Below are 57,671 nucleotides of genomic sequence, written 5' to 3' on the forward strand. Positions count from 1 at the left end.
TACGTCGGAGTCCATTAGTGCAAGTACTTCCAAGTCAGCGAGTGAGTCTGTAAGCGGATCTCAGTCCGCGAGTGCAAGTACGTCGGAGTCTATCAGTGCAAGTACTTCCAAGTCAGCGAGTGCAAGTACGTCGGAGTCCATTAGTGCAAGTACTTCCAAGTCAGCGAGTGAGTCTGTAAGCGGATCTCAGTCAGCGAGTGCAAGTACGTCGGAGTCTATCAGTGCAAGTACTTCTAAGTCCGCGAGTGCAAGTATGTCGGAGTCCATCAGTGCAAGTACTTCCAAGTCCGCGAGTGAGTCTGTAAGCGGATCTCAGTCAGCGAGTGCAAGTACGTCGGAGTCTATCAGTGCAAGTACTTCCAAGTCAGCGAGTGCAAGTACGTCGGAGTCCATTAGTACAAGTACTTCCAAGTCAGCGAGTGAGTCTGTAAGCGGATCTCAGTCAGCGAGTGCAAGTATGTCGGAGTCCATCAGTGCAAGTACTTCCAAGTCAGCGAGTGAGTCTGTAAGCGGATCTCAGTCAGCGAGTGCAAGTACGTCGGAGTCCATTAGTGCAAGTACTTCCAAGTCCGCGAGTGCAAGTACGTCGGAGTCCATCAGTGCAAGTACTTCCAAGTCCGCGAGTGCAAGTACGTCGGAGTCCATTAGTGCAAGTACTTCCAAGTCAGCGAGTGAGTCTGTAAGCAGATCTCAGTCCGCGAGTGCAAGTACGTCGGAGTCTATCAGTGCAAGTACTTCCAAGTCAGCGAGTGAGTCTGTAAGCGGATCTCAGTCAGCGAGTGCAAGTACGTCAGAGTCCATTAGTACAAGTACTTCTAAGTCGGTAAGTGAATCTCAGTCAGTGAGTGAAAGTACCTCGGAGTCCATCAGTGCAAGTACCAGTACTTCTCAGTCCGCAAGTGTAAGTACCTCGGAATCCGAAAGTAAATCCGAGAGCGAGTTGGGGTCAGAAAGCGCAAGTACCTCAGAATCTGAAAGTGAATCCGCGAGTGAGTCGGAATCAGCAAGCATAAGTGCTTCAGAATCTGAGAGTGAATCCGAGAGCGAGTTGGGGTCAGAAAGCGCAAGTACCTCAGAATCTGAAAGTGAATCCGCAAGTGAGTCGGAGTCGGAAAGTATAAGTACTTCGGAGTCTGAGAGTGAATCCGAGAGTGAGTCTGAGAGTGCTTCTGAATCAGAAAGCACAAGTACTTCAGAATCTGAGAGTGAATCCGAGAGCGAGTCCGAATCGGAAAGTGTAAGTACTTCGGAATCTGAGAGTGAATCCGAGAGTGAGTCTGAATCGGGAAGCACAAGTACTTCAGAATCTGAGAGTGAATCCGAGAGCGAGTCCGAATCGGAAAGTGTAAGTACTTCGGAGTCTGAGAGTGAATCTGAGAGTGAGTCTGAGAGTGCTTCAGAATCAGAAAGTGTAAGTACATCAGAATCGGAAAGCGAATCCGAGAGTGAGTCTGAATCGGAAAGCGTAAGTACTTCAGAATCTGAGAGCGAATCTGTGAGCGAGTCGGTGTCTGAAAGCCTGAGTGGTTCAGAATCCGAAAGTGAGTCGGAGAGTGCTTCAGAATCAGAAAGCGTAAGTGCTTCAGAATCTGAGGTTGAGTCCGAGAGTGAGTTTGAGTCAGAAAGCACAAGTACTTCAGAATCTGAAAGTGAATCGGAGAGCATTAGTGCATCTGAGAGTACCAGTCGTTCAGTAGAATCTGAGAGCAATAGTGGATCGGAAAGCACCAGCCGTTCTGTAGAATCCGAGAGTGTTTCGGCATCGGAGAGCACTAGCCAGTCGGCGGAATCCGAGAGCGTTTCAGCATCGGAAAGCACCAGCCGTTCCGTAGAATCGGAGAGCACTAGTGCATCTCAGTCAGTAAGTGTAAGTACGTCTGAATCCACCCATGCAAGTGAGAGTACTAGTATCTCAGAATCTGAAAGCAGATCTGGTTCTGAGAGTGTCACTATCTCCGAATCCGAAAGTGGGTCCATAAATACAAGCGTAAGCAGCTCAGAAAGTATTAGTGCCTCTGAGTCCTTAAGCCTAAGAAATTCGGAGAGTACCAGCACTTCAGAGAGCTTGAGCCAGAGTGAAAGCGAGTCAACGTCGACCAGTCTTAGTACTTCGACTTCGACCTCGACCTCCTTAAGTGAGGCACAGATTCCAGTACCTGCACCAACACCTGTTCCGACGCCGACTCCAACGGTTGCTACTCCAACTCCGGCAGCACCCGCAGCTCCTGCACCGCTGCCCTTACAGGTTACCGGTGGTAATATTGTGACACCTGGCGGAAATATCAATCTGACGCCGCAGGCAAATGCCAACCCTGCCCAGGCTCAGGCTCCTGCAGCAGAGGATCAGTTGGTTGAGAATCAGGAAATTGAGACTCCTGCAGCAAATAAGAAGCTGGATAAGGACAGCGGAAAACGCTGGATCTGGTGGTCCTGGCTTCCTCTGGCAGGCGTCATTGCCTCCATCATTGATAAAATCATTCCGAAAAAAGATGAGGAGGAAGAGAAAGATAACAAGAAAAAAGAGGATGAAGATCAGAAAAGATAAGCATTGAGCTTAGAACAAACCATTGGAGGTACGGATTGAGATGGGCAGCAGAGAGAGGACAAATGAATTGGGAAAGCGTCTGCTTTTCACAGTCTTTGTGCTTGCTCTCTACCTCATCGGCCGATCCGTACCTCTTTTTGGTATTGAAAAGACGGATGCCTCTCATCAGAGTGCCGATCGAATCCTCTTTTCTATCTTGAATGGTGATGTGTCCAGGACATCCATCCTGGCGCTTGGAATTCTGCCTTACATGAATGCTTCAATTCTTGTTATGTTTCTTACGGCCTTCCGGTCGGAAGGCGCTCGTCGACATTTATCAGGACGGAAGACAAAGCGCTTGCAGGGGGCTGCGACATTAGGATTCACCTTGGTTTTTGCTTATTTCTATTCCGGTCAGTACCAATACAGGAGAGATCTTATGCTTCTTCGGATCCCTGTCCTTCTGGAATTGGCGGGAGGCGCCCTCTTCATTGCCTGGATCGCTGATCGAAACAGGGAGAAAGGAATCGGTGATATGGCACCGATTTTCATTCTGAATCTTTTATTCAGTTTCGGGAATAGCTTGCACAAGGCACCGCTTCACCAGTATCCCAAACTTTTCCTGGTCAGTCTCCTGGCAGTTGGGATAACGCTTTTTCTGGAGAATCATTTCTTAAGGATTCCTTTAATGAGAGTCAGTATCTATAATACACATAGCGAGAATAGCTATATCGCTTATAAATATAGCCCCGTCTCTACGATGCCTGTCATGTTCGCAACATCCATTCTTTTTCTGGTTCGTCTCCTTTTCCAGGGCTTGATCTTGATCGGCGTCAAAGAGGAGGGATTTCTTACATTAGCATCCGATCTGACCATTGGGAATCCTTTGGGTGATCTGTTTTATCTATTGATCATTGTTTTGATGTCGATCGCTTTCTCCTTTCTTATCTTGAAACCGGGAGAAATGGCAGATCAGCTCCTTCGAAGCGGGGACTGCATTCCGGGAGTCTATCCGGGAAAGAAAACTATGGGATATCTGGCCAGACGGGTACTGGGACTGGCCCTTTTGAGTGGAAGCTTTCAGGCCCTTTGTTTGGGAGTATCCCTAGGATTGTCCTACAAGGGACAACTTACACCAGCTTTAGCTCTCTTCCCATCCAGCATAATGCTGTTTACGGGCTTCCTTACGAATATTGTGAGGGAGATCAGTCACTATTATCGCTTTGATTCTTATCGGTTTTTTCTTTGAATAGAGGGAGAGAGTTATGCTTTACTTTATCCCGGCCTGGTATGATGAAAATCAATGGAGAGAAAGGGAAGAGGTCTGGTATCTGCCGAAGACATCCATGGAGGCAGATGATACAGCTAAGGAGATACAGCTTTTTTATAGAAGAAACCTATGTCCGCTGAAGATCATTCTCCTCTCATCGGCGCCGAATTTCCGACATTTTCTCCATCGGCTTGGCCTGATCCACGTGGAATATTGGTCTATATTTGATGCGATGCAGTGCATACGGGGAAAGCAATTAAACAGTTTTTCCTACTATGACCTGGCATGGCCTGAGGGGACCGAATTCCACTTGACTCCATTTGCAACCATTGCAAGTCTGCATGGAGAACGCATTGCCTTGATTCAATTCGGGGAGGGCGGGAATCTGATCCGGATCGAAAGATATGAGGAGGGAAAAGAGGTCAGTGAAATTTCCTATGACGACCGGGGTTTTATTTCCTCCATTCGTACGCTGGATCAGGGGAAAGTGATTCGTGAAGATTTTCTGGATAACATGGGTAAGGTTCGTTTTTCTCTGCTTTCAGGAGGAATGGTAGAGATCAATTCAGATCTCCCTTTCTATGAATTGGAAACCGGAAGCAGGCGGATCCAAAAGAGTTATCAAAAGCTGCAATATGCATCCTTAGAGGATGTCATTGGGGAGGTTTTCTCTTCCTATTTGGAACAGCTGGATGCAGAATCGATTTTCTGTATCGCCAATCATGATCGGCACGCAGCACTCTTACAGAAGGCATTGAAAAAAAGAAAGACCATCGTGACGGTATATGAAGCCAGGAAAAAGGTTTGCAACAGTCAGGTCGCTATGGATTTTCTGGCCGGGGCAGATCAGATCATTACGGATTCGGAGGAAAATGAGAAAATCGTTCGGCAAGCTCTCATCCGGAAGGGAATACCGGAAGATTTTTTTGGCCATCGGATCAAAAGAATTTCTCCTTTTTCGGTTCGCCATGAGACAAGTCTTTGTCAGACTCTTCCGGTAAAGAATCTGCTGCTTCCTGTGGATCTGCTTTCGGAAAGCGACTTTCAAGAGGCCATCCTTCAGCTTGCATTTTTTCTCAAGACGCATCCTTCCGTCCGGGTTCATCTCTTCACAAGAAGTGCCGAGTACTGGGCAGAGGGGAGGATTTTGAACCGGGTGGAAGGGATCCTTTCCAAGGCTTCTTTCCCGCCGGAATGGTCAATTCAGGAGGACTCCTCGGCAGAAAACAGGACAGAGGAAGGAGGATCCTCCCAGAAATTTTTTGCTGATGTTTGTCGGGACTCTATGTCGATCCATCGTTGTATGCTCTTGCAGAGAGTCTTAGTGGATCTAAGTAAGAGACCGGATCAGTTTCTTCAGGTTTCTGCTGTCAGTCTGGGAATTCCTCAGATCTGTAAGGGGAAAACGGTTTTCTTGGAAGATGGTCAGAATGGGATCCTTTTGAAAAAAATGGAGGATCTGCCATCGGCTCTGTCTTATTATCTGGATCAGCTGTCTCATTGGAATGATGCCAGAGTCCTTGCCTATCGTCTGGGAGAACGCTATTCGTCAGAGGATATCGAAAAAAGCTGGAAGGAGGTCATAGCCGGTCTTGATTAGTATTCGAGTGCTTGCCTATTTGAATCAGGAAACCATCCGGGGGATGACATATCCGGAGGGCTGTGAATGGACCTTTGATCCTTCTCTAGAGAAATTAGAGGGAGAAAGGGAAGAATATGATGTTTGCCTGGTTGGTCATCCTCTGACCGACAGAGAGTGCGACTTACTCATGTCCCGGGTAAGAGCATACAGTCTCTTCTTTCTTTCAGATCTTACTATGACTGATAAAATGCAGCATTTATTGCAATGCCGGGTAGGGACTATGCTTTCATCAGAGGACTTAGAGAATTTTCTAGAAGAGGATCTGAGAGATTATTTTCATAAGCCTTACGGGCAGAAAGTTTCTTTATCCAGTCTGGAGATCTCTCCTTTCTTTCAAGGCCGGATCCATTGGGAAGGTATGACAGAATGTCAGTTGGAGGGAGACTTCGGAGATGATCTGCAGCAACTGGCTTTCTGGAGGATGAATATGCCGCTTTATTCGGATCAGCCCCTGGAGATCTGGTTTGAATACGATCGAAGTGAATCTGCAGAGATCGTTCTTGAAGTGGAATTATATGCCGGGGATGAAGAAGCAAGTCTTCTGGATCAGTGGACTTTATCTGAAGAGGATCTGAAATCCCCCTATGTCCTGGAAAGCATGAATAGTGGTTATCTATTCTTCCATCTGAAGGCCAGGGGAAAGGGAAGGATCTCTATCATTTCTCTTCATATTCGATTTTCCCGGCATAAGAAGGGACTTTTCCTTCCGGGAGGGCAACGCTTTGTGACCAAAGGGAAAGAGGAGTTCTTCTATTATTTTGATCCCGGCGACTGTAAGCCTCCGCTTTCTGTCTACTTTTCCGGCTATCGTACGCAAGAAGGATTTGAAGGATATTATATGCTTAGAAAGCTGGGCTGTCCCTTTCTTTTGATCAGCGATCCCCGGCTGGAGGGAGGAGCCTTCTATCTGGGAGATCAGGAATATGAAGAGGGGATTCTCTCTGTGATCGATCATTATCTCGATTTTCTGGGGTTTGATCCTAAAAATCTGATTCTGTCCGGCATGTCCATGGGCACTTTTGGTGCTCTCTATTATGGAACTTACTTGAGGCCGGCTTATATCATTCTGGCAAAACCTTTGGAGAATCTTGGAGCAATCGCACAGGCAGAACGGCTGGAGCGACCGGGGGGCTTTCCAACCTCTCTGGATGTTCAGTGGAAACGGATGCATTCCCTGAGTCGGAAAGATTCGGATGAGATGGATCAGAGCTTTTGGAAACGGTTCAGTAGTGCAGACTGGTCCAAAACAACATTTTCGGTTGCTTATAAAATAGAAGATGATTATGACAGGTCAGGTTATCAAGACCTCCTTCTTCATTTGAGAAGCAATGGGGTGAGGCTGATCGGTCAGGGACGTCATGGCCGCCATAATGATAATTCCGGTGAATCCATCTCCTTCTTTCTTCGCCAGTATCGAATGATTTTGAGAAAGAGATATGGCCGAAAGGGGTTGGATCTTTCTTGACGGATGGGCCTTAACCTTCAGATCGATAGAAAGCGAAAAAAAGGATGGAAGCATTATCCTGGAGAATTTTTTGGAACAATTATTTTTATGAGTCCTATCTCTATGGTTCCAAAGTAGATTTTGTAAAAAAAGATGAGGTCCATTATAAAAATGACCTGATGCCGCCCGGGACTGTAATTAAGACCTGGAGATCCCGTACCAATTTCCAGGCAGATAAGACGGAACCGACACTTCCTTTAATTGACGGGGAATCCGGCTATTCTTTTCAGTTGAACTGTGATTCGGATGTCGCAGGCGGTCTACAGCTTCGCCTTACATTTTATGACAGGAACGGTCAGAAAATTGGAGAAAAGGTCATGAGAGAACGGGAGATGATCCTTCAATGTCCCATACAGACTTATAATTATGACGTCTCTTTGATCGGAAGCGGGGCGCACGAGTTTTGTTTTCATTATATAGAAATCACGGAGCTGACAGATTAGTATTTTGATCGTTTCAATTATTCCGGTATGCAACAAGAGAAGGGCAAATATTACTTATGAAGAGGAAACTTTTCCGTCTGCTTCACGAGGTCCGATCCTATGCCGGTCAGATGGCAGGACTGTCGGATGCAGACTTACAAGAAAAAACAGAAGAATTTCGTCAGCGCCTGCTTCAGGGGGAGACAACGAATCACCTTCTGCCGGAGGCCTATGCCCTGGTTTGTGAAGCAGATCAAAGGATCCTTGGCATGGCACCTTTTGATGAACAGGTCCTGGCTGCCATTGCCATGCATCTTGGCTACCTGGTCGAGATGAATACCGGCGAAGGAAAGACCCTGACCGCGACCATGCCGCTTTATCTCAATGCACTGACAAAAAAGAGTACGATCCTGGTTACAGCGAACGAGTATCTGGCCGAGCGGGATGCCAAAGAAATGGGGCCGGTTTATCGTTTTCTGGGTCTTACGGTGGAAGCAGGCGTTTCCCATGAGGGAAATCAGAAACAAGATACTGCCTGGAAGAGGAAAAACTATCAGGCAGACATCCTTTATACCACGCATAGTGCGCTCGGCTTTGACTATCTCATGGAACATTTGGTTCGACGGCCGGAAGACCGCTTTTTACGGGATTTCTATTTTATTATCATCGATGAAGCGGATTCAGTCCTTCTGGATGCAGCTGAGACGCCTCTGATCATTTCAGGGGCTCCCAGGGTCCAGTCCAATCTCTATGCGATAACGGATCAATTCACCAAGACTCTTCGTCCAAAGGAGGAGTTTCATGAGGAGGATCGGGATGTCTGGCTGACAGAAGAGGGAAGTCACTATGCCGAGACCTATTTCGGCATTCCCATGCTGTATCAACGGCAATATTATGAACTCTACCGTCATCTGAATCTGGCTCTCCGGGCGAATGAAAAGATGGTGAAGGAGAAGGATTATGTCGTTTCACCGAAAGGAGAGATCGTTCTCCTGGATAATGGAAGCGGCCGGCTGATGGAAGGCATGCGTCTCCAGGGAGGACTCCACCAGGCAGTAGAACAGAAGGAAGGACTTCCATTAAGTCAGGAACAAAGAGCCATGGCATCGATCACCTACCAGAATCTCTTCCTTTTATTTCCGCATATGTGCGGTATGAGTGGCACTATGTATGATGCCAGGAAGGAATTACGGGAGGTTTACCATAAGACTGTAATACGGATACCGCCCCACAAACCGAGTCAGCGTGCGGATCTGCCGGACCTTTTCTATAAGACTTCAGAAGAAGAATTTCAGGCAGCGATAGCGGACTGTCAAAAAAGATATAAAAAGAAACAGCCGGTCTTGATCGTTACATCGATCATACGGGATAGTGAGAAGATCTCAAGAGCTCTTTTTGAACTTGGTATTCCGCATAATGTTCTAAATGCCAATAACAGTTACTGGGAAGCAGAGATCATCAAGAACTCCGGTCAGATGGGAGCGGTCACAGTTTCCACTGGTATTGCAGGACGGGGAACCGACATCCGCTTGGGAGAGGGAGTGGCGGAACTTGGAGGTCTGGCTGTCATCGGGGTCGGCCGCATGGCCAATATCCGCCTGGAAAAGCAGGCTCGGGGACGGGCTGGACGACAGGGAGACCAAGGGAGCAGTCGTTTCTATGTCTCATTAGAAGATGAAACGATTCGAACAGGCGTTGGCGATGATATGGAAGAACGCCTGCTGAAAAGGCACTGGTCAAAAGCTCATTTACGGCGCTATATCAACGGCGTACAAAAGGACTCCGCTTTCCGTACTTTTCAAGCCAGGAAACAGGCCGTGGACTATGATAAGGTTCTGAAACGGCAGCGTGAGGTCTTCTATGATGCGAGGACCAGGCTTTTGAATCAGGAAACGGTGAACCGTGAGATCATTGACAGGCTTACTTTTGATAATTTGAAGGCTTTTCTTAAATCGTTTGGAAGAAAAGGACCGAACCAGTGGGCTATGAACCGTTATGTTCTGGACAATATGTCCTATCAGATCCAGGCGGACCGCATTCGTGCGGATCTGCCCAAGGCCAAGATCCTTCGGAATCTGGTGGCTTATTATAGAGATCTTCTTCGGGAAAAACTGGAACATCTCCCGCAAGGTGTTTTACAGGAAGACTTTATCCGGGAAGCGGTTTTTCTGGCCATTGATCAGATCTGGATCGAAGAAGTGGATTATCTGCAGCAGCTCCAGTATGTCACGATGACAAGGTCCAGCGCCCAGCTGAATCCACTTTATGAATACCAAAGGGAAGCTCTTAGGGCCTTTCGAGAGATGGAGGATGAAATGAAATTACAGATCATGAGAAATATTCTGCTGGGGGAACCCTATCTGGACAGTAATGGAAAACTTGCCATCAACTTGCCATGAAACCGGTCGTCTCATTCCATGGAACTGTTTTTTTGCAATGAGACGGACCGTTTGTGTGCAGTGATAGGAAAAAGGTGAGAAAATGATATACAATTTTAACCTCGGCATCGGATGGGCCTCCAGCGGAGTCGAATACGCTCAGAGTTATCGGGCTCGACTTTTTCGAATGAACCATCAGAAGGCCCGCTTTATCTTTACCGATATGTTTCCAAGGGAAAATATCGAGCATATGACGAAGAATATTGGTTTCTTGGATGAGGAAGTGATCTGGCTTTATACCTTCTTCACCGATCAGATGATCGAGCCTGTCAGTTTCCGGAAGCAGGATCTGGAAGAGACCTTCGCTGATCCTTCTTTTACTTTTCAGAGGGAAGGAAAAATTGCTCATTACAATTTCTCCGGTCATAATAATTTCTATCGGGTCTACTTCACCGATGAGGTACATGATCTGGTTCATCGGGTCGAATATGTCTCCCGAGGATTTCTGATTCGAAAGGATTATTTCACCTCGAGACTTATTTATTCGGAATACTATGCGCCTAAGGATGGGAAAGCCCGTCTCTACCTCCGTCGATTCTTCCAGAAAGACGGATCGATCGCCTATGAGGAGATCCTGGATGGAGAAGATGAGACCAATGCCATCTTCCAGTTCTCGGATCAGATCTGCTATGGTAAACAGGAGTTTGTGGCTTATTTCGTCCGAAAGCTATCCCTGACGGCAGGGGATACCGTCATTATCGACCGAACCACCGGGATCGGAGAGGCTATTTTGGAAAATGCAGGCCCTGCCCGGGTCGGCATTGTCATCCATGCAGACCATTACAGTAAAAATGCGACGAATGCGGACTATATTCTCTGGAACAATTATTATGAATATGATTTTGCCATGTACCGGCATATTGATTTTTATATCACGGCAACCGAGGTCCAGAATCGGACTTTGCGAGAGCAGTTTTTGCATTATGTCGGACAGGAACCCAATGTCTGGACTATACCGGTCGGGGCACTCCCGGAATTGAAAAAGCCTAGGCTGCCCCGGCGCAAACATGCCATCATAACGGCCTCCCGTCTGGCCAGGGAAAAACATATCGACTGGGCCATCCAGGCGGTAGTCAGAGCCAGGGAGAAAATCCCGGATCTGACGTTTGATATCTACGGCGTCGGTGGTGAAGAGAAAGCCCTGAAAGACTTGATCGAATCATGTAAAGCGTCTTCCTATATCCGGCTTATGGGGCAGGCAGATCTGAAGGAAGTCTATCAGGAGTATGAACTCTATTTATCGGCTTCGATGAGCGAGGGCTTCGGTCTCTCAGTCATGGAGGCAATCGGATCCGGGCTCCCGGTCATTGGTTTCAATGTCCCTTATGGGAATCCGACTTTCGTAAAAGAGGGGGAGAATGGGTATCTGATTGATCCGGAAGCTTTGCTCACAAGCCCCATGAAGATTAAAGCCTTGGCAGAAAGGCTTGTTCTCTTTTTCCGGGAAGACAAGTGGGAGCAGATGTCAGAGATGTCGTATCAGAAAGCAGAGAATTTCTTGGAAGAGGAGGTGAGAAAACAATGGCTGGCATTACTGCAATAGCTTCCCTGCAAAAACCGGAGCAGGGGATTCTTCTTCTTGATCATATGGATGATGCGGCGAAGAGATTAAAAGATTCCTTTCGTATGGCGGGATTCCAAGGCCTTGTGATCTCTTGCAGCGGAGCAGATTTTCTGCCGGAGGATGTCGTCTCTCCCTATCAATATTTCTGCCATCGTATCAGGGGACAGGAAAGGAGGAGAGATGCCTTGGTGATGGGGGAAAACAAAAACCGGCCCCGTTACTTTAATGAAGTCAATCGCCCGGATTATTGGGAGATCTCTGGTAATAACACGTCCGCTGAGATTCATGAACGACAACATTTGCGTGGGCGGATCCACTATCTGTCCGGTCAGGGAAGCCGTCTGGTCCGATTTGTAGATTGGCTGGATCCGAATGGAAGACTTCGATCCCGGGATCACTATGACGAGAGAGGCTTCTTGTCGGGGCGGTCTATATTTGACAATAAAGAAAAGATGATTCAGAGGTCCTGGTTGGATCCGGAGGGAAGGACATGTATCACGGAAAATAATGTGACTGGGGATACGATCCTGAACTGGAAAGGGAAGGTCTTCTTTTTCCGGGAGCGGGCGGATTTTCTGCTCTTCTTTCTGAAAGAGATTGGGGAGACCGGGGATCGGATCTTCTATAATTCTTTGTCGATTCCTTTCTTTGTTTCAGAGCGTCTGCGTCGGCCCGGTAAGGAGGATATTCTTTTCTGGCAGGAGGGTAGAAGACCGGATATTCCGGGTAATATGAAGATCATTCTGACTGGGAAGTCGAATCATACCCGGCGGATCTATGTTCAAAACCAGGAGAGTTATCAGGCTTTGCTGGATCTCGGCGCATCGAAAGACATCCTGCGGCCTCTGGGCTATTTACAAAAATATGAGAGGAAGAGCCGCCATGGTCTTGATATTATGATTTCGACCAATTCCGATCAGATCCGTAATATTAGGGAGATCGTTCGGGCTATGCCGGGAATGCATTTCCATATTGCTGCGATCACGGAGATGTCGAATGTTTTGCTTGGCCTGGAGGAAGAGCCGAATGTTACTCTTTACCCGGGGGCTTATCCAAAGACTTTTGACAAGTTATTTTCCTTCGCAGATTACTATCTCGATATTAATTATGGAAACGAGATCATGGATTCCTGTCGAAGGGCTTTTGAAAACAACATGCTGCTCCTGGGATTCCGGGATACCTTACATGCACCGGGGTATCTGCCCAAAGCACATGTTTATGATAAATGGGAAGACTTGACAGCAATGCTTCAACAATGCATGGAGTCAAAAGAACGGTTGGACCGAGAACTAGCCAAGCAGAGAGAAGCCCTGTCAGGCGGAAGTCTTATGGAATATCAGAGTATTCTGATGTGACAGGCAATGCATAGAGCATTGTCAAAAGCAATGGAAAAGGTAGTGTACAAGGAGGAAAAAATATGTTGGACTTTCTAAAATCAATTTTATTCGGCAAAAATCAAAATGACATCATGATCATCATTTTTCTGGAGTGGATGCTGGCTATCTATGGAATCGGTATGACAGTTGCATCCAAACGTCTCTGGGCAAAGATCATCAATCTGATCCTGACCGTTCTTTGGGTGGTTTGTGCCATCTTGAATATGGTTTATAACCTGTGACCGCAGAGACGGAATCGGCATACTTCTGGTAGAAAATAATGGCATTGAGTCATCTGCATTGGAAGGAAATGCGACTAAGACCATAGAAATAACTTGCAGCCAAGGCCATGGAAATCAATGCAGCAAAAGACCACGGAAATCGATTTAGCCAAGACCATGGAAATCAATGCAGTAAAAGACCATGGAAATCGATTCAGCCAAGACCATGGAAATCAATGTAGCAATAGACCAAGTGTCGGTCATTGGATATCAATTGGCTGTTGTCAAGCTTACCGGTAGATGAAATCGATATATGGAATTTTCTCCAAAATATTGCGTAAATTAGGTCCTCTTGATAGCAATCATTTTATCTGGATTTCATATATCGATATCTGCCGTAAAAACCGCCTTGATGAACAGGTGAAGTATGCAAATAAATGTAGGAAATTTCATATATCGATATCTGCTGTGAAGATCACCTTGATGAAAAGGTGAAATTTGACTCATTTTCAAAAGAGCCCCCCTTATTCCAAGATTGAATTCACTTAAAATTAAGTATATGATAAGAAAAGCAATTCCTTTGACAGAAAATGCAAACTACCCCCAAAGAAATTTTGAAAGGACATTTTGGTGAGACCCGGTGATTTATTAAGACGATCCCGTGTCAGATTTTTGTCATCGATTCTCCTTTTTTGCCTGTTTTTTGTGGCCTGTAGCTCGAAATCAAAACCGATCGGTCATTCTCCGACGGAGACGGGCAAACAGAGCGCCGGTAAGGTGGATTCAAATTCCACGCATTCCGGGGGAAAACGGGAAACTGTGACAAATATTCTTATGACGGAGACCCCCGGTCTTACGGTCTGGACAGGGTCTGACGGGAAAATACAAGTGGACGCATCCAATACAAAAAAGGGCTATGTATGCGTCAAATATACAGGGACTGCGGACCGGGTCCAGGTGCAGATGACCAATCCGGATGGAAGCCGAAACCCCTATCCTCTGCAAATCGGATCCTTTGAAGGCATTCCTCTGACCGGCGGCGACGGAAACTATTCGATCCAGGTTCTGGAGCATGTGAGCGGAAAGACCTATGCCATCGGCTTATCGCAGACCTTTGATGTTCAGCTGGAAAATGAGTTTACGCCTTATCTTTATCCCAACCAGTACTGCGATTATCGGGCGGACGATCAGGCAGTCAAAAAAGGACAGGAGCTGTCTGACCGGTCTTCGGACGATCTCGATTTTATAAGAAATGTATACCACTTTGTTATAAAAACCATAAAATACGACGATGCTTTGGCTGAGAATATTCCTTTGAATTATCTGCCGGATCCGGATACGACCCTGAAAACAAAGAAGGGGATCTGCCTGGATTATGCAAGTCTGACCGTGGCCATGCTTCGGTCACAGGGAGTGCCGACCAAACTTGAGGTCGGTTATTCCGGCTCTGTCTACCATGCCTGGATCTCGGTCTGGACCAGGGAGACCGGCTGGATCGACGAGGCCATCCGCTTCGACGGAAAAGACTGGACTCTTGTGGATCCGACGCTTGGAGCCAACAATTCGGCATCCTCGGTAAAGAAATACATCGGAGACGGCAAGAATTACACGCTGAGCTATAATTATTAGAATCGTTGATGAGGAAGATTATGAATAAGAATCAGATGAGGAATCCGCTGTTTGCAGATTTTCCCGAGCAAATGGCCCAGGTTCTGGAAGCCGGCATGACACCGGAAACGGGCATCCGCATTTTACGGAAAGATGCAAAGAAAGAGGAAGATCAAGAGATCCTGGATCGAATGCTTGAAATCTTAGAGGTTGGAGGCGATCTGTCCGAAGCCATGAAAGCTGCCGGCATTTTTCCGGACCGCATGATCCGATCCGTCCGCCTGGGCGAGAGAACCGGCCACCTGGATTCGGTCCTGCTTCGCCTGAAAGAAGACGATGACAGAGAATATGCCTTGCGAAGAAGCGTAAGGAATGCAGTTTTTTATCCTTTTCTCATTACTTTTGCCATGACTATAATTCTGGCTCTGGTCCTGATTTTTGTCATGCCGGTCTTTCGGAGTGCATATTCTGGTCTTGGCATGGAAATGACCGGCCTGCAGAGAGTTTTATTGAATCTTGGCGTCTTCCTGGGTCAATATGGCCTTTTCCTTCTGCTTCTTCTGATTCTTGTCTTTCTTTTCCTGATTGCTTTCCAGCTTCGGAAATCTAAGAATACAGCGGATCTTGGAGCCGGTGTCTTCTGGGGCAGCAAAGAGGATCGGAAAAACCTCTATGTCTGCCGTCTGACCGGCATCCTTTCTATGGCCGCATCAACCGGCCTCTCTGGTGAAGAGGGCCTTCTCATGGCAGAGGAAGCCGAGCCGGACAGTGAATTTCTGCCCCTTCTTCAGAAATGTAAGGCTTCCCTGGAAACGGGAGCCAGTCTTTCGGAAGCCTTAAGAGAAAGTGGCTTCTATGACCGCCGGGATCTGAGAAGGATCACGATTGCAGAGACAACCGGAAGTCTGGATCAGACCTTCAATGAGATCGCAAATGACTATCAGGAAAAGGTAGACGAAGCTGCGGTCAGAAGAGTGAATCGGGTGGAACCCATCATGATCGCCGTTCTTTCCGGTGCGGCGGCTTTGATCCTGATCTCTGTCATGCTTCCCATGCTTTCTATTTTGAGTACGCTTTAAAGGAGATGCCATGACGGAAACCGGTAAAATAGAGAAATTGCAGCTGTGTAAAGTCCTGGTCTATATTTCTCTTCTGGTCTTCTTTGTCTTTGCCTTATTTTCCTTCTCGAAAGGGGATGAAAAGAGAGAAAAGGCGACTCTTAAGAGGGCGGTCAATGAAGAGATCACAGCTTATTATGCGAGAGAAGGAAGCTATCCTTCGGACCTTTCGGTTCTCGAGAAGCAGTTCGGTCTGACCTATGACAAGAAGCGTTTTCAGGTAAATTATTCCTTGCGCGGGTCGAATATCCGGCCTTATGTAACGATCGTGGATCGGGGGAGGTAAGAGATGAAAAGAAAGGAAACGGTATATCTGACGCATTTTTTTCCGACTCTGGTCTTTCTCCTTTTGATCTTTCTCTCTGCTTATCTGACACTTTTCGGCATCCGCTTTTTTCAGAGAACCAATCAGAAGAGCAGGTCCGGATTTCAAACAGAAACGATCGATGCTTATCTGAGACAGAAGGTTCGAAGCCATGACAGTCAGAATGAGGTTCAGATCATATCATTCGGCGATTCGGATGCCCTTCAGCTGTCGGATGAGGTCAATGGAAGTTCTTATCGGACCATCCTCTATCTCTATCAGGGAAAATTGATGGAAATGTATGCAGGAAGCGGGGCGAATCTGTCGCCTCAGGCAGGAAATGAGATCGCAGAGCTCTCTTCCTGGAAAATGAGGATGGAAAAGGACCGGCTCTTATGCTGTGAATTAAAGGACGACAAGGGCAGGAGCCGGACCATCTATATCCCTGTAAGAACAGGGGGTGATGGCCAATGAAATTTTGGGATGATCAAGGCTATCAAAAAGAAGGGAAGCAAAACCGCTATTCCTGGCTCTTCCTCCTGGAAATCACTCTGGTTCTTTTGATTCTGGTCTTTGGACTCGGCGTCATTCTAAGGGTCAATTTGAAAGCCAGGGAGCTTTCCGGGGAGGCAGAGGATCAGGGAATTGCAGATCGATGGATTCAGAATACAGATGCCCTGATCCGGGCTTCTGATTCCGAAGAAGAATTTCTTCAATTTTTGAAAAAAACCTATCCGGATTGTGAGATCCAAAAGAGCCTTCGAGGGCAGGACCGGCTCATTCGGATGGAGGATTCAGATTCGAAGAAGGATACTGCCTTTCAGATTCAGATCAATTACCGATTGGATAAGGATGGAATGCTTCATGGACGAATCTCGGTCTTGAAAGAAGCTGCCAAAGAAGCTTCTGGGAATTCTGTATTGAAAAAGAAGAATTCCGGGAAAAAGATCGACCAGGAAGAGATCCGCCATTATTTTTCGAAGGAAGATGGTCGATATGAAGAATAGAAAATCTGCAGTTGCCGGAGTCTACCGACTCGGGCTTCCACTTTTATTTTCGGTTTACATTTTACTAAGTCTTATCACCTTATCGGTTTTATCGCTGATCACATCAAGACAATCCCTTAGGAATGAGAAATTGCAGAAGGAATCCAGACAGGCATATGTTGTCGCGGAAAATCAGGCAGAAGAGAAACTAAGAGATCTGAATCAGGACGCAGGGGCAGGCAAGGAAGAAGCGAAAGTTACTTTTTCCATTCCGGTGAGCCCAAAGGAAAAACTGGAAGTTATGGCGGTCCGGCCGGACGGAGGAAGTTCCTATGAGATCCGGGAATGGAAAACCATTTCGTCTGAGGAGACAGGAGAGGATACCGTGAAGGGTATGCCTTGGGGGAAGGAGAAATAATGGCAGAAAGAGCAGATAATATCTTACAAACTGCCGTGAAAGAGGGGGCGACAGACATTTTCATTGTCGCCGGCCATGCCGTAACCATGCGGCTTCACGGGCGGATCTCGGCAGATGGTAATCTGACAGAGAATGCCTTAAATGCAACGGACTGCGAGGATCTGATCCGAGAGATCTACACACTAGCAAAGAGACCCATGGACTTACTTCTCAAAGAGGGAGATGATGATTTCTCCTTCTCTGTGAAAGGGCTGTCCCGTTTCCGGATCAATGCATATAAGCAGAGAGGGTCTCTGGCAGCTGTGGTCCGTGTCATAACCTATGAGATTCCGAATGCAGAGAAACTCCATATTCCAAAACAGGTGATAAAGCTCGGAGCATTAAATAAGGGCATGGTCCTTGTGACCGGGCCTGCCGGAAGCGGAAAGTCCACGACTCTGGCCTGCATTATCGACGATATCAATCGCAATATGGCCCGGAATATCATTACCCTGGAAGATCCGATCGAATATCTCCATAAGCATGATAAGAGTCTGATCAGTCAGAGAGAAATTCATATCGATACGGAGAGTTATCTGACCGGACTGCGATCGACCCTCCGTCAGAGTCCGGATGTGATTCTTTTAGGAGAAATGCGGGATTATGAAACGATTGCAACAGCCATGACGGCGGCGGAGACCGGCCATTTAATCTTCTCTACCCTGCATACCATGGGGGCTGCGAATACCATAAACCGGATCATAGATGTCTTCCCGGCCGAGCAGCAGAGGCAGATTGCGGTTCAGCTTTCCATGGTCCTTACGGCTGTGATATCCCAGCAGCTGATCCCCACTGTGGATGGGGATCTGCTTCCGGCATTTGAGATTATGATGGTGAATCCGGCTATCCGCAATATGATCCGGACCGACAAGATCTTCCAGATCGATGCGGTGATCGCCGGTGACAGAGAAATGCAGACCATGGACAATTGTCTTTTGGACTATTACCGGGCAGGCAGGATCACGAAGGATACCCTGATGGAGAAGGCGTCTCATCCGGAGAATCTGGAGAGAAAATTGTAATAAATAGAAGTTTCGGGAAAGGATAAAAACAAGGAAATCGTATGGCAGGAAGTATGAAGGAAAAATATGAGACGCTGTCCGCAGTCGTTTTGAGAGACCTGGCGAAGAGCAGGGGAATCCGCGGAATCTCCCGACTGAAGAAGGACGAGCTGATCGAGGTGATGCTGAAGCAGGATGTCATTGATGCAGAGGCGAAGAAGGCAAAAGCCAAGGACGAAGAAGCCAAAAAGGCGGATGCCAAGAAGGCAAAAGCCAAGGACGAAGAAGCCAAAAAGGCGGATGCAAAGAAGGCCGAAGCAGAGAAGACTGAGACAAAGAAGGCTAATACTTCGACTGAGCCGAAGGCAGAAGAGAAAAAGGCAGAAGCCGGGACAAAGTCAAAGACTTCCAATACGGATATAGACAAAAACCACGAAAAGGCAGAAAAGCCGGAAGTAAAATCAGAGACGGAAGCAGAGATAAAGAAGCCGGAAACAAAAAAGAGAGGAAGAAAACCGAAAGCTGAGAAAAATGAGAAGGGCCGAAAGAAGCGGACCGAACGGCAGGTGACAGGAAAGCGAAAGAAGGGAGAGGATCATCCGGCTTCTCATTCCAAGACTGATAGAATTCCTGCCGCCCACCCACAATCCGGAGAGATTCCTCTTGCTCATAAGAAAACGGAGGCTGTTTCCCCGGCACATGCAAGGGTGGAGCCTGCTGCGGCCGGTCCTAAGCCGGAGACAGAGCAAAAGGCCGGGGACAGTAAGGAAAAACAGGCGGAAAGCCAGAGAGAAGTGATGACCCCTTCCCACCGGGAGGAAAGCCGGGCAGAACGCCAGGCTGCCAGAGACGAGAAGGCGGCAGAGGAGATCTCCCAGTACAGAGACGCGAAAGCAATTTCCGGAATTCTGGAAATTATGCCGGAGGGTTATGGTTTCCTTCGCAGCGATAATTATATGCCGGGTGAAAATGATGTCTATGTATCACCTTCTCAGATCCGCCGCTTCAATATGCGGACCGGTGATGTGATCACCGGAAAGACCCGGAAGAATAATCCAAATGATAAATACGGGGCACTTCTCTTCGTGGACACCATGAATGGGATGAATCCGGACCAGGCATCACATCGGTCTAAATTTGAAGACATGACCCCCATCTTTCCGAATGAGAGGATTCGGCTGGAATATGAGGGTTGCAGCCCGGCGATGCGGATCGTCGATCTCTTTTCTCCGATCGGAAAGGGACAGAGAGGCATGATCGTTTCCCAGCCTAAGGCCGGAAAAACGACCCTTTTGAAGGAGGTTGCCAAGTCCGTAAAGATGTCTCAACCGGATATGCATATCATTGTACTTCTCATCGATGAGCGTCCGGAGGAAGTTACGGACATGAAGGAGTCGATTGAGGGCGGAAATGTGGAAGTCATCTATTCGACTTTCGATGAGCTGCCGGAGCACCACAAGCGGGTTTCGGAAATGACGATCGAGCGCGCCAAGCGTTTGGTGGAGCAGGGAAAGGATGTCATGATCCTTCTCGACTCTATTACCCGTCTGGCCAGGGCCTATAATCTTACGGTTCCGCCATCCGGAAAGACTTTGTCCGGTGGTCTGGATCCGACGGCTCTGCATATGCCCAAGCGCTTCTTCGGTGCTGCCCGGAATATGAGAGAGGGCGGTTCCCTGACCATTCTGGCAACGGCCCTGGTCAATACCGGATCCAAGATGGACGATGTCGTCTATGAGGAATTTAAAGGTACCGGTAACATGGAACTGATCCTGGATCGGAAGATGTCTGAGCGGAGGATCTTCCCCGCCATCGATCTGTCCCAGTCCTCGACCAGACGGGATGATCTTCTTTTGTCACGCGAAGAACGGGCAGCTATGGATATCGTACGTCGTGGTCTGGTCAACAACCTGCGGCGGGATGAAGCGACCGAGCAGGTTTTGAATATGCTGACTCATACCAGAAACAATGGGGATCTGGTCAAGCTGATCCTTCGGAAGAGAATGCTGTAAGACAGGAATAATCACAGAAGGAGTTGTAGTTATACTTGAATGATATTCAATATAATTGACGATCAAATCAAATTGCGATAATATAAATACGGAAAAGCTGACTGATACAAGAAAAAGATTGCACAAATGCATTTAAAAAACTTAAAATATCTGTCAATTACGTAAGCTACAAGCCATATAATTAGGAGAGCTTATATGAGTATAAAGAAGCGAAAAAGGATTGTCTTGTTTTTTTTACTCTTACTTATTTTGTTCGTATCATGTCTTGGACTGTTATGGAAGAAAAATACAAAATCTCCATCAAAGCAAGATACGACAAAAGAAAGCGTACAGGAAGAAAGGGAAGAGCGTCCTTTGGAAAATGTCGATGAGGAATATGTCACTAGCCCATCTGATGATCCTTTGAAAACCATGCCTTATGATCAAAACAAAAATTATAAGAAAATATTGATTGAATAGGGAAAACCGTTCATTTCCACTTGCAGACAAGAGATCATGGTGATATACTTAAAAAGCTGTTTCGGGATGTACAGCACGCAGTATGAATTTATTTTTTATAAGAAGAGGTGAAAGTCATGCGTAAGGGAATCCATCCGGATTACTATCAGGCAACCGTAACTTGCAACTGTGGCAACACATTTGTAACCGGTTCTACCAAGGAAAACATCCACGTCGAAGTTTGCTCCAAGTGCCATCCGTTCTATACCGGACAGCAGAAGGCTAACAAGGCTCGCGGACGGATCGAGCAGTTCAACAAGAAGTACGGTTTCGATAACAAATAATCCAATCGTAACATCTGGTCGATCGGGGTTGAGGATTTTCCTCAACCCCTTTTTTCGTCTCTCCATCGCAGTCTCGGCGGTTTGGAAAGCTAAAAAAGAAGAACTGCGGACAGTCTTTGGAGGCTCGTGAAAACTGTGATAGAATGATTATAGTGTCAACAAGTCTGCCACCACGCATGAAAAGCATGCAAGTGGTGTCAACAAGTCGGAAGTCAAAACTATACTCGTAAAACAAAGGAGAAACTCTTGGCAGGTAAAGTATATTCAGGAATCGGCGGTCAGGCGGTTATGGAAGGCGTTATGATGCGGTCCGGTAATCACTATGCCGTCGCAGTCCGCCTTCCGGATAAAAGTATCCATATCGATGAGAAGACAGACAATTTTGATCAGAATCCATGGCTCAAAGTGCCCATTATCCGGGGCATGGTATCCTTCTTCTATTCTCTGGTGACCGGCATTCAGTCTCTGATGACCTCTGCCAATTATTTCGAGGATGATGAGGAAACGAAGACCAAAAAGGCAAAGATGACAGAAGAAGAGAAAAAGAAGATGGAATCCCGGGAACTCTGGGGCAGCTTCGCTTTCTCCCTTATCGTAGCTGTTCTGGTCTTTTTCCTGCTCCCTTACGGCTTGTCCAAGCTCATGGGCAGGCTAATCCCAAACCGCTTTGCGGTGACTGCTCTGGAGGGACTGATCCGGGTTTTGATCTTTCTGGTCTACATTTTACTGATCTCCAGAATGGAAGATATCAAACGGGTCTTCATGTATCATGGCGCAGAACACAAATGTATTAACTGCGTGGAAAATGGCCTGCCCCTGACCGTTTTGAATGTGAAAAAGTCGACCCGCCTTCACAAGCGCTGCGGCACCAGTTTCATTTTTATTGTCATGATCATCAGTATTTTTGTCTTCATGTTCATTCGGTCATCGAATCCTCTGATGCAGATCCTTCTTCGCCTGCTTCTGATCCCGGTCGTGGCCGGCATTTCATATGAATTCATCCGCTGGGCCGGCCGTTCTGAGAATCCGGTGGTGAATCTCTTAAGTAAGCCGGGCCTGGCTTTACAGAAACTGACGACCCGGGAGCCGGACGATGATATGATCGAAGTCGGGATTGCTTCTGTCGAGGCGGTCTTTGACTGGAAGGCCTTTCAGGAAAAGAACAAGGATAAGTTCTAGCGATATGAAATTTTCCGGAATCTTATGGACTTAAAAAAGTATGAAATCAGGGACGATTGGAATTTTATATTTCGCGATATTTGTTCTAGAATGAGAGGTCAATTTGAATTATAGAGAACTGCGGCAGGAGGGAGTCCGTATCTTAAGAGAACATGGGGTCCCGGACCCCGAATTTGATGCCAGGGAGCTCCTTTTTTATGCTGCGGGCATGGACTATTCGACTTATATCCTGAAAGAATCTGAGCCTGCGGATGCCATAGAGACTGCCTATCGGTCTCTCATTAAGCGGCGGGCAGACCGGGTGCCCCTCCAGCATCTGACCGGGGTTCAGGATTTCATGGGATATGAATTTCTGGTATCAAAAGACGTCCTGATTCCCCGCCAGGACACGGAAAGCCTTGTCATTGAGGCAGAAAAGGACCTTTTAAGCCGGACCGGCAGAGTCCGTATCTTAGATCTCTGCACGGGTTCCGGATGTATAATTCTGTCGCTTTATTTGAGAAATAGAGATAAGGTCGGAGAACTTTGCCCGGAGGCGTCGGATCTGTCAAAAAAAGCTCTTTCCATTGCCAGAGAAAATGCGAAGCGACTGGGAGCCGAAGGGAAAATCTGTTTTCATCAGGGAGACCTGTTTGACTTTTGTGATCAAACAGTTTCGAAAAACTATGACATTATCGTCTCCAACCCGCCCTATATTCCATCGGATGTAATTCCGGGACTCATGCCGGAAGTCCGGCTGGGCGACCCTAAGCTTTCCCTGGATGGCGGAGCGGACGGTCTGTCCATCTATCGGCGGCTGATCCCGGGAGCTTATGAGAGACTGAATGACTTGGGATCCCTTTTCCTGGAAATCGGCTTTGACCAGGCAGAATCTGTCACAAAGCTGATGGAAGATACCGGATTTACGGATATAAGAACCGTACAGGATCTGGCAGGGAATGACCGTGTTGTACTTGGAAAGAAAGAGATGAGATAAATGTTTGAACGATTAGATGATTTGATCATGAGATCTGAGGAGATCTTGAATCTCATGAGTGAGCCCGATGTGGCAAATGATTCCAAACGTCTGCAGAAATTGATGAAGGAGCAGGCGGAGATCACTCCCATTGTCGAGACCTATAAGGCCTATAAAGAGAAGGGACAAACGATCGAGGATTCTCTTGCCATGTTGTCCGAGGAGAAGGATGAAGAGATGCGGGATCTGATCAAGGAAGACCTCGCTGAAGCCAGATCCGATCGGGAAAAGCTGGAGAAAAAACTGAAGATTCTTCTTCTTCCCAAGGATCCGAATGATGATAAGAATGTCATTATGGAGATCCGGGCCGGTGCAGGTGGAGATGAGGCAGCACTTTTTGCTGCAGAGATCTACCGGATGTATATGAAGTACATTGACCGGAGAGGCTGGAAGACAGAGCTTTTGGAGTGTGAAGAAACCGGGATCGGCGGTATGAAGAAGGTCAATTTCAAGGTGGATGGCCAGGGAGCCTATTCGATTCTGAAATATGAATCCGGTGTCCACAGAGTCCAGAGGGTCCCGGCAACGGAATCCGGCGGCCGGATCCACACATCGACCTGCACGGTGGCAGTCATGCCGGAAGCCGAGGATTTTGACATTGAAATCAATGAGAAGGACTACCGGATCGATGTCATGCGGGCATCCGGAAATGGAGGTCAGTGCGTCAATACCACCGACTCGGCGGTTCGTCTGACTCATTATCCGACCGGTATTGTGATCTACAGTCAGACCGAGAAGTCTCAGCTGCAGAACAAGGAGAAGGCTTTTGCCCTGCTTCGTACCAAGCTCTATGATCTGGAACTTCAGAAACGGCAGAAAGAGGCTTCGGATGCAAGGCTTTCCCAGATCGGAAGCGGAGACCGTTCTGAGAAATGCCGGACTTATAACTTCCCGCAGGGCCGTGTGACGGATCACCGGATCAATCTGACGCTTTATACCTTGGATAAGGTCATGGACGGCGATCTGCAGGATATCATCGATGCTTTGATGGCTGCTGACCAGGCCAAAAAGCTGACCCGCATGGAAGAAGAGAATTAAAGCAGAGGATTAAAGCAGAGGTTTAAAGAAGAGACAAACAAGGGGAAAGGGGGATTCTATGGCATTACATCTGATCTTAGGAAATCCTGGCAGCGGAAAATCATACCGCATGTATGAGGAATTGATCCGCCAGTCCGGGAAGGAGCCTGACCGAAGCTTCTTATGCGTGGTTCCGGAGCAGTTCACTCTGTCGACCCAGAGTCAGCTTGTTAAGCTTCATCCGGATCATATCCTCAGGAATATCGAAGTTCTCTCCTTTGCCCGTCTGGCCTATCGGATCTTCAGCGAGCTTGGAACCAGGAAACCGGACACTTTGGAAGAAGTCGGGAAGAATCTGGTCCTTCGGCGGGTAGCCGAGAAAAATGCAGACCGGCTGACCGTTTTAAAGAGGCAGTTAAAGAAACCAGGCTATATTTCCGAACTGAAATCTCTGATCTCGGAGCTTCAGCAGTACGATATCCCGGTCGAAACGCTGGATGAAATCGCGAGCCTGTCGGGTTTTCCCCGGGAATTCGAGAAGAAGATCAAGGATATCCGTGTGATCTATCAGGGCTTTCAGGACTTTCTGAAGGATCACTATATCACCCGGGAGGAGATCCCGGATCTTCTCTGCGATGTCATTGAGGAAAGCCGGGTGGCAAGAAATGCGGTCTTCTCCTTCGATGATTTTACCGGTTTTACGCCGGTGCAGAAGAAACTGCTTTATCGGATCTTCTCCATGGCAAAGGATATCTATGTCACTGTCACGATCGACCCCGAACAGGATTATCTTAAGGAGGCAGAGGACAGCGAGCTTTTTGCCATGAGTAAGCGGCAGATCAAAGAGCTTTTAAAGATTGCCAAAGAAACGAATACCATGCTGGCAAGTCCGATTCTCTGCCCGGATCTGCCTTCCCATCGTTTCCGGGAAGACGGTGAGATCTTCCATCTTCTGAAAACGATGGCAGAGGGAGAAAGAGGGTTGGAAGGAAGGGCTCCCTTTCCAGCAAGGAAAAATCATGAGATCCATCTTTTAAGCCTTTTGGACCGGAGAAGAGAACTGGAATATACAGCGGCAAAGATACGGGAACTCTGCCGGACCAGGGGATATCATTATAAGGATTTCGGTATTGTCTGTCCGGACCTCGCCTCTTATCAGAATCTGGTGCCCCGGATCTTCGACCGCTATCAGATCCCATGCTTTGTTGACGGAAAGACATCTCTGGACGGGCATCCTCTGATGGAATTTGTTCGGGGCTTATTTGAAATTCAGATCATGGACTTCTCCTACCGAAGCGTTTTCCATCTTCTTCGTTCCGGTATTCCCATCTTAAGCCGGGAAGATACGGACCTTCTGGATAATTATGTCCTTGCGATGGGAATTCGCGGCAGATCTTCCTATGAGAAGCCTTTTCCCTATCTGCCCGGCAATATGACAGAGGATGATTTGGCTCTCATCAATGAGATCCGGGAAAATCTGATGGGGAATCTCACACCTTTCCTGGATGAGATAGGGGCGGCAGAGGGGAATCCCCGCCTGATGGCAATGGCGATCTGTCATCTTATGGATCGACTGAAAGTACGAAAATTTCTGGAAGGCTCTGCCCTGGCTTTTGAAAAGGCAGGGGATGATAAGAGAGAAAGAGAGGACAGTGAGGTCTTTGCCATGCTCTTGTCCCTTCTTCATAAGATGGCAGATATCCTGGAAGATGAGAAATTGACGGCAGAGGATTTCCTTGAGATCTTAAATGCCGGCTTTGAAACCTTCCGGATCGGGCGGATTCCGCCCAGTAAGGACCGGGTCCTTTTCGGCGATATCACCAGGACCCGTTTGGAAGAGATCAAAGTTCTCTTTCTTCTCGGTGCCAATGAAGGCCAGATCCCGAAAAGTGAAGAGCGGGGCGGAATCCTTTCGGATCTGGAACGGAATATGCTGGCAGAAGACGGTTACCGTCTGTCGGAAACGACCCGGGAGCGGTCTTTCGAACAACGCTTTTATCTCTTTCGGATGTTGTCTAAGCCTTCGGATCTGATCTATATTTCCACAAGCGTCCGGAATGCGGACGGAAGCGAAGGAAAGCCGTCTTATCTCTTCCGGGAATTGAAGAAGATCTTCCCGGGACTTTCCGTGGAACGGCCGGATGCAGGGGACGAGCTTAGCCAGGCGGTAAGTTCTGAGACAGCAGAGTCTGTCCTGGTGGACCTCTTGCAGGACTGGAAGAAGCGAAGAAAGGAAGACCGTTACCGGGAGACTGCGTCTGTTTCGGAAGGTTCTGATGCAGGATCCCAGGCTGATTCGGATCTGTCGGAAGCCGACCAGGCCCTTTCCGGCCTGATGCTTTGGTTTCAGAAGACACGCCCTCTGGACCTGGCCAGGATTCTCTCTTCCTTCTTCTATCTCCATCAGCCCGAGCAATTGTCGGCGGCAGTAGGACAGCTTCTGTCCAAGAAGAATCTGAAGGGGTCGGTCTCGAAGATGGAGCAGTATGCTGCCTGCCCCTATTCCTATTTCCTGACTTATGGACTGAATCTGAAGGAACGAAAGGAACATGAACTGAGTGATCAGGATATCGGTATCATCTATCATGATGTTTTGAAACGATATTCCGATATCTTAAAATCGGATCCGATCTATCAAGATTATGATTTCTCAACGGTAACGGATGACATCTCGGATGAGATCCTGGACCGCTGCATTGAGGATTCTTATGGGGAGATGGCAAGGCAGGAATTCTTAGAGGATGCCAGAAGCCGCTTCACTCTGGAACTTATGAAACATACCCTCCATCATACGGTTGACCTCATTCGGAATCAGATTCGAAGAGGCCGTTTTCTGCCGGATGATTTCGAGGTCAATTTAACGGAACTGGCATCGGACCAGGAACTGTCTTATCCCCTTTCCAATGGTGAGGTCATGCACTTTACCGGCCGGATCGACCGGATCGATATCATGCAGTCCGATGGCAAGGTCTATGTCAAGATCATTGACTATAAGTCCGGTTCCAAGGAATTCTCTGCACCGGAAGTCTATGGCGGGCTGATGATCCAGCTCTTGATCTACATGGATGCCGCTCTCGCCGGAGAGAAGAGAAAATTCGGACAAGAATCTGTCCCGGCTGCTGCCTATCTCTATCATGTGCAGGAGCCCCTGCTCGACGAAACAAAGGGGATGGAGGAGACAGACTCTGGCGAAGATCAGGACAGGGTCAATGATCAGATCATCGAAGAAACGCTGAAAAACGTGGGACATGATGGCCTGGCAAATTCGGATGAGAAAGTCCTTCTGGCTCTGGATCAGAATCCGGGAGGGAAGACCAGGAAGTCTTCGCCGGTCTATCCCAAGGCTTCCAATCTCATTTCCGAAGAGTCCTTCCGTAAGGTGCTTTCGGATGTCAGAGACCTTGTTGTAAAGGAAGGAGAAGAAATCCGGGCGGGGCATATCGAGGCCAGACCCTATCGCTTGAAAGGCAGCACGGGATGTGATTATTGTAAATTGAAATCGGTCTGCGGTTTTGACAGCAGCCTGAATGGATTCCGCTATCGTGAGATCGATCCGAATGCCGGATGGAAGGAGAACTGACATGGCTGAGAAAAAATGGACAGAAGAACAGGAATTGGTCATTCATACCTCCGGCAGAGATCTATTGGTTTCCGCTGCCGCCGGTTCCGGAAAAACAGCCGTTTTGGTAGAACGCATCCTGCAGAAGATTCTCTCCAAGGATCATCCGGTCGATGTCGACCGGCTTTTGGTTGTGACCTTTACCAAGGCAGCCGCCGGAGAAATGAAGGAGAGGATCCGGGAGGCCATTGAAGAAGCGAGTGCCAGAGATCCGAAAAATCTTCATCTTCGTCGGCAGAGGACCCTGATCAGCCATGCCAAGATCACAACGATCGATAGTTTTTGCTCCTATATTATAAGGAATCATTTCGACGAGATCGGCCTGGATCCGTCTTTTCGGGTAGCTGATGAGACAGAGACCAAACTTCTTGGCCAGGAAGTCATGGATCAGGTCTTTGCTTCTCATTACGAGGAAAAGGACGGGCAGAAAGATAGGAATTTTTTAGATCTAATACGATTTTATGGGACGAGAAATACAGACCAGAAAGTCAGGGATCTTGTTTTTTCTCTCTATAACCATGCTCAGAGCTTCCCCTGGCCCAAGGATTGGCTTTTGTCTTTAAATAAGCCCTATGAGGATCAGACCAGGGAAGCAATCACCGGGGAAAACTGGTTTCAGAGATATTTTCATGAGATGAAGGAAGTCATCCGCTGGGCAGTTCTCAGTACAAGGGATCTGGTGGAAGCCTTTCAGGATCAGGAAGCTTATCAATCGACATTGAAGACCATCCGGTCGGATCAGGAGAGCCTGGAGGATCTCGATCGGGAAGCGGATCCGGAGAGTTTCTTTCGGAAACTGTCCGGTCTGGAATTCAAAAGGTTGAATCAACCCTCCAAAAAATTCGAATATTCCAAGGAAGAATATGAAAGTTTAAAAAATGTCCGGGATCAATATAAGGCGGCAGTGAAAGGAATTCAGAATAATCTTAGTCAGGATCCTTTTTCGGATCTTGTTGGGATTTTTTCCTATCTGAACCCCCTGGTTCATAAACTGGTCGATCTTACGATCGAATATCAGGAGGCTTTTCTGGAAGCCAAGCAGAAGGCTCATCTTATGGATTTCTCCGACATGGAGCACTATGCCCTGGAGATCCTGGTCAACCGGGATGGAAGCCCAAAGTCTGCAGCTTACGAATTCCAGAAACAGTTCGAGGAAGTCATGATCGATGAGTACCAGGATTCGAACGAAGTTCAGGAGCTTTTGCTTTACAGCATTTCCCGGGCTTCGACAGGCAGAAATAACTATTTCATGGTCGGAGATGTCAAGCAGTCCATCTATCGCTTCCGGCAGGCCAGACCTGAGATTTTCATGACAAAATATAAGTCTTTCAGCGATGATCTGTCAGAAAGCCAGGTTCGGATCGATCTAACAAAGAATTTCCGAAGCCGGAGAGAGGTCCTTACGATCACAAATGATGTTTTCCAAAGGATCATGTCCGAGGAAGTCGGCGGAGTCAGCTACTGGGGGAAAGCTCTCTTACATTATGGAGCGGAGTGGTACCCAGAAGATCCCGAGGATTCTTTTCGACCGGAGATCCTCATTGGAAAGGAAGAATCCTTCCCGAGGAAAAATCCGGACATCCAGGATAAGATCGAATTCGAAGCACTTATGATCGCCGGCCGGATCCTGGAACTCTTGCAAAATGGTAAGGTGACAGATATCAAATCCGGGGGCTTTCGGCCGGTCCGCCCCGGAGATATCGCTATTTTGACACGAAAGTCCGGGCCCTTCCAGCAGAAGGTCCTGGAAATCTTAAAGTCTTATGCCATACCTGCCAGGCTTATGGCAGAAACAAATTATCTGGATACTTCGGAAGTCAATGTCCTTTTGTCTTTTTTGAATCTGATCGACAATCCGCTTCAGGATATCCCTATGGCCTCGGTCCTGCATTCTGCCATGTTTCGTGTCGGGGATGATAAGCTGGCAGAGGTAAGGGAGAAGTATTCGGAATTGTCCTTTTCTGAGGCAGTTTTAAATTATGCAGAGGATATGGCAGAGGAAGGAAAAGAGGAAGGGAAAGAAGACGAGATCGAGGATCCCATCCTCCGTTTCTATCTGATGCTGCAGAAATACCGGAAGGAAGCAGAACGGACCCCGCTTTTCGATTTAATTCAGCATATTCTGGATGAGACCGGATTCCTGAATTACGTATATTCTCTGCCCGAAGGAGAGAAGAGAAGAGCCAATCTCGAAAAAATCGTCGATCTGGCGGTGAATTTTGAAGCAGGATCCGGTCATAATGTGTTTTCCTTCATGCAGTATATTAGAAAGTTGAAGAAATATTCATTGAATCCATCGGCGAAGGATTCCGGCAATGGCGCAGATCATGTCACCATCATGACCATCCATTTAAGTAAGGGCCTGGAATTTCCGGTGGTGATCCTGGCGGCTGCCGGGGATTCGATCTATAAAAAGGAAACAAGTGAAACCATCCTGATGCATCCCGAGGAAGGCATGGCCATTTCCTATATTCATGGGGATTACAGGAGACGGAAGACTTATCTCTATCGGGAAGCTCTGACTTCCTTTATACAGACGGAGAGTATGGGCGAGGAGCTAAGGGTCCTCTATGTCGCCATGACCCGTGCAAAGGAGAAGCTGATCATCACCGGTATGGCTGCTGCCAAGGATCCGGCCTTACCGGGCCAGCGGGACATCAGCCCTTTTGAAGTCCTGAATGCCAAATCTTATATGGACTGGATCCGGATGGCTTTGTCTATAGAACCGGACAAGTATCCGATCCGGGAAATCAAAGCGGAGGATCTGGTCTTACAAAATGCAGATGATGTCCTTCGTCAGGGAAGCGACCGGGAGGCCCTGATGGACCTTTTTTCAAAGGCAGCTCCTGAAATCGAAAAATCGATTCAGGACCGGATGGTCTATCTTTATCCCAAGGATGAGAGAGAGGGCTTAAAGCAGATCTATTCGGTCAGCGAACTGAAGCACAGAGCCATGGAAGAAAAGACGGATCTTAAAGAGAGCGAAGAAGAACCCGGTCAGCCGGCGGATTTTTTGCGGGAAAATACAGACCGGGATGACGGTACCGCTTCGAAGAAGGAAAAGGAGATAGCAGCAGGAAGTGAAGCGGCGAGAAGTGATCCGGAAGCAAAGAAAGGTGAGCCGGATGATTTGGATGAGCCGGAAAATTGCTGGGAGTTCTTTGGAACAAAGTCCAATATTCCAAACGCTGCTCTTCGTGGTACGGCCATGCACCGTTTTCTGGAGGTCTATGACTATACCCGGGAGACGCCGGGGAAACGAGAGGAGCTGGCCCGGGAAAGAGACCGGATGCTGTCAGAAGGCTTTCTAAATCATGAAGAGGCAGAACTTTTGAATCTGTCACAGCTTTTGTCCTTCCTTGGTTCCGATCTTTCCAGGAGAATGCATGAAGCAGCCTTGCTTGGAAATCTTCATCGGGAGACGCCCTTTGTTCTGGGAGTAGATCCGGACGATCTCGACCGGCCGGCGGACTTATTGAAAAGGGTCTCTGAGGAGATCTCTCCTTCGGATCAGCCAAAAGAAGGACAGAAGGGAAACGCTTTGGCAGAAACAAGGGATCCGGACCGACTTGTGATGGTCCAGGGAGCTGTGGATGCCTGGTTTGTTGAGGGGGATGAGATCGTCATCGTGGATTATAAGACCGACCGGGTAAAAAATGGGGAGGAACTTTTGAACCGTTACCGGCGGCAGATCGAATGGTATGCCCTGGCCCTTTCGAAGACCAGTCATAAAAGGATCCGCGAAGTCTGCCTTTATTCCCTTTATCTTCAGGTTGAGCTTGCCTTTCGTTTGTAATATATTGATTACAGTGTAAAAAGTTTGCCACCACACATGCTTGCATGCCCTGTGGCAAGACTTTTGACACGCATATCTTTTTATTAATGTAACAAGGGAGAATACTATGACAAGCAGTGAATATGATGAGGGCGTATTACAGGCTTTTCTCGATCATCAGGATCAGCTTTTCCCGGAAGCGGTAGCAGATACTTTGGAAGAGGCGGAAGTTTTCCTGGAGGACTGTCTGGCGGTTGTCTGCGATGATAAGGACGAAGTCATCGAATATCTGGGGGACAATATGGACATTGAAGGAATGAGCGAAGAGGATGTTCTGGACTCACCGGAAGTGTTTGCTCTGGATGACGGCAGATATCTGGTTGTTGAGGGGTAAAGCATGCGAAAAAGATTATGCCGGCTGACAGCTCTTGCTCTTTCTGCAATTTCTGCTCTCAGTCTGACCGGCTGTTCTGTTCTCGGCAGAAAGGTTTACTTTTCAACCGGACCCGGTATATCGAATGTTTTTTGCATCGGAAATCTGTCCTGCAGTAAAAAAGAAGCGAGGGTTTACCTTTTAAATGATAAGAACCTCTATGGAAATCTAGGATCGGAGAATCTGATCGACAGTTCTTTTGCTTCCGATGCATTGATGGAACAGCTGAGGGATGAAAGCTTATCTCAGCTTTCTTATATCTATGCCTTAAATCTCTATGCCAGAGAGAAGAAGATTCGTTTGGACAGCCAGGAAAAGGCCAGGGTCCATGAGGCAGCCGCTTCTTATTTCAAATCCCTGTCCAAAGAGGAAAAGGACTATCTCAAAGTCAGTGACGGGGATCTGGAGGAGATCTATGGCAGGCTGGCTCTTGCCATGAAGGTCTATGCAGGACTTATGAGTTCAGTGAATGATGAGATCAGTGAGGATGAGGCCAGAGTACTTGATATGGAGATTATTCAGCTTTCGTCCGAAAAGGATGCCGAAGCGGTTCGAAACAGCCTGTCTTCCGGTTCCCAGTTTGAGATCCTCGCCCAATACAATCAGGGCGATTCGTTCGAAGTCAAGATGAAGAGGGGGGATTATCCGTCAGCTGTCGAGGAGAAGGCTTTTCGGATGGAGAATAAGGAGACAGCTGAAGTGAAAGCGGATGGAAAATGGTATTTTCTAAAGTGTCTGTCCAAGTATAATGAAGAACTTTCCGCTCAGAACAAGGAGAAGATCGTAAGGAAGCGACAAGATAAGGCCCTTTCCTCCATTATCGACCAGCTAGACCGTAACGAGTATTCGGAGCTGAATCAGAGGGCCTGGAGATCCATCGAAATGCCGAAGGGAAAGAAACTTTCGTCTTCTTCCTTTTTTGACACGATAAACCGGTATCTGACATTCTCTTAATAGGCCCATTTTCAAAAAGAATGGAAGGAAACCCAAATAGAATCGAGCAAAATAACCAGTTTTTCTCTTTTGCACCTGTATATTATCTGTAAATCTTACAGTTGGAAGAAATAGTCCGAATAGTTATAATATTATTATGCTTAAATACTATTACGGATTGTAATCTATTTTATAGAACAAAGGAGAGTAAAGTTATGACAACAAAGAAGAAACCGACACGTGAAGAATTTGCAGCAAATCTGAAGAAGGAAGCTGCTAAGGCAGAACAGGCAGTGAAGAAGGCTACAGAAGAGGTTGCTGACAAGGCAGCTGAAGTGAAGAAGGAAGCTGAAACTAAGACCGCTGAGATGAAGAAGGAAGCCGAGGCAAAGACTGCTGAAGTCAAGAAGGAAACGAAGACCAAGACAAAGGCTGCAGCTAAGACGACCGCTCAGAAGGCCAAGGAAACCGTTGCCACAGCAAAGAAGACGGTCACAAAGGCTGCTGATAAGGCAAAGACTGCAGTAGCTGCAAAGAGGGCTGAAGTAAAGACCACAGCCATTGTTCAGTTTATGGGACGTGATTTCACGGTAGAGGATATCATTGCCCGTGCAAAGGATGCTTATAAGGCTGAGAATAAGAACAAGGAGTTGAAAGACATCCGAGTTTATATCAAGCCGGAAGACAATGCCGCTTATTATGTAGCAAATGATACCTATGCAGGAAAGATCGATCTCTGATCGTCAGTCTCTCCCTTTCAATTCAATGTAAAAAATCAATGTAAAAAAGCACCACCGGAATTCCGGTGGTGCTTTTTTCATCGTGCCGCCCACTGCACATATCATGTTTATTTGGAAAGCTCCAGCATGAGCTTGTTGGATCTCTGGATGAATTCTGTCATTTCGGCAGGTTCCAGAGGCTCATTTGCAAGTTTGGCAAGATCATAGATCTGTTTGCAGAAGTCTTCGGTATTTTCGCTGTCCGGATTCTTCAGGAGATAGGAGACCAGAGGATGGTTTACATTTAATACCAGAGTCTCATCCTTCGGGAACATGCTGGGATCCATGCCGCCCATGTTATACATCTTCATCATATCCTGCATACGGCGGGATTCTTCGGAAATATTTAAGACTGCTGCCGTATCCTTGTTCTTCAGCTTTTCAACGGAAACCTTCAGATGATCCTTCTTCAGATCCTTCTGGAAAAGCTTGGTCAGGGCAGCAAGGTCATCCTTTAAGCTCTCCGGATCTACGTCTTCCTTCAGAGAGTCTGTAAGATCGGCATCGATCCGGAGAAATTTGTAATCCGGATTCCGGGACTCGAGCTGGGTGATGAAGGAAGTATCGATGACACGGTCGAGGATGACAGCATTCATATTCTGCTCTTTAAAGAGATTGATATACTGGCTTTGCTGCTTTACATCAGTGACATAATAGATCGGCTTCCGCTCATCCTTATCTTCTTTATTCTCTTTATTTTCTTTGTCTTCTTTGCTGTCTTCCTTCTCAGAAGCCTTGTCATCGGCCTTGTCTTCTGCCTTTTCTTCTGCCTGTTTTTCCTCATCCTTCTTTTCATCCTTGGCCAGGAGCTCAGGAAGGGTGACATATTTATCATTGATATCCTTGAAAAGGATATAATCATTCATCTTATCGCAGAATTTCTCATCTTTCAGGCAGCCGTATTTAATAAAGGGGCTGATGTCGTCCCAGTATTTCTCATAATTTTCCTTATCGGTTTTGCAGAGACCGGTCAGCTTGTCGGCGACTTTCTTAGTGATATAATCAGAGATCTTCTTTACAAAACCATCATTCTGCAGAGCGGAACGGGAAACATTGAGAGGCAGATCCGGGCAGTCGATCACACCCTTTAAGAGCATGAGAAACTCCGGAATGACTTCCTTGATATTATCAGCGACAAAGACCTGATTGTTGTAGAGCTTGATCGTTCCCTCAATGGATTCATATTCGGAGTTGATCTTGGGGAAGTAGAGGATGCCCTTCAGATTGAAGGGATAGTCCATATTGAGATGGATCCAGAAGAGAGGCTCTCTGTAGTCATTGAAGACCTTACGATAGAAATCCTTATACTCCTGATCGGTGCATTCGCTCGGTGTCTTGGTCCAGAGAGGATGAATGTCATTCAGGGGAACCGGACGCTTCAGAATCTTTAACATATCATGAGCCGGTTCGTCTTCGATAGTCTCCTTACTTCCGTCGTCATTCGTCTTTTCATGAGTCCGGGCTTCGTGATGAACGGTCTCGATGACGGTATCGCTATCCTTCTTGTCTTCGGGCTTGATCTCCTCATATTCCGGTTTGGCATTTGCGACTTTAAGATAGATCTCGGTCGGCATGAAGGCACAATACTTATTGATCAGCTCACGAATCCTGTATTCGTTACAGAACTCCAGGCAGTCCTCATTGATGAAAAGGGTGATCGTGGTTCCAAAACTGTCCCTGTCACCGTCGCTCATGGAATAGTCGGTACCGCCGTCGCATTCCCAATGAACAGCCTTTGCATCCGGCTGGTAGGAGAGGGAATCGATATGCACCTGGTCGGCAACCATGAAGGCGGAATAGAAACCGAGACCAAAATGACCGATGATCTGGTCCTTATCATCCTTGTCCTTGAATTTATTTAAGAAATCGGTCGCACCGGAAAAAGCGATCTGGTTAATATATTTGTCAACCTCATCAGCGGTCATACCGATACCGTTATCGATGACTTTCAGGGTCTTCTTTTCGGTGTCGACTTCTACAGTAACCTTGGGCTTATAGTCCTCAGGCAAATCGAATTCACCCATCACATTCAGCTTCTTCAGCTTGGTGATGGCATCACATGCATTACTGATCAGTTCACGAAGGAAAATGTCATGATCCGAATAGAGCCATTTCTTAATGACCGGAAAGATGTTTTCACTGGTGATTGAAAGATTTCCATGTTTCTCTGTCATATAACACTCACTCCTTTGACTTATGATAAAGAAATTGAAATAAAATTTTTCAGAGCTCTTTTGGCTGTTATCCAAAAGAGCTTTTTTCCATACATCGTAACAAGACTATTTTAGTTTTCTTTATTGTTTGAGTCAATAGAAAATTAGCACTCTTTTAAAAAGAGTGCTAATAGTTTCCTTATGCCATTTCTTCTTTTTTCAGATTTCTCTGTGCATTGGTCAGCATCATCTTGATTCGGTTGAGCTGGTTAACCTCGGAAGCGCCCGGATCGTAATCGATGGCTACGATATTGGCATCCGGATTCAGCTCGCGGATCCGCTTGATGACGCCCTTGCCGATGATGTGGTTGGGCAGGCAGCCGAAGGGCTGGATGCAGACGATGTTCTTGGCATCCTGGTGCATGAGTTCCAGCATTTCGCCAGTCAGAAGCCATCCCTCACCGGTCATGTTACCAAGAGATACAATCTGCTCTGCCATCTTGGCGGTATCCTGGATATGGTTGGGAGCAGTGAAACGCTCACTTTCCTCATAGGCCTCGCGGGCAGCCTGTCTGGCCCACTCGAAGATTCGGATCATGGCATTGCAGAGGACCGTGGACTTATGAGAGGTACCCAGGTTCTCTTCCTTGAAGTTAGCCGTATAGAAGCTGTAGAGGAAGAAGTCCAGAAGATCCGGAACAACGGCCTCGGCACCTTCGGCCTCCAGCTGGTCTGCCAGATGGTTGTTGGCAACCGGATGGAACTTGACCAGGATCTCTCCGACGATTCCGACTCTCGGTTTCCGTAAGCCCTCAATAATGGGCAGGGTGTCGAAATCATGGATGATATCCTTGCACATCTTCTTAAACTTTCGGTGGGAGAGCAGTCCGTTTCCTGTAACGAATTCGATGACCTTCTTCTTCCATTTCTCATGGAGCTCATCGGTGGATCCCGGAACCTTCTCGTAAGGCCTTACCCGGTAGACGCAGCGGAGGAAGATATCTCCGAAGATCAGGGCATAGAAGCCATGCTGTACCAGGCTTGGCGTGATCTTGAAGCCGGAATTCTTCTCCAGTCCCTGAGCCGAAAGAGAGATAACCGGAACATGCTCGTATCCGGCCTTGTCCAGGGCCCGGCGGAGGAATCCGATGTAGTTGCTTGCCCGGCAACCGCCGCCGGTCTGGGTAATGAGAAGGGCGGTCCTGTTCATATCATAATCGCCGCGTTTGATGGCAGCCATGAGCTGGCCGACAACGATCAGGGAAGGATAGCAGGCATCGTTATTGACATAGCGAAGTCCGACATCGACACATTCCCGGGCGGGAATATCCGGAACGATGACATTGTATCCGGCTGCCTGGAGGGCCGGCTGGACTAATTCGAAGTGAATGGGAGACATCTGAGGAGCCAGAATGGTCCATTTCTCCTTCTTCATTTCCTTGGTATATTCGGTTCTCTTGAAGGCAGCCGAATGAATTTCCCGCTCAGCCTTCTCCTGATCTCTGACACGGAGAGCGGCCAGAAGGGAACGGATCCGGATCTTGGCGGCACCCAGGTTATTGACCTCATCGATCTTCAGGCAGGTATAGATCTTGCCGGAGCCGTTCAGGATATCACGGACACAGTCAGTTGTTACGGCATCGACACCGCAGCCGAAGGAGTTCAGTTGAATGACATCCAGGAAGTCGGTCTTCTTGACATAGTTGGCGGCCGAGTACATACGGGTATGATACATCCACTGGTCCATAACGATCAGAGGCCGCTCCAGCTCGCCCAGCTCGGAAATGGAATCCTCGGTCAGGACGGCCATACCGTAGGAGGTGATAGCGTCCGGAATACCGTGGTTGATTTCCGGATCGATGTGGTAGGGACGTCCGCAGAGAACGATGCCATGCCGGCCGGTCTTCTTTAAGTATTCAATGGTCTCAAGTCCCTTGTCCTCGACATCCTTCCGAAACTGGCCCTGGGCTTCCCAGCCGATGTGGGCGGCTGCCCGGACCTCATCCTCCGGAATCTGGAATTCCTTGTCGAAGACCTTGACCAGCTGATCGGCCAGGATCTTCTCGGAAGAGAAGGCCACGAAAGGATTTAAGAAACGAACCTTGCCGGAGGTGATATCCTCGACATTGTTCTTGATATTCTCGGCGTAGGAAGTAACAATGGGGCAGTTGTAGTGGTTGTTGGAATCCGGGAATTCATTTCTCTCATAGGGAACACAGGGGTAGAAAATGAAATCCACTTTTTTATTGATCAGCCATTGCACATGACCGTGGGAGAGCTTGGCCGGATAGCATTCGGATTCGGACGGAATGGATTCGATGCCGAGCTCATAGATCTTACGGCTGGAGATCGGAGACAGGACGACGCGGAAGCCGAGCTTCTTAAAGAAGGCAGCCCAGAAGGGGTAGTTCTCATAGATATTCAAAACTCTCGGAATACCAACGGTTCCACGTGTCGCCTGGTCGGGTGTGAGAGGCCGCTCCTGGAAGGTCCTTCTCAGCTTATACTCATAGAGGTTTGGAATATGGTTCGGGTTCTTTTCCAAACCCAGACCTCGCTCACAACGGTTTCCTGTAATGAAGGAACGTCCGTCGCTGAAGTTGTTATGGGTCAGAAGACAGTGGTTATTGCAGAACTGGCATCTGGACAGCTCGGTCGTAAAGGTCAGTTTTTTGATCTCGTCGATCGGGAGCATGGTGGTATGAGGGTTGGCGTGGTAACGCTCCTTGGCCAGAAGGGCCGCACCGAAGGCACCCATAAGGCCTGCAATATCCGGACGAATGACATTCTTACCGGAAATCTTCTCGAAAGCACGGAGAACGGCATTGTTATAGAAGGTTCCGCCCTGAACGACCATGTTCTGACCAAGTTCGCTGGGGTCTGCAAGCTTTACAACTTTAAAGAGAGCGTTCTTGATCACAGAATAGGCAAGACCTGCAGAAATATCTGCTACAGTTGCGCCCTCTTTCTGGGCCTGCTTTACCTTGGAATTCATGAAGACGGTACAACGGGTACCGAGATCAATGGGATGCTCGGCAAAGAGAGCTTCCTTGGCGAAGTCCTGAACCGAATAATTCAGGGAGTGTGCGAAAGTCTCAATGAAAGAACCGCATCCGGAGGAACAGGACTCATTCAACTGTACCGAATCTATGGTCTTATTCTTGACCCGCATGAACTTCATGTCCTGACCGCCGATATCCATAATGGTATCGACTTTCGGATCGAAGAAAGCGGCAGCATAATAATGGGCAACGGTTTCAACCTCTCCTTCTTCCAGTTTCAGAGCAGACTTTAAGAGAGCTTCTCCATAACCGGTGGAGCAGGCATGAACGATCCTTGTATCGGCCGGCATCTCCTTGTAGATCTCTTCCAGAGATTTTACGGCAGTCTTTAAGGGACTTCCGTTATTACTGGAATAGAAGGAATAGAGGAGATCTCCGTCTTCGCCGATGACCGCAAGCTTTGTGGTCGTGGAACCGGCATCGATTCCCAGGTAGGCATTGCCGTGGTAATCCTTGAGAGAGCCCTTCTTTACAATGGCCTTGTTATGACGGTCTTCAAATTCTTTGTATTCTTCTTTGGATTTGAAGAGAGGCTCCAGTCTTGCAACCTCGAATTCCATATGAATGGGACGGGAAAGCTCGTCCAGGAGACCCTGCATGGTCTTGGTCTCATTTTCCTTATAGGTCAGGGCAGAGCCGATGGCCGCAAAAAGATGGGAATTCTCGGGAACAATGGTATGCTCTTCATCTAGCTTCAGAGTCTCGACAAAGCGCTCTCTTAATTGGTCAAGGAAATGCAGGGGACCTCCGAGAAAGGCAACATGGCCGCGGATGGGTTTTCCCTGGGCCAGGCCGGAGATGGTCTGGTTGACAACGGCCTGGAAAATAGAGGCCGACAGGTCTTCTTTGGTAGCACCCTCATTGATCAGGGGCTGGATATCGGTCTTTGCGAAAACACCGCAGCGAGAGGCGATCGTATACATTGCCTTATAATTTTTTGCATATTCATTGAGACCGGAGGCATCGGTCTGGAGAAGGGAAGCCATCTGGTCGATGAAGGAACCGGTACCGCCGGCACAGATCCCGTTCATTCTCTGTTCTACATTTCCATTCTCAAAATAGATGATTTTTGCATCTTCACCGCCGAGCTCGATGGCGACATCGGTCTGTGGCGCATAGTGGGTCAGGGCAGTGGATACTGCGATGACTTCCTGGGTAAAGGAGATACCGAGATGCTTGGCAAGAGTCAGTCCGCCGGATCCCGTGATGATGGGAGCAACGGTGATATCGCCGGTGATCTGATAAGCTTTCTCTACCAGTCCGTGAAGGGTTTCCCGAATGTTGGCAAAATGCCTTTCATAATCGGAGAAGATGAGTTTATCCTCCGGGTCCAGAATGGCAACCTTAACGGTTGTGGATCCGATATCGATGCCCATCTTATAGAGGTTGTTATTTGACATAAATGTCATCCTTCCTTAATAGTAACAAGTTCTGTCGAATCATTTGATCGGACAGTCGGGTCAATCTCGTGAGACTTGTCTTTTCCCTTTCGGGCCAAGGGACCATGTGCGTTTGCCCCGAAGAGGATCCGGATAAGATCACGCGTTCGATTTAGCATTATAATAAGAAAGAGATAGAAATACAAACCAAAACAGACATTCTTTAGAGATTGTTTAGAAATCTTATGGACAGGCGTGGCAATCCCTGTCTTCGTTGACAAGAGTCAGATTGAAATTTATAATGAGGAATGATTTTGTATTCATTTTTTGTGGAGCTACTATATGTGGGATAATTTAGAAAGAAAATTTGGCAAATATGCCGTAAGGCATCTGATGAATTATCTGATTGGCGGCTATATCCTGGGATATTTCTTTGTCCTCGGGCAGCAGATCCTGAAGGTCCCCTATCTGTCTTACATGACCTTGGACCCTTATCAGATCATTCATGGATCTCCCTTTCCTCAGATCTGGAGGCTGATCACCTGGGTCTTGATCCCGCCTTTCGGAAGCGGATTCATCAATTTTATTTTCGGTGTCATCATGATGATCTTCTACTGGCAGCTGGGAACTGTTCTGGAACGAACCTGGGGAACCTTCCGCTTTAATGTCTTTATCTGGAGTGGAATCCTCTTTACGATCATCGGTTCTTTCCTCCTCTATGCCGTCTATGCAGCACAAGGATATCCTGCCATCACTCTATCAACCATGATGGCGTTGCAGGCATCGGTTATTTCGACGAACTATATCAACCTGTCCATTTTTCTGGCTTTTGCTCTTTGCTATCCGGATATGCAGGTCATGCTCTATTTCATCATTCCGATCCGGATGAAGTGGTTATCCATTGTCTATGTGATTTTTACGGTGATCGATTTGTTCCGTTACATTTCTGCAGGAATATTCAGTGGAGTGGTAGAAATTTTGGCTTCTTTCCTAAGCTTTTGGATCTTCTATCTGTCTACGAGGGGCTCTTACCATGTTTCCTTCCGCCAGGCACAGAGAAGGCAGGCTTTCAAGAAGGCTTACGGGAATTTTAAGTCCGGTTTCCAGAAGGAAAAACAGGATGACGGTCCCAAACCCCGTCATAAATGCTGTATCTGCGGCAGGACAGATATTTCCAATCCGGAACTGACCTTCCGGTATTGCAGTAAGTGTAATGGCAATTATGAATATTGCCAGGATCATCTGTTCACGCATACCCATGTGAAATAAAGATGTTTCATCAATAGATAGAAAGAGTAAAGAAGGTTTAAAATGGCAGCAGAAGTTACCGAAACAATCACCGGCACGAAGAATTTTATTGAACTTGAGATTGATAAGGACCTTGCAGAGGGCAGGTACAGTGAAGTTGTTACCCGTTTTCCTCCGGAACCGAACGGCTATCTCCATATCGGACATGCCAAGTCTATTCTCTTGAATTACGGTATTGCCAAAGAATATCACGGACGTTTCAATATGCGTTTCGATGATACCAATCCGACCAAGGAGAAAAATGAATTTGTAGAATCCATTCAGAAGGATATTGAATGGCTGGGCGCTGACTTTGGCGGGGTGGTTCATTATGCGTCCGATTATTTCGACCAGATGTATGAGATTGCAGAAGATCTGATCAAAAAAGGGAAGGCCTATGCCTCCGATCTGACAGCGGAAGAGATCCGAGAATACCGTGGCACCCTGACGGAACCCGGAAAGGATGATCCGAACTGCAAGCGGTCGGCTGAAGAATCTTTACAGATTTTCCGCGACATGAAAGCCGGGAAATATAAGGATGGTGAGATGGTCATCCGTGCCCGGATCGATATGGCTTCTCCCAATATCAATATGAGAGATCCGATCATTTATCGTGTGGCCCATATGTCTCATGTCAGGACCGGGGATAAGTGGTGCATTTATCCCATGTACGATTTCGCCCATCCGATCGAGGATGCCATTGAGGGAGTTACTCACTCTCTCTGCACTCTGGAATTTGAAGATCACAGACCTCTCTATGACTGGGTAGTTCGTGAGGCCGGCTTCCCCCATCCGCCGAGACAGATCGAGTTTGCCAAGATGTATCTCACCAATGTGATTACCGGAAAGCGCTATATCAAGCGCCTGGTAGAAAATGGCACCGTAGACGGCTGGGATGATCCCCGTTTGGTATCTATCGCAGGCCTTCGCCGCCGTGGTTTCACACCGGAATCCATTCAGAACTTTGTCCGTCTGACCGGAATCAGTAAGAGCAATGCCTCCATCGATTATGCAGAACTGGAGTACTGTATCCGTGAAGACTTAAAGCTTCGTGACAGCCGTGTGATGGCGGTCATGCATCCTTTGAAGCTTGTCATTGACAACTATCCGGAAGGCAAGACCGAGTATCTGACCGTTCCGAACAATAAGGAAAACGAAGCCCTTGGAAGCCGTGAAGTTCCCTTCAGCCGTGAGGTCTATATTGAAGCGGACGACTTCATGGTAGAACCTCCGAAGAAGTATAAGAGACTTTATCCGGGCAATGAAGTCCGCCTGATGAATGCCTATTATGTGACCTGCACATCCTACGAAAGCGATGAAAACGGCAATGTGACCGTAGTTCACTGCAACTATGATCCAGAGACCCGGGGCGGTGATTCTCCGGACGGCCGTAAGGTCCGCGGCACCATTCACTGGGTCAATGCTGAGACTGCAGTTTCCGCAGAAGTTCGTCAGTATGAGAATATCGTAAATGAAGAGCTTGGCGTTTATAACGAGGATGGAAGTGTCAATGTCAATCCGAATTCCAAGACGGTCCTGCATGCATTTATTGAACCGGTTGTGAAGGACGCCAAGGCTTATGACAGTTTTCAGTTTGTCCGAGATGGATTCTATTGCGTTGACTGCAGGGATTCCCGCCCAGATCATCTGGTCTTCAATCGTGTTGTTTCTTTGAAGTCGAGCTATAAGCTCCCGGCGAAGAATTAAGAAGGCCGGACATGAGAGGATACCATTACAGACTGCGCACCCGCGCAAAGGTTTTTCTGATCCTGCTTATTGCATGGATGAGTCTGATTTTTATCATGTCATCCATGCCGGGAGAAGAATCGACAGACCTGTCCAATATCTTTCTTCGCCTGGGCAATCGCTTTCTTCTCTGGATCGCGCCGGGCACAAGCCTGGCCTTTCGATCCTTTCTGGTAAGAAAGGCTGCTCATGTGACGGAATATCTGATCCTGGAGATCCTCATGGTTTTCACTCTTCGGGAGTGGATACGATCGAAGAATAAGGATGTCATGCGAAAGAGCTTTTACTTTGAACTCTTGCTTCGACCCTTTCTTCTTGGCATCGCCTATGCCGGATCGGATGAATTCCATCAATACTTTATCAGTGAGAGGTCCGCTCAATGGAAAGACGTGATGATCGATTCCATCGGTCTCTTTCTGGGGCTTCTCCTGTCCTGGCTGATTTTGAACATTCTCTATCGGCGGGGGTTACAAAGGACAACATTGAGTTGATCGGAAGCAGATCAGAAGCAGATCTATAAAAAAGGAAAAGAATTAGAATGAAAGAATTAATTGATTTGATCACAGATGAGATGAAAAAAGGCTTCGTGAAAGCCGGTTACGATGACAAATATGCCAATGTAACCGTCTCCAACCGGCCGGATCTCTGTGAGTATCAGTGTAACGGAGCGATGCCGGCTGCCAAAGAATACCATAAGGCTCCGCTTGAGATCGCAAGAGAGATTACAGCTCAGTTAGAAGACAGCAATGTCTTCTCCAGTGTGGAAGCGGTAAAGCCGGGCTTTATCAACTTAAAAATTCAGAATGCCTATCTGTCTGACTATGTCAATGCCATGCGTATGGATCATGAGCGCTGCGGAGCAGACAAGGTGCCGAATCCGAAAACCATTATGATCGATTATGGCGGACCCAATGTCGCAAAGCCCCTGCATGTCGGACATCTTCGTTCCGCAGTGATCGGTGAGAGTATCAAGAGGATCCTTTCCTTTGCCGGAAACCGTGTCATCGGAGATATTCATCTTGGTGACTGGGGAACCCAGATGGGACTCATCATCACAGAGTTAAAGCTTCGTAAACCGGATCTGGTTTACTTTGAGCCGGATTATGACGGAGACTATCCGACCGAGCCGCCCTTTACGATCAGTGAGCTCGAGGAAATCTATCCGACCGCTTCCAAGAAGTCCAAGGAAGATGAAGAATATCACAAGAAAGCTCTGGAGGCTACCGCAGAACTTCAGAAGGGGAGACGCGGTTATCGAGCACTCCTTTCTCATATTTTGAATGTATCCGTTACGGATCTGAAGAAAAATTACGAGCGCCTGAATGTCTCCTTTGAACTCTGGAAGGGGGAGAGTGACGCCCAGCCCTATATTGCTCCTATGGTCAAGATGATGAAGGATAAGGGACTGGCCTATGAATCCGAAGGAGCCCTTGTCGTTGATGTGAAGGAAGACTCCGACAAGAAGGAGATCCCACCCTGTATGATTTTAAAATCGGATGGCGCAGCTCTCTATAATACGACAGACCTTGCAACTCTGGTCTGGAGAATGGAAGACTATCATCCGGACAAGATCGTCTATGTCGTAGACAAGAGACAGGAACTGCACTTTGTTCAGGTCTTCCGCTGTGCCAGAAAGACCGGCATCGTCGGACCGGATACCGAGCTTGATTTCGTCGGCTTCGGTACCATGAACGGAAAAGACGGCGGGCCTTTCAAGACCAGAGACGGCGGTGTTATGCGTCTGTCTCTGCTTCTGGATGAAGTCAATCAGGGCATGTATGAGAGGATCAAGTCCAACTCCGACCTTTCCGAAGAGGAAGCCAAAAAGACCGCAAAGCAGGTTGCACTGGCTGCGATTAAGTATGGCGACCTGATGAACCAGGCTTCCAAGGACTATATTTTCGATATCGATCGTTTCTCTGCCTTCGAAGGAAATACCGGCCCTTACATCCTCTATACCATTGTCCGGATCAAGTCGATCCTGAATAAATATAAGGCGTCCGGAAAGAAGGCTTCGGAATATTCCATTCAGGAGCCGGCAAGCGAGAGTGAGAAGGATCTGATGCTGATCCTGGCCCGCTTCAACCAGGCAATCCGCCTTGCAGCCCAGGAGATGGCTCCGCATAAGGTCTGCGCCTATGTCTATGATCTGGCAGAAGCCTTGAACCGTTTCTACCATGAGACCAGGATCTTAAGTCAGGAGAATGAGTCGGTTCAGGGAAGTTATATCAATCTTTTGGATCTGACCCGCCGTGTATTAGAGCAGTGCATTGATCTCTTGGGATTCTCTGCACCGGAACGAATGTAAAACTAATGAGTCCTGCACTCATATCCTTTGCAGATGATAGATAGAATCGAGGAATTATATGACTACTATTGATATTTATTCCGGCTTTCTCGGAGCCGGTAAGACGACATTCATGAAGAAGATGATTGCTGAGGCTTATAAAGACGAGAAGGTTGTAATCGTAGAGAATGAATTCGGTGAGATCGGTATCGACTCCGGTTTCTTAAAGGATACCGGAATTACCGTATCAGAGATCAATGGCGGCTGCGTCTGCTGTACTTTGGTCGGTGACTTCACCAAGAACCTGCATGAGGTCATAGAGACCTATCATCCGGACCGGATCCTGGTAGAGCCATCGGGTGTAGCAAAGCTTTCTGATGTTATGGTCTCCGTCATGGATGTGGCAAAAGCAGAAGAAAATGTAGAGATGGGCGCACTTGTTACCGTCATCAATGCTTTGAAAGCCAGAAAACAGATGAAGGCTTTCGGAGAATTTTTCATTGATCAGATCGAACATGCCACGACCATCGTCCTTTCCCGTACCCAGAAGGCAGACCAGGAAATGCTGGAGTTTTGCACCAAAGAGATCCAGGAACATAATCCGAAGGCTACGGTGATCACAACTCCCTGGGATGAACTGTCCGGCGAAACCATCCAAAAGACCATTGAGGGTAAGGACAGCCTGGAAGTTCAGGAACTTGCCGAGCTTCACCACGCAGAGGAAGAGGAGCACCACCATCATCACCATCATCACGATCATCATGATGGTGAAGAGTGTTGTTGTGGCCATGATGATCATGATCATGCTTCGCATAGTCATGATCATGCTGCGCATGATCACGACAAGGATCACGACAATGGCCATCATCACGCAGATGATATCTTTACGACCTGGGGCAAGACCACACCCCATAAGTTTACCCGTGAGACCATTGAGAAGGCTTTAAAGGCTTTCTCTGAAACCGACGACTATGGCTATATCGTTCGTTCCAAGGGAATGGTTCCGGCTGAGGACGGAAGCTGGATCTACTTCGATCTGGTTGACGGTGAATATGAGATCCGAAGCGGTGAACCGGATGTTACCGGCCGTCTGGTTGTCATCGGAACGGATGTCAAAGAAGATGAAGTCGAGAAAGTATTCGGACTTCAGTAAGACTTTAAGACTATAAGATAGAAAGGATAAGCCTATGTCAGAAGTCCCTATTTACTTCTTCTCCGGCTTTATGGACAGCGGTAAGACAACACTGATTTCCGAGACCCTGATCAATGACGGTTTTGGGGATGATCTGGATTCAGGTCTCATCATCCGCTGTGAAGATGGTGATGAAGAGTATGACGAGAAAAAGCTGGAAAGAGTTCATACCAAGGTCGTCACCATTGAAAAGAAAGAGGATTTTACAAGAGAAAATCTTCAGAAGCTGGAAGACAGTTATCAGCCGGATGCAGTTTTCATTGAGTGGAACGGTACCTGGGAGACCGATCAACTCTATGATGATTCGGAGAGTGGCTTTCAGTGGCCGAAGGGCTGGATGATCGTTCAGTCCCTGGCAACCGTAGATGCCGGGACCTTCGAGATGTATCTCTTAAATATGCGTAAGATGATGCTGCAGCAGCTTTCTCACGCTGAGGTCATCATTTTCAATCGCTGTACGAAGGATACCAAGAAGTCCAAGTTCCGTGGCGCCATCAAAGCTTTCAATCGTCCGGCCCAGATCGTTTATGAGAGAGAAGACGGAACGATTGACAATGATCCGGAAGAACTGCCTTTTGATATTACAAAAGATGAAATTCAAATCACAGATTCGGATTATGCAATCTGGTTTATGGATTGTATGGATCATCCGGAAAAATATGACGGAAAGACCATTTCCTTCAAGGCTCTGGTCTATAATCCAACCGAGGGGAAGGGCAAATTAAAACCCGGTACTTTCGTACCCGGCCGTTTTGCCATGACCTGCTGTGTTGAGGATATCCAGTTCCTCGGCATGAAGTGTAAGTACAAAGATTCCGCGAATATCAAACATAGATCCTGGATCTATTTAACAGCCAGGCTGAAAAATGAATTTGCCAAGGAATACAGAGGAAAAGGACCGGTTCTTTATCCGATTTCCATCGAACCTGCAGAAAAACCTGCCACGAAGGAAGAAGAACTGGTATATTTTAACTAAGGGAATGAAAAGGGTATAGGAGAATTATAGGAAAAGGAAAAAGGAGGACATGGATATGTACCTGATCAAAAAGAAGGAGATGCTGGCTGACCGGATCTTCCTCATGGAGGTCGAAGCACCGTTGGTTGCAGAGTCTTGTTTGCCGGGACAGTTTGTCATCGTACGGACAGATGAGGAGTCAGAGAGGATCCCGCTCACCATTTGCGATTACGATGCCAAAGCCGGTACGGTAACGATCGTTGTACAGATGATCGGCGCATCGACAGAAAAGATGGAGAAGTTGAATCAGGGGGATTCCTTCCATGATTTTGTCGGCCCCTTGGGAAATCCTTCCGAGCTCTGTCTGGAAGAGAATCTTCCTGAGACAAAGAAAAAGCGGATCGTCTTTGTGGCCGGCGGTCTTGGAACCGCTCCGGTCTATTGTCAGGTAAAATGGCTTCATGATCATGGCGTCAAAGTGGATGTCATCATGGGGTCCAAGAATAAGGACCTCCTTTTCTTCGTTGACAGAATGAATGCCGTCTCCGAAAATCACATCTGCACGGATGATGGATCTTACGGCTTCCATGGAATGGGTACGGACTGTCTCCAGGCTCTCTATGATGAGGGCAGGCGCTTTGATCACTGCGTTGCCATCGGACCTATGATCATGATGAAATTTGTCTGCAAGCTGACGGAAAAACTCGGTATTCATACGGTTGTTTCCATGAACCCGGTGATGGTGGATGGAACCGGTATGTGCGGTGCCTGTCGCCTGATCGTAGACGGAAAAGTAAAGTTCGCCTGTGTGGACGGACCGGAATTTGACGGACATAAAGTCGATTTTGACCTTGCAATGAAGCGGATGGCCCAGTATAAGACAGAAGAGGGCAGAAAGAAGCTGGAACTGGAAGAGGGCGATACCCATCACGGCGGATGCGGAGTTTGCGGAGGTGAAAAGTAATGGCAATGGATATGATGAAGCGAGTACCGGTAAAAGAGCAGGATCCCAAGGTACGTGCTAAGAATTTCGAAGAGGTATGCCTCGGATATACCGAAGAAGAGGCGATGGCAGAAGCAGAGCGCTGCCTGAATTGTAAAAATCCCCGCTGTGTCGGCGGATGCCCGGTTTCCATCAATATTCCGGCTTTTATTCAGGAAGTAAAGCACGGAGACTTTGAAAAAGCTTATGAGATCATTTCCGAGTCTTCTTCCCTCCCTGCAGTCTGCGGACGTGTATGCCCGCAGGAGACCCAGTGTGAGGGCGTCTGCATCCGTGGAATCAAGGGCGAAGCCGTAGCCATCGGAAAGTTAGAGCGTTTTGTTGCAGACTGGGCAAGAGAACATGGTATTTCTCCCAAATCGGACAAGCCGAAGAATGGCCATAAGGTTGCTGTGATCGGAGCTGGTCCTTCCGGTCTGACCTGTGCCGGAGATCTGGCAAAGGAAGGCTATGATGTCACCATTTTCGAGGCATTGCATGAGGCCGGCGGTGTTTTGGTCTATGGAATTCCGGAATTCCGTCTTCCCAAAGACAAGGTTGTAAAGCCGGAAGTTTCTAATGTCGAGAAACTTGGCGTCAAGATCGAAAAGAATGTTATCATCGGTAAGACATTGACGATCGATCAGCTCTTTGATCGTGGCTTTGAGGCCGTATTCATCGGATCCGGTGCCGGTCTGCCACGCTTTATGGGGATCCCGGGAGAACAGGCCAACGGTGTCTTCTCCGCCAATGAATTCCTGACCCGGAATAATCTGATGAAAGCCTATCTTGATGAAGATACACCGATTCAGAGAGGAAAGAAGGTCGTTGTTGTCGGAGGTGGAAATGTTGCTATGGATGCAGCCAGGACGGCGCTTCGCCTGGGTGCAGAGGTCCATATCGTATACCGACGTTCTGAGGCGGAACTTCCCGCTCGTCGTGAGGAAGTCCATCATGCCAAGGAAGAGGGCGTGATCTTTGATCTCCTCCAGAATCCGGTAGAGATCCTGACCGATGAGAATGACTGGGTGACCGGTATTCGTCTGATCAAGATGGAGCTGGGAGAGCCGGATGAATCCGGAAGAAGGAGACCGGTTGAAATCAAGGGATCGGAATACGAGATCGCTTGTGATACGGTGATCATGGCGCTTGGAACCTCACCGAATCCTCTGATCGCATCGACCACCAAGGGACTGGATGTCAATAAGAGAGGCTGCATTATTGCAGAGGAAGAAACCGGTAAGACCAGCCGTGATGCGGTTTATGCCGGCGGTGATGCCGTTACCGGAGCTGCGACAGTGATCCTGGCTATGGGTGCCGGAAAAGATGCTGCCAAGGCCATTGATCAATATTTTAAGAACAAGAAGTGATCATAAGTGTTTCGGGCTTTCGACCCTGACACCAAAAAAAGGAAACAGGAATCAGGGAAGAATCTCTGTTGGAGGAATTAGACTTGCGTAGAAGGATCTGGAGAATATCAGAAGATCGTTTTGACGACCCGAAGCCGGATCTCATTGTCTGTCCGGAAACCTTAAATCTCACATTTCCTTTATCCGGGGATAAAAAGGGAACATTCCGCCTGCAGAGTAAGAATGGAGTCATGGCCAGAGGCATTGTCTATTCTTCCAATCCCTATGTTCTGTGTGAGACCCCTCAATTTGAGGGAACAGAGATCACGATTTCTTACAAACTCCAGGATGCCGCATTTTCAAAAGAGGACATGCTGGAAGGAAATTTTACCATTATCTATAATCAGGGAAGCTTAAGGCTGCCATATCGCTTTCTCTTTACCGAGGAAGAAAAGGATGGAAAAGCAGATGGTGAGGTTTCCCTTTCTACACCGGAGGACCTCTGCCGGATCTATCGAAAAGATCCGGAGGGGGCTCTTCGGCTTTTTTTCAGTGAAAATTATGCAAAAGCCATGGAGAAAGCTCCCCTGGATCAGAAACTTCTTTTCCGGGGTTTTGTGACAGCGACTCCAACGATTCAGAATCTGGAAAACTATCTGGTGGATGGTAAGGTCAAGGAGCCGGTTCTCTTTGAGAGTAAAGACAAAGAAGTGAAGGTCTATGGCCTGAGAGAAGATTGGCAGGGAACCATTCCGATCACACGATCCACCTGGGGCTATACCTCGATCCATGTGGAAAGCGATGCGGATTTCTTAGAGCCGGAGAAGAAAGTCTTGACAGAGACCGATTTTCTGGGCGTCTCCGCAAGCCTTCGCTTTCTGATCCGAAAAGACCGCCTGCATGGAGGAAGAAATGCAGGCCATATCCGTCTTTTTGATAAGAGAAATTCCATAAGGATCACCATTGAAGCGGGCGTTCGGACGGAGGAAGAAGGGAAAAAACTTTCCGAAGAAAATCAAAAGCAGAAGACCATCGTTCGACTCTATAAGGATTATATCTTCTTTCGCCTGGGAAAGATGGAGAAGGAAGCATGGGTAAAAGAAAGCTTGGATTCTCTGGATCTTTTATCTCATATGGAAGAGGAAGAGACAGAGAAAAAGAAAGGTTTCTTAAGCTATCGGGAGAATGTCTGGATCAACCTCTGCCGCTGCTACCTTCATCTGATGAATGATGACCGTCAGGAAGCTTTATATTTCATCCGGGAATTAAAAGAAGATATCAAAGACCATGCCAGCCCGGCCTGGGCGGCCCTTCTCTATCTCTGCATCAAAATGGAAGAAGAGGAGAGCTATAAGACCCGGCTGACCGAAGAAATAGAAGAGATCTTTGCCATGAATCCGGATGACCTCAGGATCTTCCTTCTTCTTCTCCATCTCAGAACTTCCTATGAGAGGGATCCGGCATGGAAATTAAAGGATATCCGCCAGTGGGTCATGAACGGCTATGCCAGCCCCCTTCTCTATCTGGAGGCTATGGATCTGTATAACAAGGCACCCTATTTACTGAACGAGTTCAATCCCTTTACCTTCCGGGTCCTGGCCTTTCTTGAGAAATATCATGCCTTTTCGGATGCAATTTCCATGCAGCTTGTGGAGATCCTGTCCTTTTTCCCGGTCTTTGATGAGAGAGTCTTACGAATTCTTATGGCTTGTTATAAGGACCACTACAGGAGAGATGATCTCTTGAAGCGGATCTTAAGTTATCTCCTTTTGGGGAGGAAATTCAAGGAGGCCTATCTGCCCTGGTATCTCCTCGGCATTGAGAAGGATATGGATGTGCCGGGCATTTATGAAGCCTATCTCTATTCCCTTCCTCAGGATTACGTTTCCCCTCTGCCGAAGAAGGTAAAGCTCTATTTCCGCTATCCAAGCCAGCTTCCTTTCGAACAGAAGGCGCAGTTATTTGCCAATTGTGTTCTTCATAAAAGGGAAGATCCGGACACTTATAAGGAATATTTCCGGGCAATCGTAAAATTTGCCAAAGAACAGCTTTATGCCGGCCGCCTGAGTGATAACATGATCATTCTCTATCGGGATCTTTTGAAGGGAGAGTTTCTGACCGATGATGACTGCCGGAATCTGGGCCGCCTCTTTTTCGTAAAGAAGGCTGTCCCTTTGCGCCAGAAGGCCGTTCGCCTGGTGGTCTATGAAAATTGCCGTAAGAACCCCCGAATGTTTCCGGTTGTAAACGGCCTCTCCTATGTAACCATACAGGATCCTGATTTCAAGATCTTTCTGGAAGACGGGGATGGCTGTCGCTTTGCAGAAGAGGGCAGGGTCTATCTGGAAGACATCCTTCCGGAATCTTCCCGGATCTTTCTGGAAAACCGGATCCCGGACCCTTATGAATTCCAACTGTCTGATTTTATCCGGCGGAAGGAAAAAACCTTCCAAAGCGGGGATCTGTCGTTGATTCAGCATCTTCTGTCGGATGAGGAGATCGCTCCCGCCTTTCGGAAAAATCTCTATCCGGCTATGCTGGATTATTTGAAGCAACAGGGGAAGGAAGAGGTTCTGACCTCCTATCTCTGGGACCATCGGAAGGATGAATTTCTACCCGTGGAACTTCGGAAGGAAATGCTGACCTATGGCATCAAAGAACAGTTTTTGGATGAGGCCTATGAAATGCTTCTCCTTACGAATGGCCTCATGGTTGATCTGAAGCTTTTGCTTTGGGTAGTAAATTTCAGGATCGTAAGAGCCGGCTTTCAGGAAGAAGATTTCTTGGTTTCTTTGGCTTCCTGGCTCTTCTTAAGAGACTGTGCTTCGGAACAGTCCCTGGCATATCTCAACCGTTATTACAGCGGTCCGATCCGGGATATGCAGAAGCTTTTCCTTAAGGTGGAAGAGGACCGGATGCAGGACTTCGGTCTTACGGAGCGGATCCTGATCCAGATGCTTTACAGTTCTTACAATATGGATTATCCGGCAAAGCTCTATCTCTCTTACAAGAGACGTCATCCCAATCGGATGGTGGTGGAGGCTTTCTTGAATTTCTGGTCCAGACAGTATCTTCTTTACGACCGAAAGGAAGACGCATCCTTCTTCTCGGATCTTATGCGTCTGGAAGAGACCAAAGACGGGTCCAGGAGCATGAGACTTGCACTTTTAAAAGATCTTTTGGGCCGGACCGGACTTTCCGCGGAGGAAACAAGTCTTCTGGAGAAACTCTTGAGCGATTTCACGCGAAGAAAAGTATGGTTTACATTTTATAAAAATGCAGACCCTGCCTTACAGATCCGCTATCAGATCAATGATAAGATCTTTCTGGAGTATCACGGACAGGCAGGCCGGGAACTGGTTCTGGAATGGCAGAAGAATGAGGAGCCAAAGCAGCGGGAATTCCTGAAGGAAATGTATGACGGAATCTATGTAAAGCCATTCGTCCTCTTTTATTCGGATCGTGTCACTTATCAGATCCTGTCGCCGGAGGGCGAAAATCTGGCTTCCGGCAGTTTGTCCGGTGCGGAAAATAAGGATCAAAAGGAGAAAAATTACTTTTCTGACATGAATCAGATCGAACAGGACCGGCAGGAGAAGCAGCCGGAGAAATTGGCAGAGGAGATCAAGTCTTTCGCCAGAAAGCAGAGACTGACCCGGCATCTCTTTCACTGGATCTGAAGCAGAAAGAAAAGAAGAAAGAAGAGAAGGAAGTAGAAAGCAGGATGAGTGGCTTATATTATGGGATCGATCTGGGGGAGAAAACCACGATTATCAGCTACTGGCAGACGAACATGTCAGATCCTCTGACCATGTCTACGGTGGTTGGCAGTGACGATATCGAGATTCCGACGGCATTGGCCAAGAGACCTGGTCTCTCCCAGTGGTTCTTCGGGAAAGATGCCAGAGAGAAGGCCCTGGAAGGAAGGGCAGTCGAAGTTCCCTCTCTTTTGGAAAATGCAAAAAAAAATAATAAACTTACTTTGGATGGCAGGGCCTATGAGGCACGTGATCTTTTCGCTATTTTTATTCGGCATTTGATGGAATTGAACGGATCAGCGATCCGGCCTTTGACCATCGAAAAAGTTGCTTTTACTGCAGAGCATTTTTCAGAGCAGGATATGGAACTGTTGACAGATCTGATGTCCAGACTGTCCCTGACCTTAGATCAGTTGATCCTTTTGGACCATAGAGAGGCCTTCTATTACTATGCCTTAAGTCAGAGAAGTGACCTCTTTACGAACGATGTTCTTCTCTTGGAGGCATCCGGCGAACAGATCCGGACCTGCCGTCTGCACAGAGAAACCAAAGGCAGACCCCAGCGGGTGACATTAGGCGATTCTTCTTATGAAATGCATCTTGAAAACCGGGATATGGAATTTGCAGAGGTCTGTCGGAATCTCCTGTCTCAAGGGAAATGCAGCACGGCCTATCTGGTCGGAGACGGTTTTGACGGAGGCTGGATGAAGGAGTCTATGGCCCTTCTGACGCGGGAATGCCATGTCTTTGTCGGGAAAAACCTCTATTCGAAAGGGGCGTCCTATGCCGGACGGGTCAGAAGCGGAGAGAAAAGCTGGTCCTTCTCCTATTTGGGTGACCAGGAGATGAAATTCCATCTTTTTCTTAAGGTCAGCGATCGGAATAAGGCCCGTTTTCTTCCTTTGATTGAAGCCGGGGACAGCTGGTTTACTGCGAAAGGTCAGTGTGAGGTGATCCTGGATGGAAGCCCGGAGATCGAACTCTGGATCCAGCGGCCGGAAAGCCGTAAGGCAAAGATCGACCTCTTGAAACTGGAAGATCTGCCGAGGAGAGAAAACCGGACGTCAAGGCTTCGGATTTCTGCGGAGGCCGTGTCGGACCGTGAAGTCAAGGTAAGGATCCTGGATCTGGGTTTCGGCGAGATCTATCCGGGCAGCGGAAAAAGCTGGGTCCACAGGGTCCAGGTGGAGGGCTGATATGGGAGAACTGATTCTGTGCAGGGCACCTTTGACGGCCAGCCCTTATTATATCGAAGAAAAATCATTGAATATTTATTCTCTGGAAGAATTGTCCTATTATCTGGCCCATAATATCTATCTTCTTCGACCTGATTTTATCAACCCGGATCTGATCCAATGGATCGGGGAGGATCTGGGGGAGAAAAAACTGGCAGAAGAATTGCAGGGATTGATGGGAAGAAAGGCTCCGCTTCACATTTTTGTCAGCCGGATCCTGGAAGAGACCGGTTATCTCACACCACCGGAGATTCAGAGAACGGTCAGGGAGATCGAGACGTTCGAGAGTAAGGGAGAAGTGGAAAGCCGGAAGATCCGGGCGGACCATCTCCTGGAGGATGGGCATGTCATGGATGCCATCCGGGAATATCTAGCCCTCCTGGAAGATCAGGAGAGATTAAAGCCTTCTTTGGAACTCTTAGGCGATCTCTGGCACAATCTTGGCGTCGGACAGGTTCGTCTCTTCTCTTTTTCGGAAGCGGAGGAGAGTTTTAAAAGGGCCTATGAGAAGAATCATCGGACCATTTCTCTCTGCTCCCTTTTGGAAGCCTGCCTGGTCGAGGGAAACAAGGAGGCTTATCAGGAAAACCTTCATCACTTCCTTGTGACTCCGGATCTTAAGAAGGAAGTGGAAGAAGCCGTTCGAATTGAGTCCGAGGCAGAACCTTTGGTCAAATTCGGAGAAGATGTTGACAGTGCCATTTCGCAAGTTGTAACATCAGAGGGTCAGACTGTAAGAACTGATATCCATGATATCAGAGAAACAATCGATCAATGGAAACAGGATTATCTCAGTCAATTATGATCTGAGTTTTCCTGCTGAGATAAAAAGGAGACATTATGAGTAAAGTCAGAACAAGATTTGCTCCGAGCCCGACCGGCCGGATGCATGTCGGAAACCTTAGAACCGCACTGTATGCATATCTTATCGCAAAGCATGCCGGGGGAGATTTCATCCTTCGAATCGAGGATACGGATCAGGAGCGCTATGTTGAGGGCGCGGTCGATATTATTTACCGGACCATGAAGGAAACCGGTCTGGTGCATGATGAAGGACCGGATAAGGACGGAGGCTGTGGCCCCTATGTCCAAAGTGAGAGACAGGCACAGGGTCTCTACATGAAATATGCCAAGGAGCTCATTGATAAGGGCGAAGCCTATTACTGCTTCTGCTCCGAGGAACGGCTGAATTCTCTGACCCGTACGATCGAAGTGAATGGCGAGAAAAAGGAAGTCCGGGCTTATGATAAGCACTGCCTGCATCTGTCCAAGGAAGAGGTTCAGAAGAATCTGGATGCCGGTATGCCTTTTGTCATCCGTCAGAATAATCCGACGACAGGCACAACCACCTTCCATGATGAGATCTACGGAGATATCACTGTCGATAATTCCGAGCTCGATGATATGATCCTGATCAAATCGGACGGATATCCGACCTATAATTTCGCAAATGTGGTAGACGATCATCTCATGGGTATTACTCATGTCGTGAGAGGGAATGAATATCTGTCTTCTTCCCCCAAGTACAACCGTCTTTACGAGGCTTTCGGCTGGGAGATCCCTAAGTATATCCATTGTCCTCTGATCACAAATGAAGACCATCAGAAGCTTTCCAAGCGTTCCGGACATTCCTCTTTCGAGGATCTGGTAGAGCAGGGCTTTTTGACGGAAGCAATCGTGAATTTCGTGGCTCTCTTAGGCTGGAGTCCGGAATCCAATCAGGAAATCTTCACATTGGAGGAACTGGTCAAGGAGTTCGATTATCACAGAATTAATAAGTCCCCGGCTGTTTTCGATTATGGTAAGCTGAAATGGATGAACGGCGAGTATATCCGGAAGATGTCAAAGGAAGCTTTCCTGAAAAAGGCCCTTCCCTATATCCATGAGGCAGTCGGTGATTCTTTTGATGATGAGAAGATTGCCGAAATGGTTCAGGGCAGGATCGAGACCTTCCCGGAGATCGAGGACCATATCGATTTCCTGAAGGAGGTGCCCCCTTATGATGTCTCTATGTATACGCATAAGAAAATGAAGACCACAGCGGAACTTTCCCTGGAAGTCTTAAAAACGGTACTTCCGCTTCTGGAATCCACAGAGGATTATTCCAATGATGCTCTTTTTGAAGAACTCAAGGCTTTCGCTGGAGAGCATGGCTGGAAGAACGGTCAGGTCATGTGGCCGATCCGGACCGCCCTTTCCGGAAAGCAGAGCACCCCTGGCGGTGCTACCCAGCTTCTGGAACTCCTGGGCAAGGAGAGAAGCCTGGAGCGGATCCAGAATGCTATAGATAAGCTGGAGAAGGAAATC

42 protein-coding genes (1 of these 42 running past the window's edge) are annotated in these 57,671 nt (G+C 47.7%); 39 read left to right on the plus strand and 3 right to left on the minus strand.

All coding sequences use genetic code 11. From position 1 onward, the window contains the following. Nucleotides 1–888: 888 nt before the first annotated feature. Nucleotides 889–1,818, minus strand: a complete 930-nt coding sequence (locus tag ACKX2L_RS01670; RefSeq protein WP_497550716.1) for a hypothetical protein — start codon at nt 1,816–1,818, stop codon at nt 889–891. 247 nt (nt 1,819–2,065) lie between these two features. Between ACKX2L_RS01670 and ACKX2L_RS01675 the strand changes: the two genes are divergently transcribed. From ACKX2L_RS01675 to ACKX2L_RS01805, 27 genes are all read left to right on the plus strand, one after another. Further along, nucleotides 2,066–2,545 carry a hypothetical protein gene (locus ACKX2L_RS01675; protein ID WP_497550715.1) on the plus strand — a complete coding sequence of 160 codons (480 nt, stop codon included), beginning with the start codon at nt 2,066–2,068 and terminating at the stop codon, nt 2,543–2,545. Nucleotides 2,546–2,585: 40 nt separating this feature from the next. Continuing rightward, the gene (locus tag ACKX2L_RS01680) at nt 2,586–3,773 is read left to right on the plus strand and encodes a hypothetical protein (protein WP_497550714.1); all 1,188 of its coding nucleotides are present in this window, start codon (nt 2,586–2,588) and stop codon (nt 3,771–3,773) included. A gap of 16 nt (nt 3,774–3,789) precedes the next feature. Continuing rightward, nucleotides 3,790–5,394, plus strand: coding sequence for an accessory Sec system protein Asp1 (gene asp1, locus ACKX2L_RS01685; RefSeq protein ID WP_497550713.1), 1,605 nt, complete (start codon nt 3,790–3,792; stop codon nt 5,392–5,394). Further along, nucleotides 5,387–6,901 carry an accessory Sec system protein Asp2 gene (asp2, locus tag ACKX2L_RS01690; protein ID WP_497550712.1) on the plus strand — a complete coding sequence of 505 codons (1,515 nt, stop codon included), beginning with the start codon at nt 5,387–5,389 and terminating at the stop codon, nt 6,899–6,901. The genes asp1 and asp2 overlap by 8 nt, the downstream gene beginning before the upstream one ends. A gap of 44 nt (nt 6,902–6,945) precedes the next feature. Next, the gene (asp3, locus tag ACKX2L_RS01695; protein WP_497550711.1) at nt 6,946–7,383 is read left to right on the plus strand and encodes an accessory Sec system protein Asp3; all 438 of its coding nucleotides are present in this window, start codon (nt 6,946–6,948) and stop codon (nt 7,381–7,383) included. Between the two features lie 56 nt (nt 7,384–7,439). Beyond that, a complete protein-coding gene (locus ACKX2L_RS01700; protein ID WP_497550710.1) occupies nt 7,440–9,761 on the plus strand; it encodes a preprotein translocase subunit SecA in 2,322 nt (773 codons plus the stop codon). Nucleotides 9,762–9,843: 82 nt separating this feature from the next. After that, nucleotides 9,844–11,343, plus strand: coding sequence for an accessory Sec system glycosyltransferase GtfA (gtfA, locus tag ACKX2L_RS01705; protein ID WP_497550709.1), 1,500 nt, complete (start codon nt 9,844–9,846; stop codon nt 11,341–11,343). Then, on the plus strand, nt 11,322–12,719 hold the full coding sequence (gene gtfB / locus ACKX2L_RS01710; RefSeq protein ID WP_497550708.1) for an accessory Sec system glycosylation chaperone GtfB: 1,398 nt from the start codon (nt 11,322–11,324) through the stop codon (nt 12,717–12,719). Before gtfA ends, gtfB begins: the two co-directional genes overlap by 22 nt. 62 nt (nt 12,720–12,781) lie before the next feature. Further along, the gene (locus ACKX2L_RS01715) at nt 12,782–12,982 is read left to right on the plus strand and encodes a hypothetical protein (protein ID WP_497550707.1); all 201 of its coding nucleotides are present in this window, start codon (nt 12,782–12,784) and stop codon (nt 12,980–12,982) included. Nucleotides 12,983–13,780: 798 nt separating this feature from the next. Beyond that, a complete protein-coding gene (locus ACKX2L_RS01720; protein WP_497550706.1) occupies nt 13,781–14,590 on the plus strand; it encodes a transglutaminase-like domain-containing protein in 810 nt (269 codons plus the stop codon). Nucleotides 14,591–14,610: 20 nt separating this feature from the next. Next, nucleotides 14,611–15,648, plus strand: a complete 1,038-nt coding sequence (locus ACKX2L_RS01725) for a type II secretion system F family protein (RefSeq protein ID WP_497550705.1) — start codon at nt 14,611–14,613, stop codon at nt 15,646–15,648. A 10-nt stretch (nt 15,649–15,658) separates the two neighbouring features. Beyond that, nucleotides 15,659–15,973 carry a hypothetical protein gene (locus ACKX2L_RS01730; RefSeq protein ID WP_497550704.1) on the plus strand — a complete coding sequence of 105 codons (315 nt, stop codon included), beginning with the start codon at nt 15,659–15,661 and terminating at the stop codon, nt 15,971–15,973. A gap of 3 nt (nt 15,974–15,976) precedes the next feature. After that, nucleotides 15,977–16,465, plus strand: coding sequence for a DUF4860 domain-containing protein (locus ACKX2L_RS01735; protein ID WP_497550703.1), 489 nt, complete (start codon nt 15,977–15,979; stop codon nt 16,463–16,465). Continuing rightward, the gene (locus tag ACKX2L_RS01740) at nt 16,462–16,998 is read left to right on the plus strand and encodes a hypothetical protein (RefSeq protein WP_497550702.1); all 537 of its coding nucleotides are present in this window, start codon (nt 16,462–16,464) and stop codon (nt 16,996–16,998) included. Before ACKX2L_RS01735 ends, ACKX2L_RS01740 begins: the two co-directional genes overlap by 4 nt. Further along, nucleotides 16,988–17,395, plus strand: coding sequence for a hypothetical protein (locus tag ACKX2L_RS01745; RefSeq protein WP_497550701.1), 408 nt, complete (start codon nt 16,988–16,990; stop codon nt 17,393–17,395). Before ACKX2L_RS01740 ends, ACKX2L_RS01745 begins: the two co-directional genes overlap by 11 nt. Continuing rightward, on the plus strand, nt 17,395–18,456 hold the full coding sequence (locus ACKX2L_RS01750; protein ID WP_497550700.1) for a type IV pilus twitching motility protein PilT: 1,062 nt from the start codon (nt 17,395–17,397) through the stop codon (nt 18,454–18,456). Before ACKX2L_RS01745 ends, ACKX2L_RS01750 begins: the two co-directional genes overlap by 1 nt. Nucleotides 18,457–18,509: 53 nt before the next feature. After that, complete coding sequence (gene rho / locus ACKX2L_RS01755) at nt 18,510–20,447, plus strand: transcription termination factor Rho (protein WP_497552605.1); 1,938 nt, start codon at nt 18,510–18,512, stop codon at nt 20,445–20,447. Nucleotides 20,448–20,642: 195 nt separating this feature from the next. Next, complete coding sequence (locus tag ACKX2L_RS01760) at nt 20,643–20,906, plus strand: hypothetical protein (protein WP_497552542.1); 264 nt, start codon at nt 20,643–20,645, stop codon at nt 20,904–20,906. Nucleotides 20,907–21,022: 116 nt separating this feature from the next. After that, complete coding sequence (rpmE, locus tag ACKX2L_RS01765) at nt 21,023–21,229, plus strand: 50S ribosomal protein L31 (protein WP_497550697.1); 207 nt, start codon at nt 21,023–21,025, stop codon at nt 21,227–21,229. 288 nt (nt 21,230–21,517) lie between these two features. After that, on the plus strand, nt 21,518–22,408 hold the full coding sequence (locus ACKX2L_RS01770) for a DUF1385 domain-containing protein (RefSeq protein ID WP_497552606.1): 891 nt from the start codon (nt 21,518–21,520) through the stop codon (nt 22,406–22,408). Between the two features lie 103 nt (nt 22,409–22,511). Next, a complete protein-coding gene (gene prmC, locus ACKX2L_RS01775) occupies nt 22,512–23,384 on the plus strand; it encodes a peptide chain release factor N(5)-glutamine methyltransferase (protein ID WP_497552543.1) in 873 nt (290 codons plus the stop codon). Then, entirely contained in the window at nt 23,385–24,461 is a 1,077-nt protein-coding gene (prfA, locus tag ACKX2L_RS01780; protein WP_497550695.1) for a peptide chain release factor 1, read from the plus strand. 58 nt (nt 24,462–24,519) lie between these two features. Continuing rightward, nucleotides 24,520–28,020 carry a PD-(D/E)XK nuclease family protein gene (locus ACKX2L_RS01785; protein ID WP_497552544.1) on the plus strand — a complete coding sequence of 1,167 codons (3,501 nt, stop codon included), beginning with the start codon at nt 24,520–24,522 and terminating at the stop codon, nt 28,018–28,020. 1 nt (nt 28,021) lies between these two features. Further along, nucleotides 28,022–31,855, plus strand: coding sequence for a helicase-exonuclease AddAB subunit AddA (addA, locus tag ACKX2L_RS01790; protein WP_497552545.1), 3,834 nt, complete (start codon nt 28,022–28,024; stop codon nt 31,853–31,855). A 106-nt stretch (nt 31,856–31,961) separates the two neighbouring features. Further along, on the plus strand, nt 31,962–32,228 hold the full coding sequence (locus tag ACKX2L_RS01795) for a glyoxalase (RefSeq protein WP_497552546.1): 267 nt from the start codon (nt 31,962–31,964) through the stop codon (nt 32,226–32,228). Nucleotides 32,229–32,231: 3 nt separating this feature from the next. Then, nucleotides 32,232–33,221 carry a peptidylprolyl isomerase gene (locus ACKX2L_RS01800; protein WP_497552547.1) on the plus strand — a complete coding sequence of 330 codons (990 nt, stop codon included), beginning with the start codon at nt 32,232–32,234 and terminating at the stop codon, nt 33,219–33,221. Nucleotides 33,222–33,415: 194 nt separating this feature from the next. Then, nucleotides 33,416–33,940 (plus strand): DUF6465 family protein, encoded by a 525-nt coding sequence (locus ACKX2L_RS01805; RefSeq protein WP_497552548.1) that lies wholly within the window; start codon nt 33,416–33,418, stop codon nt 33,938–33,940. Between the two features lie 107 nt (nt 33,941–34,047). On the opposite strand, the gene htpG is transcribed toward ACKX2L_RS01805, so the two are convergent. Continuing rightward, the gene (gene htpG / locus ACKX2L_RS01810) at nt 34,048–36,153 is read right to left on the minus strand and encodes a molecular chaperone HtpG (protein WP_497552549.1); all 2,106 of its coding nucleotides are present in this window, start codon (nt 36,151–36,153) and stop codon (nt 34,048–34,050) included. Between the two features lie 178 nt (nt 36,154–36,331). Next, a complete protein-coding gene (locus ACKX2L_RS01815; RefSeq protein ID WP_497552550.1) occupies nt 36,332–40,594 on the minus strand; it encodes an acyl-CoA dehydratase activase-related protein in 4,263 nt (1,420 codons plus the stop codon). 321 nt (nt 40,595–40,915) lie between these two features. Here ACKX2L_RS01815 and ACKX2L_RS01820 point away from each other — a divergent pair, with 321 nt between their 5' ends. The 12 genes from ACKX2L_RS01820 to gltX all read left to right on the plus strand — a co-directional run. Beyond that, nucleotides 40,916–41,842 carry a DUF1751 domain-containing protein gene (locus ACKX2L_RS01820; RefSeq protein ID WP_497550687.1) on the plus strand — a complete coding sequence of 309 codons (927 nt, stop codon included), beginning with the start codon at nt 40,916–40,918 and terminating at the stop codon, nt 41,840–41,842. A gap of 42 nt (nt 41,843–41,884) precedes the next feature. Further along, nucleotides 41,885–43,567 (plus strand): glutamine--tRNA ligase/YqeY domain fusion protein, encoded by a 1,683-nt coding sequence (locus tag ACKX2L_RS01825; RefSeq protein ID WP_497552551.1) that lies wholly within the window; start codon nt 41,885–41,887, stop codon nt 43,565–43,567. Nucleotides 43,568–43,578: 11 nt separating this feature from the next. Next, complete coding sequence (locus ACKX2L_RS01830) at nt 43,579–44,097, plus strand: VanZ family protein (RefSeq protein WP_497552552.1); 519 nt, start codon at nt 43,579–43,581, stop codon at nt 44,095–44,097. Between the two features lie 47 nt (nt 44,098–44,144). Further along, nucleotides 44,145–45,914 carry an arginine--tRNA ligase gene (argS, locus tag ACKX2L_RS01835; RefSeq protein ID WP_497552553.1) on the plus strand — a complete coding sequence of 590 codons (1,770 nt, stop codon included), beginning with the start codon at nt 44,145–44,147 and terminating at the stop codon, nt 45,912–45,914. A 58-nt stretch (nt 45,915–45,972) separates the two neighbouring features. Then, nucleotides 45,973–47,046, plus strand: coding sequence for a CobW family GTP-binding protein (locus ACKX2L_RS01840; protein WP_497552554.1), 1,074 nt, complete (start codon nt 45,973–45,975; stop codon nt 47,044–47,046). Nucleotides 47,047–47,080: 34 nt separating this feature from the next. Beyond that, nucleotides 47,081–48,061, plus strand: coding sequence for a TIGR03943 family putative permease subunit (locus tag ACKX2L_RS01845; protein WP_497552555.1), 981 nt, complete (start codon nt 47,081–47,083; stop codon nt 48,059–48,061). A 55-nt stretch (nt 48,062–48,116) separates the two neighbouring features. Next, a complete protein-coding gene (locus tag ACKX2L_RS01850) occupies nt 48,117–49,004 on the plus strand; it encodes a sulfide/dihydroorotate dehydrogenase-like FAD/NAD-binding protein (protein ID WP_497552556.1) in 888 nt (295 codons plus the stop codon). Nucleotides 49,005–49,009: 5 nt separating this feature from the next. Continuing rightward, nucleotides 49,010–50,392 carry an NADPH-dependent glutamate synthase gene (gltA, locus tag ACKX2L_RS01855; RefSeq protein ID WP_497550735.1) on the plus strand — a complete coding sequence of 461 codons (1,383 nt, stop codon included), beginning with the start codon at nt 49,010–49,012 and terminating at the stop codon, nt 50,390–50,392. An 83-nt stretch (nt 50,393–50,475) separates the two neighbouring features. After that, nucleotides 50,476–54,051 (plus strand): DUF5717 family protein, encoded by a 3,576-nt coding sequence (locus ACKX2L_RS01860; RefSeq protein WP_497552557.1) that lies wholly within the window; start codon nt 50,476–50,478, stop codon nt 54,049–54,051. Between the two features lie 44 nt (nt 54,052–54,095). Further along, nucleotides 54,096–55,325: a DUF5716 family protein gene (locus ACKX2L_RS01865; protein WP_497552558.1), complete on the plus strand. Its 1,230-nt coding sequence runs from the start codon at nt 54,096–54,098 to the stop codon at nt 55,323–55,325. Nucleotide 55,326: 1 nt separating this feature from the next. Next, nucleotides 55,327–56,169: a hypothetical protein gene (locus ACKX2L_RS01870; protein WP_497552559.1), complete on the plus strand. Its 843-nt coding sequence runs from the start codon at nt 55,327–55,329 to the stop codon at nt 56,167–56,169. Nucleotides 56,170–56,204: 35 nt separating this feature from the next. Further along, nucleotides 56,205–57,671, plus strand: partial view of a glutamate--tRNA ligase gene (gene gltX / locus ACKX2L_RS01875; RefSeq protein ID WP_497552560.1) — the 5' portion only. Its footprint extends 3 nt past the window's final position; 1,467 of the gene's 1,470 nt are visible here — the first part of the coding sequence; the start codon lies at nt 56,205–56,207; the stop codon falls past the right edge of the window.

It is taken from the genome of Porcibacter vitabionis, from assembly GCF_046263795.1.
In the GTDB taxonomy this organism is placed as follows: Bacteria; Bacillota; Clostridia; order Lachnospirales; family Lachnospiraceae; genus Lachnocurva.

Coding starts and splice junctions, on each gene's coding strand:
- ACKX2L_RS01680 (WP_497550714.1), top strand. CDS start 2,586: ATGGGCAGCAGAGAGAGGACAAATGAATTGGGAAAGCGTCTGCTTTTC.
- asp1 (WP_497550713.1), top strand. CDS start 3,790: ATGCTTTACTTTATCCCGGCCTGGTATGATGAAAATCAATGGAGAGAA.
- asp3 (WP_497550711.1), top strand. CDS start 6,946: ATGGAAGCATTATCCTGGAGAATTTTTTGGAACAATTATTTTTATGAG.
- ACKX2L_RS01700 (WP_497550710.1), top strand. CDS start 7,440: ATGAAGAGGAAACTTTTCCGTCTGCTTCACGAGGTCCGATCCTATGCC.
- gtfA (WP_497550709.1), top strand. CDS start 9,844: ATGATATACAATTTTAACCTCGGCATCGGATGGGCCTCCAGCGGAGTC.
- gtfB (WP_497550708.1), top strand. CDS start 11,322: ATGGCTGGCATTACTGCAATAGCTTCCCTGCAAAAACCGGAGCAGGGG.
- ACKX2L_RS01715 (WP_497550707.1), top strand. CDS start 12,782: ATGTTGGACTTTCTAAAATCAATTTTATTCGGCAAAAATCAAAATGAC.
- ACKX2L_RS01725 (WP_497550705.1), top strand. CDS start 14,611: ATGAATAAGAATCAGATGAGGAATCCGCTGTTTGCAGATTTTCCCGAG.
- ACKX2L_RS01730 (WP_497550704.1), top strand. CDS start 15,659: ATGACGGAAACCGGTAAAATAGAGAAATTGCAGCTGTGTAAAGTCCTG.
- ACKX2L_RS01735 (WP_497550703.1), top strand. CDS start 15,977: ATGAAAAGAAAGGAAACGGTATATCTGACGCATTTTTTTCCGACTCTG.
- ACKX2L_RS01740 (WP_497550702.1), top strand. CDS start 16,462: ATGAAATTTTGGGATGATCAAGGCTATCAAAAAGAAGGGAAGCAAAAC.
- ACKX2L_RS01745 (WP_497550701.1), top strand. CDS start 16,988: ATGAAGAATAGAAAATCTGCAGTTGCCGGAGTCTACCGACTCGGGCTT.
- ACKX2L_RS01750 (WP_497550700.1), top strand. CDS start 17,395: ATGGCAGAAAGAGCAGATAATATCTTACAAACTGCCGTGAAAGAGGGG.
- rho (WP_497552605.1), top strand. CDS start 18,510: ATGAAGGAAAAATATGAGACGCTGTCCGCAGTCGTTTTGAGAGACCTG.
- ACKX2L_RS01760 (WP_497552542.1), top strand. CDS start 20,643: ATGAGTATAAAGAAGCGAAAAAGGATTGTCTTGTTTTTTTTACTCTTA.
- rpmE (WP_497550697.1), top strand. CDS start 21,023: ATGCGTAAGGGAATCCATCCGGATTACTATCAGGCAACCGTAACTTGC.
- ACKX2L_RS01770 (WP_497552606.1), top strand. CDS start 21,518: ATGGAAGGCGTTATGATGCGGTCCGGTAATCACTATGCCGTCGCAGTC.
- prfA (WP_497550695.1), top strand. CDS start 23,385: ATGTTTGAACGATTAGATGATTTGATCATGAGATCTGAGGAGATCTTG.
- ACKX2L_RS01785 (WP_497552544.1), top strand. CDS start 24,520: ATGGCATTACATCTGATCTTAGGAAATCCTGGCAGCGGAAAATCATAC.
- addA (WP_497552545.1), top strand. CDS start 28,022: ATGGCTGAGAAAAAATGGACAGAAGAACAGGAATTGGTCATTCATACC.
- ACKX2L_RS01795 (WP_497552546.1), top strand. CDS start 31,962: ATGACAAGCAGTGAATATGATGAGGGCGTATTACAGGCTTTTCTCGAT.
- ACKX2L_RS01800 (WP_497552547.1), top strand. CDS start 32,232: ATGCGAAAAAGATTATGCCGGCTGACAGCTCTTGCTCTTTCTGCAATT.
- ACKX2L_RS01805 (WP_497552548.1), top strand. CDS start 33,416: ATGACAACAAAGAAGAAACCGACACGTGAAGAATTTGCAGCAAATCTG.
- htpG (WP_497552549.1), bottom strand. CDS start 36,153: ATGACAGAGAAACATGGAAATCTTTCAATCACCAGTGAAAACATCTTT.
- ACKX2L_RS01815 (WP_497552550.1), bottom strand. CDS start 40,594: ATGTCAAATAACAACCTCTATAAGATGGGCATCGATATCGGATCCACA.
- ACKX2L_RS01820 (WP_497550687.1), top strand. CDS start 40,916: ATGTGGGATAATTTAGAAAGAAAATTTGGCAAATATGCCGTAAGGCAT.
- ACKX2L_RS01825 (WP_497552551.1), top strand. CDS start 41,885: ATGGCAGCAGAAGTTACCGAAACAATCACCGGCACGAAGAATTTTATT.
- ACKX2L_RS01830 (WP_497552552.1), top strand. CDS start 43,579: ATGAGAGGATACCATTACAGACTGCGCACCCGCGCAAAGGTTTTTCTG.
- argS (WP_497552553.1), top strand. CDS start 44,145: ATGAAAGAATTAATTGATTTGATCACAGATGAGATGAAAAAAGGCTTC.
- ACKX2L_RS01840 (WP_497552554.1), top strand. CDS start 45,973: ATGACTACTATTGATATTTATTCCGGCTTTCTCGGAGCCGGTAAGACG.
- ACKX2L_RS01845 (WP_497552555.1), top strand. CDS start 47,081: ATGTCAGAAGTCCCTATTTACTTCTTCTCCGGCTTTATGGACAGCGGT.
- ACKX2L_RS01850 (WP_497552556.1), top strand. CDS start 48,117: ATGTACCTGATCAAAAAGAAGGAGATGCTGGCTGACCGGATCTTCCTC.
- gltA (WP_497550735.1), top strand. CDS start 49,010: ATGGATATGATGAAGCGAGTACCGGTAAAAGAGCAGGATCCCAAGGTA.
- ACKX2L_RS01865 (WP_497552558.1), top strand. CDS start 54,096: ATGAGTGGCTTATATTATGGGATCGATCTGGGGGAGAAAACCACGATT.
- ACKX2L_RS01870 (WP_497552559.1), top strand. CDS start 55,327: ATGGGAGAACTGATTCTGTGCAGGGCACCTTTGACGGCCAGCCCTTAT.